Source organism: Flavobacterium erigeronis (assembly GCF_054075165.1).
Map to the genome: position 1 here is coordinate 1 of NZ_JBSKGP010000015.1, position 57,671 is coordinate 57,671.

53 protein-coding genes and 1 pseudogene (1 of these 54 running past the window's edge) are annotated in these 57,671 nt (G+C 34.4%); 23 read left to right on the forward strand and 31 right to left on the reverse strand.

Annotated features, from left to right (window positions below; translation table 11 throughout):
* Nucleotides 1–167 precede the first annotated feature (167 nt).
* Complete coding sequence (locus ACWA1F_RS23245; protein WP_306159710.1) at nucleotides 168–473, forward strand: hypothetical protein; 306 nt, start codon at nucleotides 168–170, stop codon at nucleotides 471–473.
* 45 nt (nucleotides 474–518) lie between these two features.
* Here the strand turns inward: ACWA1F_RS23245 and ACWA1F_RS23250 are convergent, their stop codons facing one another.
* The 7 genes from ACWA1F_RS23250 to ACWA1F_RS23280 all read right to left on the reverse strand — a co-directional run bounded on the left by ACWA1F_RS23250 (nucleotide 519) and on the right by ACWA1F_RS23280 (nucleotide 8,695).
* Nucleotides 519–3,260, reverse strand: coding sequence for a T9SS type A sorting domain-containing protein (locus ACWA1F_RS23250; protein ID WP_456897340.1), 2,742 nt, complete (start codon nucleotides 3,258–3,260; stop codon nucleotides 519–521).
* A gap of 385 nt (nucleotides 3,261–3,645) precedes the next feature.
* A complete protein-coding gene (locus ACWA1F_RS23255) occupies nucleotides 3,646–3,948 on the reverse strand; it encodes a DUF6787 family protein (protein WP_456897342.1) in 303 nt (100 codons plus the stop codon).
* Between the two features lie 32 nt (nucleotides 3,949–3,980).
* The gene (locus tag ACWA1F_RS23260) at nucleotides 3,981–4,418 is read right to left on the reverse strand and encodes a DUF6146 family protein (protein WP_456897344.1); all 438 of its coding nucleotides are present in this window, start codon (nucleotides 4,416–4,418) and stop codon (nucleotides 3,981–3,983) included.
* A 238-nt stretch (nucleotides 4,419–4,656) separates the two neighbouring features.
* Nucleotides 4,657–5,220, reverse strand: a complete 564-nt coding sequence (locus tag ACWA1F_RS23265) for a DUF937 domain-containing protein (protein ID WP_456897346.1) — start codon at nucleotides 5,218–5,220, stop codon at nucleotides 4,657–4,659.
* Nucleotides 5,221–5,324: 104 nt separating this feature from the next.
* Nucleotides 5,325–6,275: a D-2-hydroxyacid dehydrogenase gene (locus ACWA1F_RS23270; protein ID WP_125719419.1), complete on the reverse strand. Its 951-nt coding sequence runs from the start codon at nucleotides 6,273–6,275 to the stop codon at nucleotides 5,325–5,327.
* Between the two features lie 191 nt (nucleotides 6,276–6,466).
* A complete protein-coding gene (serC, locus tag ACWA1F_RS23275; protein ID WP_306159721.1) occupies nucleotides 6,467–7,537 on the reverse strand; it encodes a 3-phosphoserine/phosphohydroxythreonine transaminase in 1,071 nt (356 codons plus the stop codon).
* Between the two features lie 93 nt (nucleotides 7,538–7,630).
* Nucleotides 7,631–8,695, reverse strand: coding sequence for an acyl-CoA reductase (locus ACWA1F_RS23280; RefSeq protein ID WP_456897348.1), 1,065 nt, complete (start codon nucleotides 8,693–8,695; stop codon nucleotides 7,631–7,633).
* Between the two features lie 137 nt (nucleotides 8,696–8,832).
* Here ACWA1F_RS23280 and ACWA1F_RS23285 point away from each other — a divergent pair, with 137 nt between their 5' ends.
* Both ACWA1F_RS23285 and ACWA1F_RS23290 read left to right on the forward strand, forming a co-directional pair.
* On the forward strand, nucleotides 8,833–9,183 hold the full coding sequence (locus ACWA1F_RS23285; RefSeq protein WP_125719425.1) for a 4Fe-4S dicluster domain-containing protein: 351 nt from the start codon (nucleotides 8,833–8,835) through the stop codon (nucleotides 9,181–9,183).
* Nucleotides 9,184–9,354: 171 nt separating this feature from the next.
* Entirely contained in the window at nucleotides 9,355–10,518 is a 1,164-nt protein-coding gene (locus ACWA1F_RS23290; protein ID WP_456897350.1) for a peptidase associated/transthyretin-like domain-containing protein, read from the forward strand.
* Between the two features lie 362 nt (nucleotides 10,519–10,880).
* On the opposite strand, the gene ACWA1F_RS23295 is transcribed toward ACWA1F_RS23290, so the two are convergent.
* Nucleotides 10,881–13,547 carry a TonB-dependent receptor gene (locus ACWA1F_RS23295; RefSeq protein WP_456897352.1) on the reverse strand — a complete coding sequence of 889 codons (2,667 nt, stop codon included), beginning with the start codon at nucleotides 13,545–13,547 and terminating at the stop codon, nucleotides 10,881–10,883.
* 293 nt (nucleotides 13,548–13,840) lie between these two features.
* Here ACWA1F_RS23295 and ychF point away from each other — a divergent pair, with 293 nt between their 5' ends.
* The 10 genes from ychF to ACWA1F_RS23345 all read left to right on the forward strand — a co-directional run bounded on the left by ychF (nucleotide 13,841) and on the right by ACWA1F_RS23345 (nucleotide 26,531).
* Nucleotides 13,841–14,935, forward strand: coding sequence for a redox-regulated ATPase YchF (ychF, locus tag ACWA1F_RS23300; RefSeq protein ID WP_125719432.1), 1,095 nt, complete (start codon nucleotides 13,841–13,843; stop codon nucleotides 14,933–14,935).
* A gap of 520 nt (nucleotides 14,936–15,455) precedes the next feature.
* Nucleotides 15,456–16,133, forward strand: a complete 678-nt coding sequence (locus tag ACWA1F_RS23305) for a TIGR02117 family protein (RefSeq protein ID WP_456897354.1) — start codon at nucleotides 15,456–15,458, stop codon at nucleotides 16,131–16,133.
* Between the two features lie 7 nt (nucleotides 16,134–16,140).
* Nucleotides 16,141–16,839, forward strand: a complete 699-nt coding sequence (locus ACWA1F_RS23310; RefSeq protein ID WP_306159731.1) for a hypothetical protein — start codon at nucleotides 16,141–16,143, stop codon at nucleotides 16,837–16,839.
* 74 nt (nucleotides 16,840–16,913) lie between these two features.
* The gene (locus tag ACWA1F_RS23315; RefSeq protein WP_306159733.1) at nucleotides 16,914–17,873 is read left to right on the forward strand and encodes a YihY/virulence factor BrkB family protein; all 960 of its coding nucleotides are present in this window, start codon (nucleotides 16,914–16,916) and stop codon (nucleotides 17,871–17,873) included.
* Nucleotides 17,870–18,394: an NADPH-dependent FMN reductase gene (locus ACWA1F_RS23320; protein ID WP_456897357.1), complete on the forward strand. Its 525-nt coding sequence runs from the start codon at nucleotides 17,870–17,872 to the stop codon at nucleotides 18,392–18,394. Before ACWA1F_RS23315 ends, ACWA1F_RS23320 begins: the two co-directional genes overlap by 4 nt.
* A complete protein-coding gene (locus ACWA1F_RS23325; RefSeq protein ID WP_456897359.1) occupies nucleotides 18,395–19,372 on the forward strand; it encodes a transglutaminase domain-containing protein in 978 nt (325 codons plus the stop codon).
* Between the two features lie 76 nt (nucleotides 19,373–19,448).
* On the forward strand, nucleotides 19,449–20,624 hold the full coding sequence (gene pncB, locus ACWA1F_RS23330) for a nicotinate phosphoribosyltransferase (protein ID WP_456897361.1): 1,176 nt from the start codon (nucleotides 19,449–19,451) through the stop codon (nucleotides 20,622–20,624).
* A gap of 164 nt (nucleotides 20,625–20,788) precedes the next feature.
* The gene (locus ACWA1F_RS23335; RefSeq protein WP_456897363.1) at nucleotides 20,789–22,657 is read left to right on the forward strand and encodes a DNA topoisomerase IV subunit B; all 1,869 of its coding nucleotides are present in this window, start codon (nucleotides 20,789–20,791) and stop codon (nucleotides 22,655–22,657) included.
* A 20-nt stretch (nucleotides 22,658–22,677) separates the two neighbouring features.
* The gene (locus ACWA1F_RS23340; RefSeq protein WP_456897365.1) at nucleotides 22,678–23,781 is read left to right on the forward strand and encodes a PDDEXK nuclease domain-containing protein; all 1,104 of its coding nucleotides are present in this window, start codon (nucleotides 22,678–22,680) and stop codon (nucleotides 23,779–23,781) included.
* Between the two features lie 29 nt (nucleotides 23,782–23,810).
* The gene (locus ACWA1F_RS23345; RefSeq protein ID WP_306159745.1) at nucleotides 23,811–26,531 is read left to right on the forward strand and encodes a DNA gyrase/topoisomerase IV subunit A; all 2,721 of its coding nucleotides are present in this window, start codon (nucleotides 23,811–23,813) and stop codon (nucleotides 26,529–26,531) included.
* Between the two features lie 54 nt (nucleotides 26,532–26,585).
* Here the strand turns inward: ACWA1F_RS23345 and ACWA1F_RS23350 are convergent.
* From ACWA1F_RS23350 to murQ, 11 genes and pseudogenes are all read right to left on the reverse strand, one after another.
* Nucleotides 26,586–27,248: pseudogene (locus tag ACWA1F_RS23350) on the reverse strand (AAA family ATPase); the annotation flags it as partial.
* A gap of 145 nt (nucleotides 27,249–27,393) precedes the next feature.
* The gene (locus ACWA1F_RS23355; protein ID WP_456897367.1) at nucleotides 27,394–29,178 is read right to left on the reverse strand and encodes a cytochrome-c peroxidase; all 1,785 of its coding nucleotides are present in this window, start codon (nucleotides 29,176–29,178) and stop codon (nucleotides 27,394–27,396) included.
* Nucleotides 29,179–29,248: 70 nt separating this feature from the next.
* Complete coding sequence (locus ACWA1F_RS23360; RefSeq protein WP_306159750.1) at nucleotides 29,249–30,730, reverse strand: PhoX family protein; 1,482 nt, start codon at nucleotides 30,728–30,730, stop codon at nucleotides 29,249–29,251.
* Between the two features lie 157 nt (nucleotides 30,731–30,887).
* Nucleotides 30,888–31,523, reverse strand: a complete 636-nt coding sequence (locus ACWA1F_RS23365; RefSeq protein ID WP_456897369.1) for a 3'-5' exonuclease — start codon at nucleotides 31,521–31,523, stop codon at nucleotides 30,888–30,890.
* A gap of 1 nt (nucleotide 31,524) precedes the next feature.
* A complete protein-coding gene (locus ACWA1F_RS23370) occupies nucleotides 31,525–33,444 on the reverse strand; it encodes a DUF294 nucleotidyltransferase-like domain-containing protein (RefSeq protein WP_456897371.1) in 1,920 nt (639 codons plus the stop codon).
* A 240-nt stretch (nucleotides 33,445–33,684) separates the two neighbouring features.
* Entirely contained in the window at nucleotides 33,685–34,056 is a 372-nt protein-coding gene (locus tag ACWA1F_RS23375) for a DNA topoisomerase IV (protein ID WP_456897373.1), read from the reverse strand.
* A gap of 285 nt (nucleotides 34,057–34,341) precedes the next feature.
* Nucleotides 34,342–34,917 carry a DUF1572 family protein gene (locus ACWA1F_RS23380; RefSeq protein ID WP_456897375.1) on the reverse strand — a complete coding sequence of 192 codons (576 nt, stop codon included), beginning with the start codon at nucleotides 34,915–34,917 and terminating at the stop codon, nucleotides 34,342–34,344.
* A gap of 112 nt (nucleotides 34,918–35,029) precedes the next feature.
* Nucleotides 35,030–35,602, reverse strand: coding sequence for a pentapeptide repeat-containing protein (locus ACWA1F_RS23385; RefSeq protein WP_456897377.1), 573 nt, complete (start codon nucleotides 35,600–35,602; stop codon nucleotides 35,030–35,032).
* A gap of 52 nt (nucleotides 35,603–35,654) precedes the next feature.
* Nucleotides 35,655–35,876, reverse strand: a complete 222-nt coding sequence (locus ACWA1F_RS23390) for a hypothetical protein (RefSeq protein WP_456897379.1) — start codon at nucleotides 35,874–35,876, stop codon at nucleotides 35,655–35,657.
* Between the two features lie 28 nt (nucleotides 35,877–35,904).
* Nucleotides 35,905–36,126: a DUF6095 family protein gene (locus ACWA1F_RS23395; RefSeq protein ID WP_306159765.1), complete on the reverse strand. Its 222-nt coding sequence runs from the start codon at nucleotides 36,124–36,126 to the stop codon at nucleotides 35,905–35,907.
* Nucleotides 36,127–36,237: 111 nt separating this feature from the next.
* Entirely contained in the window at nucleotides 36,238–37,050 is an 813-nt protein-coding gene (gene murQ, locus ACWA1F_RS23400; protein ID WP_456897381.1) for an N-acetylmuramic acid 6-phosphate etherase, read from the reverse strand.
* A 171-nt stretch (nucleotides 37,051–37,221) separates the two neighbouring features.
* Here murQ and ACWA1F_RS23405 point away from each other — a divergent pair, with 171 nt between their 5' ends.
* A complete protein-coding gene (locus tag ACWA1F_RS23405; protein ID WP_456897383.1) occupies nucleotides 37,222–38,370 on the forward strand; it encodes a helix-turn-helix domain-containing protein in 1,149 nt (382 codons plus the stop codon).
* Between the two features lie 152 nt (nucleotides 38,371–38,522).
* The gene (locus tag ACWA1F_RS23410; RefSeq protein WP_456897385.1) at nucleotides 38,523–40,910 is read left to right on the forward strand and encodes a TonB-dependent receptor; all 2,388 of its coding nucleotides are present in this window, start codon (nucleotides 38,523–38,525) and stop codon (nucleotides 40,908–40,910) included.
* Nucleotides 40,911–41,175: 265 nt separating this feature from the next.
* Here ACWA1F_RS23410 and ACWA1F_RS23415 read toward each other — a convergent pair whose 3' ends face one another.
* Both ACWA1F_RS23415 and ACWA1F_RS23420 read right to left on the reverse strand, forming a co-directional pair.
* On the reverse strand, nucleotides 41,176–41,844 hold the full coding sequence (locus ACWA1F_RS23415; protein ID WP_306159773.1) for a ZIP family metal transporter: 669 nt from the start codon (nucleotides 41,842–41,844) through the stop codon (nucleotides 41,176–41,178).
* A gap of 114 nt (nucleotides 41,845–41,958) precedes the next feature.
* Entirely contained in the window at nucleotides 41,959–42,723 is a 765-nt protein-coding gene (locus ACWA1F_RS23420; protein WP_456897388.1) for a class I SAM-dependent methyltransferase, read from the reverse strand.
* 111 nt (nucleotides 42,724–42,834) lie between these two features.
* On the opposite strand from ACWA1F_RS23420, the gene ACWA1F_RS23425 reads away from it, so the two are divergent.
* The 3 genes from ACWA1F_RS23425 to ACWA1F_RS23435 all read left to right on the forward strand — a co-directional run bounded on the left by ACWA1F_RS23425 (nucleotide 42,835) and on the right by ACWA1F_RS23435 (nucleotide 45,108).
* The gene (locus ACWA1F_RS23425; RefSeq protein ID WP_456897390.1) at nucleotides 42,835–43,998 is read left to right on the forward strand and encodes a THUMP domain-containing class I SAM-dependent RNA methyltransferase; all 1,164 of its coding nucleotides are present in this window, start codon (nucleotides 42,835–42,837) and stop codon (nucleotides 43,996–43,998) included.
* A 165-nt stretch (nucleotides 43,999–44,163) separates the two neighbouring features.
* Nucleotides 44,164–44,400 carry a hypothetical protein gene (locus tag ACWA1F_RS23430; protein WP_125719469.1) on the forward strand — a complete coding sequence of 79 codons (237 nt, stop codon included), beginning with the start codon at nucleotides 44,164–44,166 and terminating at the stop codon, nucleotides 44,398–44,400.
* A 15-nt stretch (nucleotides 44,401–44,415) separates the two neighbouring features.
* Nucleotides 44,416–45,108 (forward strand): aspartate/glutamate racemase family protein, encoded by a 693-nt coding sequence (locus tag ACWA1F_RS23435; RefSeq protein WP_456897392.1) that lies wholly within the window; start codon nucleotides 44,416–44,418, stop codon nucleotides 45,106–45,108.
* A 127-nt stretch (nucleotides 45,109–45,235) separates the two neighbouring features.
* On the opposite strand, the gene ACWA1F_RS23440 is transcribed toward ACWA1F_RS23435, so the two are convergent.
* From ACWA1F_RS23440 to rlmD, 3 genes are read right to left on the reverse strand one after another with little or no spacing between them, the layout of a single operon-like run.
* Nucleotides 45,236–46,087: a DUF6048 family protein gene (locus ACWA1F_RS23440; RefSeq protein WP_456897394.1), complete on the reverse strand. Its 852-nt coding sequence runs from the start codon at nucleotides 46,085–46,087 to the stop codon at nucleotides 45,236–45,238.
* Complete coding sequence (locus ACWA1F_RS23445; protein WP_456897396.1) at nucleotides 46,059–46,601, reverse strand: DUF6452 family protein; 543 nt, start codon at nucleotides 46,599–46,601, stop codon at nucleotides 46,059–46,061. The genes ACWA1F_RS23440 and ACWA1F_RS23445 overlap by 29 nt, the downstream gene beginning before the upstream one ends.
* A 7-nt stretch (nucleotides 46,602–46,608) precedes the next feature.
* Nucleotides 46,609–48,021, reverse strand: a complete 1,413-nt coding sequence (gene rlmD / locus ACWA1F_RS23450) for a 23S rRNA (uracil(1939)-C(5))-methyltransferase RlmD (RefSeq protein ID WP_456897398.1) — start codon at nucleotides 48,019–48,021, stop codon at nucleotides 46,609–46,611.
* Nucleotides 48,022–48,352: 331 nt separating this feature from the next.
* Between rlmD and ACWA1F_RS23455 the strand changes: the two genes are divergently transcribed.
* Nucleotides 48,353–49,228 (forward strand): sensor histidine kinase, encoded by an 876-nt coding sequence (locus ACWA1F_RS23455; RefSeq protein ID WP_456897400.1) that lies wholly within the window; start codon nucleotides 48,353–48,355, stop codon nucleotides 49,226–49,228.
* Nucleotides 49,229–49,275: 47 nt separating this feature from the next.
* Here ACWA1F_RS23455 and ACWA1F_RS23460 read toward each other — a convergent pair whose 3' ends face one another.
* From ACWA1F_RS23460 to ACWA1F_RS23475, 4 genes are all read right to left on the reverse strand, one after another.
* Nucleotides 49,276–49,692, reverse strand: coding sequence for a hypothetical protein (locus ACWA1F_RS23460; protein ID WP_306159788.1), 417 nt, complete (start codon nucleotides 49,690–49,692; stop codon nucleotides 49,276–49,278).
* 171 nt (nucleotides 49,693–49,863) lie between these two features.
* Nucleotides 49,864–50,850: an aldo/keto reductase gene (locus tag ACWA1F_RS23465; RefSeq protein ID WP_456897402.1), complete on the reverse strand. Its 987-nt coding sequence runs from the start codon at nucleotides 50,848–50,850 to the stop codon at nucleotides 49,864–49,866.
* A 94-nt stretch (nucleotides 50,851–50,944) separates the two neighbouring features.
* Nucleotides 50,945–51,832, reverse strand: coding sequence for a cysteine synthase CysM (cysM, locus tag ACWA1F_RS23470; protein WP_456897404.1), 888 nt, complete (start codon nucleotides 51,830–51,832; stop codon nucleotides 50,945–50,947).
* Between the two features lies 1 nt (nucleotide 51,833).
* Nucleotides 51,834–52,625, reverse strand: a complete 792-nt coding sequence (locus tag ACWA1F_RS23475; RefSeq protein ID WP_456897495.1) for a serine O-acetyltransferase — start codon at nucleotides 52,623–52,625, stop codon at nucleotides 51,834–51,836.
* 190 nt (nucleotides 52,626–52,815) lie between these two features.
* Here ACWA1F_RS23475 and ACWA1F_RS23480 point away from each other — a divergent pair, with 190 nt between their 5' ends.
* Nucleotides 52,816–53,517, forward strand: a complete 702-nt coding sequence (locus ACWA1F_RS23480; protein ID WP_456897406.1) for a DUF1003 domain-containing protein — start codon at nucleotides 52,816–52,818, stop codon at nucleotides 53,515–53,517.
* A 215-nt stretch (nucleotides 53,518–53,732) separates the two neighbouring features.
* Here the strand turns inward: ACWA1F_RS23480 and ACWA1F_RS23485 are convergent, their stop codons facing one another.
* Complete coding sequence (locus ACWA1F_RS23485) at nucleotides 53,733–54,017, reverse strand: DUF2752 domain-containing protein (RefSeq protein ID WP_456897408.1); 285 nt, start codon at nucleotides 54,015–54,017, stop codon at nucleotides 53,733–53,735.
* A gap of 107 nt (nucleotides 54,018–54,124) precedes the next feature.
* On the opposite strand from ACWA1F_RS23485, the gene ACWA1F_RS23490 reads away from it, so the two are divergent.
* Together ACWA1F_RS23490 and ACWA1F_RS23495 are read left to right on the forward strand one after the other, a co-directional pair.
* Entirely contained in the window at nucleotides 54,125–54,298 is a 174-nt protein-coding gene (locus tag ACWA1F_RS23490; RefSeq protein ID WP_456897410.1) for a hypothetical protein, read from the forward strand.
* A gap of 1 nt (nucleotide 54,299) precedes the next feature.
* Entirely contained in the window at nucleotides 54,300–54,851 is a 552-nt protein-coding gene (locus ACWA1F_RS23495; protein WP_456897412.1) for a Smr/MutS family protein, read from the forward strand.
* A 158-nt stretch (nucleotides 54,852–55,009) separates the two neighbouring features.
* Here ACWA1F_RS23495 and ACWA1F_RS23500 read toward each other — a convergent pair whose 3' ends face one another.
* A complete protein-coding gene (locus tag ACWA1F_RS23500; protein WP_456897414.1) occupies nucleotides 55,010–55,993 on the reverse strand; it encodes a hypothetical protein in 984 nt (327 codons plus the stop codon).
* Nucleotides 55,994–56,080: 87 nt separating this feature from the next.
* Here ACWA1F_RS23500 and ACWA1F_RS23505 point away from each other — a divergent pair, with 87 nt between their 5' ends.
* Nucleotides 56,081–57,205, forward strand: coding sequence for a cysteine desulfurase family protein (locus ACWA1F_RS23505; protein ID WP_456897416.1), 1,125 nt, complete (start codon nucleotides 56,081–56,083; stop codon nucleotides 57,203–57,205).
* A gap of 75 nt (nucleotides 57,206–57,280) precedes the next feature.
* Here the strand turns inward: ACWA1F_RS23505 and ACWA1F_RS23510 are convergent, their stop codons facing one another.
* On the reverse strand, nucleotides 57,281–57,671 hold the 3' portion of the coding sequence (locus tag ACWA1F_RS23510; protein ID WP_456897418.1) for an L-threonylcarbamoyladenylate synthase. Its footprint extends 170 nt past the window's final position; 391 of the gene's 561 nt are visible here — the last part of the coding sequence; its start codon lies beyond the right edge, outside the window — the gene reads right to left on this strand; the stop codon is at nucleotides 57,281–57,283.

The following is a 57,671-nucleotide window of genomic DNA, read 5'->3' on the forward strand; positions in this document are numbered from 1 at the left end:
AAAATCTAAAATCTAAAATCTAAAATCTAAAATCTAAAATCTAAAATCTAAAATCTAAAATCGGTACGCAAATTGATATGGGAATAATGGAAATTAAATTTAAGAAAGAAATAATACAGTTTCGTAAATAATTTTTTAATTTCGATTAACTTAAAAATGAATGTGTTATGCAAGATTTAGAAGTTGTAGAAGATAACAGAATGTCAAAATTACTAATCGGATTGGCTTTAGATGGAATTGGAATGATTTCTTTTTCGATTCCGTTTTTGGGTGAATTTTCAGATGTGGTGTGGGCGCCCATCGCCGCGATAATTATGGCAAAAATGTACAAAGGACGAGTAGGGAAGGTTGCGAGTGTGCTGACTTTTCTGGAAGAGATTATTCCTTTTACAGACGTGATTCCGTCTTTTACCTTAACTTGGCTTTATACTTATTTCTTTACGCGACAGCCCAAAGAATTTAAGGAACAATAAAAAACATAGGCAGCTAAATTTTCTAGCTGCCTTTTTGTTTGAAACTTATTGAATAATAACTTTTTTGAGGTATAAAATTTTTCTGGTGTCTGGATCTGTCACTTTTAAGATATAAACCCCTTTTTTATTTATGGAAATATTTTCCTGCGTTTGTCCGCTTATAGTACGTTTTTGAATTTCTCTTCCAAAAATATCGTAAATTCTAAGTTCGGCTTCATCTACATCAACATCTAGTAAAATCGAGAAATTTCCTGTGTTTGGTACCGGCCAAACCTTGAAATTATCTATTAAATCTTTTATTACCTCATTAATAGGAGAAGTGGAATAACCGCTCAACACATTCACTTTTCGCGTCATTGTTCCGCCTTCAGAATCGGTAACGGTGAATTTGAAAGAGCATAAACCTTTTGCATTTGGTTTAAATTCTACCGTATTTCCAGACAATGTTGCATTTCCGTTTACAACCTGAGATAGAGAATAAGACACTCCGTTTGTAAAACCTCTAGATAATTTTTGAATATCAATGTATACTTTGTTTCCTAAAACAGCATCATAATGAGGTTCAGACATCCATTGTAAATATTTGTCCAGATTGGTGTAACCGTCTAAATCAGGATCTGCATTGGCATCTGAGAAATCTCCAATTCCAGAGTTAACATTGGTTCCAATTATATTTTCCCACCAGTTTGGCAATCCATCTTGATCGGTATCCCAGTTTTGAGGTCTAACAACAGTTGGATAATCTTCAAAACCTCCAACATCTGCTTCATTATCTGGAAACCCAGGTTTTCCTGTTACGCTTCCAACTGCAGAATAAGTGCCGTTTAGGGTTTCTGAAATAATTCGCTGATCGTGATCGTCAAATTCAGGTTGCGTGCATCCAACATCAGAAAGTACAATTTTATACGCATTTTTTGCAGATTGCGTCGTTACGTACGATGGGAAAAACGGTGCGTCTACGAAGTTGTTGTAAGGAACAGTATTGCCAGAAGCTTTTCTTCCTAAAGTCTGATTCGATTCGTCGAAATAGCCCGGCATTACATTTCCGTTAAAATAGCATCTTTGCATTCCAGTTCCAACTCCTTCGTTTTGCTGATTAAAAGCAACAAATATTTTAGATCCAGCGCCTGGTTTGTAATAATTATTTACAAAGTTCACTTCTTTAGTTCCGCCGTCGGTTGTTCTTCCGCCCCAGTTGTAAACGACATTGTTGGTGATGTCCATTTTTCCTGTATAAGCACCGCTTCCGTCTAGTCCACCGCCAAGACTCCAGTTTCGACCGTAGCAATGCGCTAATAAGTTGTGATGGAAACTTCCGATATCTCCGCCAATTGTAGCCGCATAACCATGTTCTGTTCCTGCTGGATAATTTTGATGGTTTGCCGCATTTAATGCTTCAGATATAAGAGTTCTTTGTAGCGTAATGTTTTTTCCAGATCGTGAACTGAAAGATTCATCAATCGTCCAGCTGATAGAGCAGTGGTCAATAATACTATTGTCTGCGCCTGTTAGTCCCATTCCGTCATACGTTGGTCCAGCGCCGAGTCTCACTCTTAGATTTTGTACAATCGCGTCGTTTCCTGTCACGCCAAATGGAGCCGAACGAATTGTAATTCCTTTTCCAGGAGCGGTTTGCCCAGCAACGGTAACATACGGTTGGCTAAGAACTAAACGAGATTGCAGTTGAATTACTCCCGAAGTATTAAAAACAATGGTTCTTGGACCGATATCATTGGTAACAGCTTCGCGTAAACTTCCTGGTCCGCTGTCATTTAAATTGGTAACGGCTACCACTTTTCCGCCTCGTCCGCCACGTGCAAAACGGCCGTAGCCTTCCGCTTCTGGAAAGGCAAGTTGTGCAGGACGAAAACGCCAAACATTTCCTTTTTCGACTCCATTTGCTAAAACTTCGTCAACACGCCAAAAATAAGTTTCTCCAGTGTACAATCCGTTTACTTGATAAGAAGTATTAGCTAAAGTTTGGTTTCCTTTATATTCTGGAGATGATGTCGTCGCGTTATCAACGGCTGACTGGTCAGTTCCAAAATAGACATTGTGCGAAACAGCATTTGCGGCAGCAGTCCATTGCAGTAATTTTCCGTCAGATGTTAATTCGACATGTTCATCGTTTTGCTTCGGATTTGGATTTGTGGCTTGATAAAAAATATTAGGCGTGTTTAGTTCAAAACCATTTAGCACGAAGTTTTTAATGTTTTCTGTTCCTGAAGTTTCTGCTGCCATCAGAATCACAACATCAGTTCCTGCAGTAGCTTCAAATTTTAAATAGGCAGATTTGGCATCGGCAGTTTTAGTTGCTCTTACAGTTGGAATCAAATTATCAACCACTAAATTTCCATCAACAGAAATATCAATCGGACTGAAAGTATTGGTTGTCGGGCTGTCTACGTTATTAAAAAAGGCTAATAAAGTATGTTCACCGGCTGTTAATCCGCTTATTCTAATCTCGATTTGAGCGCCGAGATTTGCGGTTGAACCTTTTACCGTAAGTCCGTCGCAGACTAATCGGGCGTAATAAGGAGCTTGAATTCCGGCTTTGTACCAATTGGTTCCTAAGTTATCTCCATTGTTTCCAACACGAGTAGCTGTAAAAGTAACTCCATTTTCGGTATAAGTGCTGGTGTTGCCAGAAGCGATTACCCAAGCGGTGTAATCAGGATCATTTACTTCTGCTTTAGGTCGTGCTGACTGATCAAAGTCAATTTTTACAATCGGATTTTGGGCAAAAATCTTGTTGACTGGCGCAATGAGACAAATTATCGTCGCCATTACGGAGATTTTAAAGTAATTTTTCAGCATTTCAAATTGTGGTTTGGTTAGTAAGTAATAACTTTAATTAGAAAAACTAAATAACTGATTATCAGTTTTAAGTAGTCTCGCTAACTATTGTAAAGTTTATTATTACTCCAAATAAAACTATCCTGCACCATCCTGTTCTGCTTGCTGAATTGTTACAGAAAAGGTGTTTAAAAAATGTAATATGTTTTTTATATGCTAAATTTTTAAAGACTTAATATCTGATAAATACTAGGGTTGATAAAAATGCATTCTGTAAAAGTGAGTTTAACGAAAAGAATAAAATTAAATCGAAAAATACGATTAAAGTAAAATCTTACCAGAACGGTTTTAATTAAAAAAAAGAAATAAAGTGGAATTAGTCTTTGAATAAAAATCCAAGTCCCATATTTTTAAGCATTTTCTTTTCGAAGTTCCAAAAGAATTTATACTGCCCAAAAATAGTTCCGATGGCAACTAATAAAACCTGATAAATAGGGAAAATAATAATAAGGCGAATCAGTGTAAACCAGCCTCCGAAATCTTCTTTAGTAATTCCGAGCCAAATGCAGAAAGGTTTAGACAGCCAAGCAGATGCCGATCCTGTGATGGCAAAAACGATAAGTATAATGACGGCTTGTAAATTGGAGGTAATTCCCCAACGTTTTTTTAATCTATTCATTGCTATTTGTAATGATTACAAATATAGTATTATTATCTTGATGGAACATAGCCCCAAAGCTTTTGTTTGTAAGTATTTTGAAAATAAATCATGTAATTGTAAATTAAGTAATTTACCTCGTAGCCATAATGAATGTCTGGGCGGTAGTCAATTGACATTTCGTATAAATTAGGATTATAACGCTGCGGCTGTAAAACACGATTATTCCATTCTGTTACATACAAATTGTTTTTATTTTCAAGATAAGATAATGAATGATAGTTTCTAGGATAAGCTCGGGAAGCAAGCCAGTTTGTAAATCCGTTGTCGATTATGATGACTTCGTATTCTAGTGAATCATTAGCGATTCTCACGGTATCATTTCCTTTTTTAATTGATGTAGCAGTATCAGAACTGGCAATATTCTTCGATGCCGTAGAACACGCAACAATAGTAAGTAAAACAATTAGTATGGAAATGCATTTTTTCATGTTTTAAATTTACGAATATTTGACGAGAGAAGAATAGGGTTTAACATCATTCTAAGATACTAAGCTTCTAAGTTTCTAAGCTTTTTTAGTTTCTGAGCTTCTAAGTCTGGAATACGGCTTTTTTTTTAGATAAAAAAAAGCCGTTTGCAGAACAAACAGCTTTAAGTATTTTACTTAAAATTTTAGATACTTAATACCTTAGAAGCTCAGTAGCTTAGCGCCTTAAAACCTTAGAAGGCTACTTCCCTCCAAATATCTTCCCGATAAATCCGGCGATTCCGCCTTTGCTTTTGGTAACTACGAGTACATCTGCAACATCTACTTTTCCGTCATTGTTTTGGTCAAGTCCAAATTGCATTCCGTATTTAGAGATGGTGTCCATTATTCCAGAAGCTTGTCCGCTGTTTCCGGAAATAGCACTTATTATATCTGAAATTTGAAAACTGCTATCGTTTGGATCTTTGGCTTTATTCACTAAAGAGCCTAAAATCTGCGGAATCAAATTAGAGGCAACTCCGTTTGAGTCTGCACTGCTTAATCCGAATTTTTGGCCAAGACTGCCGCTTAATTGCTGTTGAATTTGTTGTACTACTGGATTAGAACTGTCAATTGCTGTATTTCCATTAAATAAGCCAGCAATCTGATCGGTTCCGCCTTCAGAAACAATCTTTTTTAATCCTTCAAAAATAGAATTGCTTGTTTCGCTTATTACGGCTTCATTATGCTCATTTGGGACAGCGTTATTGTTTACAACAGCATCGCCTCCATATTGCTGTACTAATTGGGTCAATTGTTCAAACATAATATATAAGGTTTAAAATTACACGCCAAATTTAATAAAAAAAGAAAGGGATTTACTACAAATAAGTAGTAAATCCCTCTAAAGGTAATCTATTTTTTAATTACTTAGCTTAATAAAGTAATAATTTGTGAAGCTAATTCTGTTCCAATTCTATCTTGCGCTTCTCCTGTAGCTGCTCCAATGTGAGGAGTCAAAGAGATTTTAGAGTGCATTAAGATTGCCATTTCTGGTTTTGGTTCGCTTTCGAAAACGTCTAAACCTGCAAAAGCTACTTTTCCTGAATCTAAAGCTTTAACTAAAGCAACTTCGTCGATAACTCCACCACGAGCACAGTTTACGATACCAACTCCGTCTTTCATGATTTCAAGTTCTTTTTCTCCAATGATGTAACCATTTTGAGCAGGAACGTGCAATGTGATGAAATCTGATTCTTTAAATAAAGATTCTAAAGATTGAGAAACGATTTTAGTTGTGATTGACTGTCCGTCGAAAAATTCAACTTTAATATCAACCTCTGGAATAAAGCTATCAGCAGCGATAACTTTCATTCCTAAACCAAGAGCCATTTTTGCAGTAGCTTGTCCGATACGACCAATACCAACAATACCTAAAGTTTTTCCTCTTAATTCAGTTCCGTTTGCATAAGCTTTTTTCAAACCGTCAAAGTTTGAATCTCCTTCTAGAGGCATGTTTCTGTTAGAATCATGTAAAAAACGCACACCAGAAAATAAGTGTCCGAATACTAATTCTGCAACAGACTCTGAAGATGAAGCAGGAGTATTAATTACGTGAATTCCTTTGCCTTTTGCATAATCCACATCGATATTATCCATACCAACACCACCACGTCCGATGATTTTGATGCCTGGACAAGCATCGATAATATCTTTACGAACTTTAGTCGCACTACGAACTAAAATTACGTCAATGTTGTTTTCATTTATATAGTTAGCTACTTGTTCTTGAGCTACTTTTGTAGTGATAACTTCAAAACCACCTTTTTCTAAGGCTAGAATTCCACTTTTAGAAATTCCGTCATTTGCTAATACTTTCATTGTTGTGTTATGTCTTTGCGAGGAACGAAGCAATCTCATCCTCAATTTTAATTTTTCTTTTTTTTATTAGGAGCTAATCCCGCTATCCGTTACAATCTTTTTTGTTTTTAAAGAAAAAACAAAAAAGGATTTCCACTTCTATCGGGGCTAGGGCACCTGTCTTCGATTGTTGTTTTTGTGTAAGCTGAAAACTAAACTTTAGTTTCTAAAGCTTTCATTACATCAACTAAAACCTGAACGCTTTCAATTGGCATAGCGTTGTAGATAGAAGCTCTGTAACCACCAACAGAACGGTGTCCTGGCAATCCAGAAATGTTTGCTGCTTTCCATAAAGCGTCAAAAGTTTCTGTGTGCTCTGGGTTGTTCAATAAGAAAGTTACGTTCATGTTAGAACGGTCTTCTACTTTTGCAGCACCTTTAAACAATGGGTTTCTGTCGATTTCAGCGTAAAGTAATTCTGCTTTAGCGTTGTTTAATTTTTCAACAGCAGCGATTCCGCCTTTTTCTTTAATCCATTGTAAAGTTAAAAGAGAAACGTAAACAGCAAATACAGGTGGAGTATTGTACATACTTTCTCCTTTGATGTGTTTAGCGTAATCTAGCATACTAGGAATTGTTCTTCCGTTTTTGCCTAAGATTTCTTCTTTAATTACCACTAATGTAGTTCCTGCAGGTCCCATATTTTTTTGAGCTCCAGCATAGATGATATCGAATTTAGAAAAATCTAATTCACGTGAAAAAATGTCAGAACTCATATCGCATACAACTGGAACATTAGTTGATGGGAATTCTTTCATTTGAGTTCCAAAGATCGTGTTGTTGCTAGTGCAGTGGAAATAATCAGCATCAGCCGGAATTTCGTATCCTTTTGGAACGTAAGTATAATTGTCTTCTTTTGAAGAAGCTACGACAACAGTTTCACCGAAAAGTTTTGCTTCTTTGATCGCCGCAGTTGCCCACGTTCCTGAATCTAAATAAGCTGCTTTTCCGTTTTCTTTCATTAAGTTATATGGAGCCATTAAGAATGCTGTGCTGGCACCACCTTGTAAAAATAAAGCCTGATAACCTTTTCCCTGAAGTCCTAATAATTCTAAAGCAAGGGAACGAGCTTCCTCCATAACAGCAACGAAATCTTTGCTTCGGTGCGAGATTTCAAGGATAGATAACCCTGAATCATTAAAATTTAAAATTGCTTTTGATGCCTTCTCAAAAACTTCCTGAGGTAAAATACTTGGTCCTGCGCTGTAGTTGTGTTTTTTCATGGTTGTTGTTAATAGTCGAAAATTTTAAAGACGCAAATTTCGGCAATAAGAGCCGAAAAAGCGTTAAAATATTCGAAATAATTAAACAAATTATTACTTTGTTGTTAACAAAAACGTTATAGTATCGACATTATCTGCGTAATCCCACAATTGAGGTTTTTGCGTTTCTCCAAATGCAATACTATTTGCAGTTAAATTGCTGCTGACAATGCATTGAATTTGATCTGCATCTTCCTGAAGACGTTTTTTAAGTTCTTCAAGGTTGTTGTAATACTCATAAAAAACACTCGAGATAGGCGAGGCGTAGCTTGAATCTTCTTTTAATGTCAAGAATCCGTTATCTAATAATTTGAAATTACTCATTAAAAATACCGCTTTATTATAGTCATAATTGTTAGCGTATTTTTCGTAATGAATGACATCCTGATATTTAAACATAGCTTGAAAAAAAGCCTCAAAAGAATACTCTTTCGGAATGAAAAGTTTAGAAACATTTCGGCATCCTAAACCAAAATATCTGAAAATATCTTCACCTAAAGCTTCTAATTCGTCGTTAGTTTCTTTTCCTGTCAAAATCGCAGCAGAGTTTCTGTTTTTTCGAATAATCGATGGTTTGTCTTTAAAGTAATATTCAAAATAACGAGCAGTGTTGTTGCTTCCCGTAGCAATTACAGCATCGAAGTTTTCTAATTTTCCTTCTACGAAAGTGATGCTGTCTTTTAAATTTTCATCAACAGCAATTAAATATTTAGCCAAAAATGGCAATAAATGCTGGTCGTTTGACGAAGTTTTGATTAAAGCTTTATTTCCTGTAATTAAAACAGATAAAAAATCATGAAACCCTACAAGCGGAATATTTCCAGCTAAAATTAAAGCAACCGTTTTACCCGATTGAGCGGAGTCGAAAGAATAAGCAGAAAGCCATTTGTCAATATTTTCAGCTGTTAAGGCTTCTGCCCATGACTGTATGGAAAAATAAACCTGTTCTGGCGTATACCATCCATTATGAGATTGTGATAAACGAATCAGATTTTCGAAATCATCAAAGAAAATATCATTATATAAAACGTCAGATTTTGGCGCTGAAGCACCTTCAGAAAACTGACTTAGAAATTTTCCTAATTCAACAAAAACACTTTTTTTTGTTTCTAATGTCATAATGTTTGTTTATGAATTGTTTTGATTGTAATTTTGCACAAAAATAAGCTATATTACGTTATAAGGCAAAGTAGTTTTGAATCTTTCAATCTTTAATCTACAAAACCTATATAACTTTTAACAAAACGAAGAAAAAGATGGCAATTATTATAACTGACGAATGTATCAATTGTGGGGCTTGCGAACCAGAATGCCCTAATACAGCAATATATGAAGGAGCGGATGATTGGAGATATAAAGACGGAACAAGTCTTTCTGGAAAGATCGTATTACCTGATGGAACTGAAGTTGACGCTGATGATGCGCAAACTCCAATTTCTGACGAAATCTACTATATAGTACCTGGAAAATGTACAGAATGTAAAGGTTTCCACGATGAGCCGCAATGTGCTGCTGTTTGTCCTGTTGACTGTTGTGTGCCAGATGACGATCACGTTGAAGATGAAGAAACGTTATTAGAAAGACAATCGTTTTTACACGGAGAGTAATGGCTCGTGTACTTTAAAATATATAATCCTGAGTTTTTACTCAGGATTTTTTTTACCCTGTTATCAGGTAATTTTAAAAGTTAGTTTCTTGATAACGAATGTTTTGTTTTTTTTGACTGTTGCTTTATTGTTAAAAAAATAATACTTTAGTTGAAAATTTAACAAACGCCTATGAAGAGATTGCTACTTTTATTTGCTGTATTATTATTAAATATGAGCGTTTTTGCGCAAAGTGAAGAATATTCTATTATCGTAAAAGATATAGAAACGCAGCTTCCTATTGAGAATGCGACAGTGGTGATAATGAAAACCAAGCAAATTTTATTGAGCAATGAAGAAGGTAAGGTAACCTTTATGCTAACTGGCGGTTCTAATGTTCAAGTTTCTGAAACGAATTATGAAGATATAACAGTGCGCTGGACCTCTCTAAACGGAGATCAGAAATTTGTTATTTATCTTAAAAGTAAAGATAACAAACTAGATGAAGTGGTTTTGTCTAAAGAAGCGCCAGACAAAATACTGCAGAAATTAGTCAACAATTCTATAAAAAAAATCAGCATTTCGCATAGGCAAAAAGTATATGTGCGAGAGTTTTTTATGCTCGACAATCAATATTCGTATTATAATGACGGATTGGTCAATTTTCAGTTTGATAAAAACAACAATGCGACTACTTTGCTTGTGGAACAAAATAGATCTTACGGACTTCTAGAAACCGATATAAGTGCCGATTTGAGAGGGTATAATTTGAATAATATCATGGAGAATTATTCGAACTTTAAATATTTTGATCCACTTTTAGATTCGAAGTCAAGAAAAGAATATGATTTTACCATAAAAGGGCATTCTACAAATAAAGATTATTATGTAATGTCTGTGAGTCCTTTGGATAAAGCGAAGGAAGCAATTGATAATTTTCAGATAATTTATGATCCGCTGAAGAAACTTATTATGGAATTTACGATTTCGGTAACTCCATTAAATCTTGATAAAATTGAAGAAAAAACAAAGGAAGGCGAAAAAAATATGACGAAATCTTTTGTGAAAGTAAATTACCGCTGGGACGGAACAGATTATTATGTTTTGAGTTCTAATGAAGAAATCGGCTATAGCATTATTCAAAAAGAAAAGCCAAAAAATATACAGGTTCGAAACAGTTTTATAACTACAGGATTTAACAAACAAAATTTCACGTATAAAGAAAGTGATGTTTTTAAAGAAAAATCGCTTTTCAATAAAAAGAATAAAATCCTGACCAATTATTGGGATATTTCAGGTTTTACCGCAACCGATGAAGAAAAAGCTATCATCGCATCTTTAGAGTTTAAATTGTAATTAATAAATAGAAAAGAAAAATCCTGAACTGCGAAGTTCAGGGTTTTTTGTTTGTTGAATTAGACGAACTTTTTTTGTCAGGCTGAGCGGAGTCGAAGCCCCCGCAAAGATTGGCGGATTCTCTTTAACGAATTTCTGGCGTGTCCTTCGACTCCGCTCAGGAAGACAAAAAATGAGATAATATATTGTACAAAGTTTATGCTGTTTGTCAGGCTGAGCGGAGTCGAAGCCCCGCAAAGATTGGCAGATTCTCTTTGACGAATTTCTGGCGTGTCCTTCGACTCCGCTCAGGAAGACAAAAAATGAGATAATTATATTGTACAAAGTTTATGCTGTTTGTCAGGCTGAGCGGAGTCGAAGCCTTAGAAATTAAACCCAAGTCTCGCATAATAATACGCTCCGCTGAAACCCATTTGTACAGCATCCCAATAACCTCCAGCTTCTGTATTGCCTTGTTCATCCTGTTTTGTTGGATATACATTAAACAAGTTATTGCTTCCAATTGTTAGTTTTAAATTTTTAGTAAACTGATAGCCAAGCGTTAAGTCAGTAACAACTCTTGGGTTGTAAACATCATCTTCGTCAGCATAATCTACGAGAACTACTTTGCTAAATCTGGTAAAAGCCAAACCTGCATCAAATTTCTTTCTGTTGTATGTTAGATTTAAAGCAAATTTATTGTCTGGTGCAGAAGCTAATAAAAAGGCTCTTTCGCGTTTTCCAAAGAAAGTCGCTTCGTCTAAAGTACCATTTTGCACTTTGTCAATTTTCATGTCATTGATATTTCCAACCAAAGTTGCGCCGAATTGCGATTCGCCAAATGCCTTTTTCCAAGATAAAACCAAATCCAAACCATGAGTGCTTGTGTCTACACCATTAACAAAAAATTGGGCTTCAGAAACACCAAGATCTAAAGACGAAGCGTCAAAATATCCTGTAAGAACGATACGGTCTTTTACCTGAATATAATAACCGTCTACTGTAGCAGTAAAATCACCAAAAGAAGCCGTAAGTCCCAAAGAAGCATTTACCGCTTTTTCTTCATTTAATTTTTGGATTCCGAAAGCTCTTGTTACCGGACTGTCATTTGGAGCCAGTAAAACTTCAGTCGCACCGCTGGCATTAAAATTGGTAAAACGCAAATTATAGTAAATCTGAGCTAATGATGGCGCACGGAAACCTGTACTTACAGAACCTCTTAAATTAATATGATCTGTAATTTTAAGGCGTGAAGCTAACTTTCCGTTTAAAGTGCTTCCAAAATCGCTGTAATTTTCAAAACGAACTGCACCGCTTACCATTAAGGCTTCTGTAATATCCAATTCGGCATCAGTATAAAGAGAGAAGTTGGTACGGTCTTTATTAACTTCATTTGCTGGACTATAACCTGGGAAACCTTGAGAACTTCCCGGCCTCGGAATGGTTGGAGAAGAATCTGGATCTGTAGGATCATAATCTGGATTTGGAATTGTAGGTGCACTTTGAGTTGTCGGATCAGTAATAGGCTGTCCGTTGGTGTCGTAAGTGGTATAAGAACCTTCTTCTCCTGCAAAAATCTCAAATTGTTCGACTCTAAATTCTGCTCCAAAAGCAATATTTAAACCGCCTAAAATATCTCCGTAATTTTTTGAAATATCAAAATTGGTCGTGTTTTGAAGCAAGCTGTGGCCTCCAGCATCAAATTCATGAGGAGAATTTTCTTCTAGCGAAGCATTTATTGTTCCCTTAATATCGTATTGGAATTTATTTTTTCCGAAAGTATTACTCAAATCAAATTTCCATCCTCCAGCAGATTCTGTTCGAATTCCCGCAGCAATTGAATTATCATTTATTTTTGAAGTAATTCTTGGCGTATAACCGCCAGGATAAACCGATTCTACAACTCTTTCTCCGTCATTTCGGGTAAAAGCATAAGCATCGGTATCTCTAAAATTGCTTCCTCCAAAAGCATAAAATTCCGTTTTATCTGAAATTGGAATAGCAAGATTTGCAAATAAGTTTACACCTGTCATTTCAGCATCACCAAAACCTTTTCTAAAATCATAAGCAGGTCGTAATGTCTTGTTTTTATTTAAGAATTCTCCTGTAACATTTACGTATCCGCCTTTAGATCCAATTCCAGTTCCGTAATTTGCTGCAATTCTTACCGAACCTCCGTCAAAATCCTGATCTTTTCCGTACGAATTTCCGTTGCCATTTTTATCCAATCTATAACCTTTTGTATTTGGAGTTCCAGGTAAAAAATCACCTTTTGCATCAGTATTAAAAACTCCATAAGTAATAGATCCAGTTAATTCGTCTACAGTGTCATTAGTTACAATATTAATTACACCAGAAATAGCATCAGAACCGTATTGTGCAGAAGCTCCATCTCTTAAGATTTCAATTCTTTTAATAGAAGCTGCTGGAATGGCATTTAAATCTGTTCCTGTGTTTCCGCGTCCGCGCGTTCCAAACAAATTGATTAAGGAAGATTGATGTCTTCTTTTTCCGTTAATCAAAACCAAAGTCTGATCTGGCCCCATACCTCTCAAAGAAGCTGGATCTACGTGATCGGCTCCATCAGAACCAGATTGTTTATTCGCATTAAACGAGGGAGCTACATATTGCAAGAGTTGGTTAATTTCTATTTTTCCGCTTTGTGTAGTAACGTCTTTTACATTAATAACATCAATTGGAACTGCCGAATTAACAACTGTTCTTTTGGCGTTTCTTGAACCCACCACAACAACATCATTTAGAACCTGACCGTCGTTTTCGCTTAAAACAATTTCTAATTTTTCGCTTGAAGCGGATTTTTCAACTGTCGTAAATCCGACATAACTAAAAATTAATGTGGCGCCTTCTTTTACTTTGATTCTAAAGCCGCCTTCAAAATCAGTTGATACTCCGTTCGAAGTTCCTTTTTCAGTAACATTAACACCAGGCAGCGGATTGCCTGTTTTGTCTTTTACATGGCCCGAGACTTCTTTTTGGGCAAAGAGAAATGCTGAATGCAGCAGGAATATTAATAATGCAATCTTTTTCATGGTAACTGGTTTTTTGGTTTGTTTTTTGTTGACTAGTGTTATAAAAGTAATGTTTTTTAACAAAAACTTAATAAAATGTTTGAAAATTTTCAGAAATAGCGCTAAAATTATATTATTGAACATTTTTACTTCGCGCAAGAGCTATTAAATCTTATATTTGCAAAATTTTAAAGCCGAAAAATGTTATTTTGGCAGAAATAAAGAAAAACACGTAAAACATAATGCATTAAACAACAAGGTTTAATGTTTGAGATCTTTAAATAAGATCGAATAAATAATATACAAACAAACAGATGAAAGCAGGAATTGTAGGATTACCAAATGTTGGAAAATCAACATTATTTAATTGTTTATCTAATGCAAAAGCGCAAAGTGCCAACTTTCCTTTTTGTACAATCGAACCTAATATTGGTGTTGTAAACGTTCCAGATCCAAGAATTAATAAATTGGAAGAATTGGTAAAACCAGAGCGCGTTCAAATGGCAACTGTTGATATTGTAGATATTGCAGGTTTGGTAAAAGGTGCAAGTAAAGGGGAAGGTCTTGGAAACCAGTTTTTAGGAAACATTAGAGAGTGTAATGCTATCATTCACGTTTTACGTTGTTTTGACAATGATAATATCGTACACGTTGATGGAAATGTAAACCCAATTCGTGACAAAGAAACTATCGATATCGAATTGCAGTTAAAAGATTTGGAAACAATCGACAAACGTTTAGAAAAAGTAAAACGTGCTGCAAAAACTGGAAATAAAGAAGCGCAGACAGAAGAAGCTTTGTTAAACAGAATTAGAGAAGCTTTATTACAGGCAAAATCTGCTAGAACAATTGTTCCTCAAAATAATGACGAAGAAGTTTTGATGGAAGCTTTCCAATTGATTACTGCAAAACCAGTTTTATACGTTTGTAACGTTGACGAAAGCTCTGCTGTAAACGGAAACAAATATGTGGATCAAGTTCGTGAATTAGTAAAAGACGAAGATGCTGAAGTTATCGTGCTTTCAGTAGGAGCTGAGGCTGATATTACAGAATTAGAAAGCTACGAAGAGCGTCAGGTTTTCCTTGAAGATATGGGATTAGAAGAGCCAGGAGCATCAGTTTTGATCCGTGCGGCTTACAAACTTTTAAAACAGCAGACTTATTTTACAGCTGGTGTAAAAGAAGTTCGTGCTTGGACAATTAACATTGGAGCTACTGCACCACAAGCGGCAGGAGTTATCCACACTGATTTTGAAAAAGGATTTATCCGTGCAGAGGTAATTTCATATGACGATTACGTACAATACGGTTCTGAAGCAAAAGCAAAAGAAGCTGGAAAATTCAGAGTAGAAGGAAAAGAATATGTAGTGAAAGATGGTGATGTAATGCACTTCCGTTTTAACGTTTAATTCTTTTTTTAGAGTATAGAAGTTAGAAAATAGAATAAAGAAAATAGAAGGAACCGCTGGAGAAATTCAGTGGTTTTTTGTTTTTTACCGCATAGATTCGCAAAGAGTTTTCGCAAAGACACACTAAGGATTTTATTCACAAAATTTTCTGTAGAGACGCATTGCAGTGCGTTTACGTAAAGATTGGCGATTCTCTTTGAGGAATTTCTAACGTGTCCTTCGACTCCGCTCAGGAAGACAAAAAATGAGTAAAAATTATTCTATTATGTTTATTGCGATTTGTCAGGCTGAGCGGAGTCGAAGCCCCGCAAAGATTGTCGATTTGCTTTGTCGAGTTTCTAGCGTGTCCTTCGACTTCGCTCAGGAAGACAAAAAAAGAAACAAAAAATCCCTTTAAATCTGCGCTTTCGCGAAAGCGAATCCGTAAAATCCGCGTCCAATTTTCAACTGGCAGAATTTTTGGCTCAAAAATTGGTTAGAGAAAATTAACCAATTACTAATCTAAAATCAACCAATCAAAATGCTAAAAAAATCTTTCAAAATTTTAGGATGGACACTATTTGGGTTTTTCAGTTTTCTTGCTTTGTATGTTACATCAGTTCTAATCATTTCAAAAATCACGGTTAATTCTGATATTGAAAAAGTAGAAGAGGAAAATGCGATTCCGATTTATATTCTTTCCAACGGAGTACATACCGATATTGTAGTTCCGATTAAAAACGAAATCAAAGATTGGAGAAACGAAATTCAATTCAGCCAGACAAAATCAAAAGATTCGTTGATGAATTATATTGCTTTTGGCTGGGGAGACAAAGGTTTTTATCTCGAAACGCCAGAATGGTCAGACCTAAAAGCTAGCACAGCATTTAAAGCCGCATTCGGAGTCAGTTCATCGGCAGTTCATGCAACATTTTTCAAACAATTAAGAGAAGGCGATGACTGCAAGCGCATTTTGATTTCAAAAGAAAATTATCAAAAACTGGTAGACTATATTTCAGATAGTTTTAGCGATCCTCTTCATCCGCAATGGATTGAAGGTCATAGCTACGGTAAGAAAGATGCATTTTATGAAGCCAAAGGAAGTTATAGCTTATTTTACACCTGCAATACTTGGGCAAACAATGCTTTGAAAGCCGCCAATCAAAAAGCAAGTTTGTGGACAGTTTATGATAAAGGGATTTTTTGTCATTACAAATGATCTCGCAATGAAAAAGTTAGTCTTAATTTTAGCAATAATTATATTAATTTCTTCGTGTAAAAAAGCAGATGCAGCTGCAGAATGTGTATTAGGATGTGTGATTTTTTATTTTGATAATCCACAGCCTGATAATGATTCAGAATTAAATCGATTTCCAAATAAATTTAGAGGATTGTATGTAAATCCTGATTCTACTTTTATTAGAATTGAAGAAGATCGAATTTTACGAGAATATTATAATAAAATCAAAGTTCATAAACTCACATTAGACTCTACAAAAGCGAAATACGATATTGTTGATGGTAAACTGATAGCAAAAGATACTAAGTATAAATATGATATGCTGTCTAAAGGGGATTCGGTAGAATTAATTCAAAAAAATATAGATACATTATTCCGATTTTCACTTTTTGAGAAAGCAAAACGCATTGATGGACAATTAATTTTAAGCAGAAAAGATTCAATATTTTGGAATGTCCAATTCGTTTCAATTGATAAAAATATCCTTAAATTTAAGCACTTCAATGATAGAAAAGATCTTAAAAAGCTTGATTCTGTAACTAAAATAAAAGGAAAAATGCTTGACTCAATTTCTTATTTAATTAAGCCAACAAGAAGTGAATTCAAAAAAATATTGAAAATTAAAGATTTAGGCTATGATACAGAATATAAAATGGTCTCTAAAATAAACATGGAAAAAATATAAAATTCGACTAAAATCCAAAAATCCAAAAAATCTCATTAATGCTTAAATTTGAGTGAATATCAAAAATCAGCAAAATGAGAATCAAAACTATTCTATCAAAAACCTGGTTTCTATTGAAGAATACCTTTCTGGAATTTAACGATGATAATGCAATCAAATTGAGCGCGGCGTTATCTTATTATACCATTTTTGCCTTACCTCCTTTATTAATAATTGTTATCACTATTTGTGGTTTTTTCTTTGGTGAAGATGCAGTAACAGGACAATTGTACGGACAAATAAATGGACTAGTAGGAAATGGTGCTGCTACTCAGATTCAGGAAGCTATTAAAAATGTGGAGTTATCAGGAAGCAATGTTTTTGCAACTGTATTTGGAGTGGTTATGTTGCTGATTGGAGCCTCAGGGGTATTTGCAGAAATTCAGAGTTCTATCAATTTTATTTGGGGTTTGCGTGCAAAGCCAGATAAAGGTGTTAAGAAATTCATTCAGAACAGATTAATGTCATTCTCAATGATTGCTTCTGTAGGTTTCTTAATGATTGTCAGCTTGTTTGTTAATACGATCTTAGATTTAATGAGCGCCAGGTTAAAATTATACTTTCCAGAAAGCACAGTCTATTTATTTTATGTGATCAATATTATAATTGTGCTATCTAGTATTACCCTTCTATTTACTATCATTTTCAGAACATTGCCAGACGGAAAAATTAGATGGAAAGATGCTATTATTGGTTCTGCAGTTACTGCAATTCTCTTTATGATTGGTAAATTCGCCATTGGTTTGTATTTAGGTAATTCTACAGTAGCTTCAGTTTATGGCGCTGCAGGATCTGTAATCATTATTTTAGTTTGGGTTTATTATTCGGCAATTATTCTTTACTTTGGAGCAGAATTTACGAAAGTCTATGCAAAATCATATGGAGGGAAAATTTATCCAAATGAGTACTCGGTAGAGATTGCAAAAGAAGTTTACGAGATCGAAAATGTAACACAAGAATCAACACAACAAAGATTAACAAACGAGAAACCATGAAAATAATAGCTTTTGGAGGAAGTAACAGTAAGCAGTCAATCAATAAACGTTTAGCAACTTACGCATCTAGTTTATTTGAAAATGCAGATGCTGAGGTTTTAGATCTTAATGATTATGCTATGCCTGTTTTTAGCGTTGACCTAGAAAAAGAAGTAGGTCAGCATGAAGTGGCTCAATCTTTTTTAAACAAATTAAAAGAAGCCGATATTCTAGTAGTTTCAATGGCAGAAAATAATGGAAATTATTCTGTTGCTTTCAAAAATGTTTTCGACTGGAGTTCGAGAATCGAAAAAGATGTTTTCCAGCACAAGCCAATGTTGTTATTAGCAACTTCTCCAGGAGGAAGAGGTGGAGCTTCTGTTTTAGGAATTGCACAAAATCTGTTTCCTCGTTACGGAGCTGAAATAAAAGGAACTTTCTCATTACCAGCATTTGGCTCGAATTTTGATTCAGAACAAAATAAGATCTCTAACGTTGAGTTAGATACTGAATTGAAAAATATTATTAAATCAAATTTTTAAATGCCACAAAAAAAGATTTCATTTTTACTTCTATTACTGCATATTATTTCTTTCAACTTTACTTTTTCACAAAAGATAAATGAAGTTGATAAAATTGTTGCAAAATATCCGAAAAGCTTTAGCACTACCGAAAAATTAGCCGAAAGAATCGAAAAAGATTTTGACTCTGATGCTGAACGCGCGCGAGCTATTTACAGCTGGATTGCTTTCAATATAAAATACGATTATAATGCCTATTTGAATCCGCCAAGAGTGCAGGGATTTAGTTATTCTTCTGAAGCTGAAAAACAAAGAAAAATAAAACAGCTAAATGATAATCTTATTCAAAAAACTTTTAAATCGCAAAAAGGAGTTTGTGAAGGATTTACAGCTTTATATCAGAATTTGGCAGAATCGGTCGGTTTAAAATGCGAAATAATTCGCGGTGATTCAAAAACCAATTTGCGAGATATTGGAAGAAAAACTACTTCATCTAATCATGCTTGGAATACCGTTTTAATTGGAAGAAAATGGATTCTGGTTGATGTAACTTGGGGACAAGGTTACTACGACAGCCGAAAAGGCCGTATGGTTAACGATTTTAATCCCGCGTATTTTGACACCGATCCAGATTATTTCTTTGCGAAACATTATCCAGATTCAGGAACTTTTCTTGGAGAAAGAATCAGTAAAAGTGATTTCTTAAACGGTTCTTTAATTTATAACAAAACAATCGAAAAGGATTATAGAATAAAAACTCCAAATTCAGGAATAATTGAAGCTAAAAACGGAGATAAGATTACTGTCGAGATTAAAAATGTATCAAAATCTAATCAGGTTTTTTATTTGAATAAAAAGAACCAGCCCGTTAAAGTTCTCAATCCAAAAGAGAAGCGTGGAGGCTTAGAATTTCAAATTTTGATTGATAGCAATATTGGAGATTATGTCACTATTTTTATAGATACTGATAGTGTGGTTTCTTTTAAAATTGTTTCGTAGTAAATTAAGAAAATCTACATTTTTGTCTTTTGCAAAATTGCCGTATCTTAGCAGGAAATGAAAGAATTTGAATGCTATGGAAACTACTTTTTTGAAATCAATTTTAGACAATGATTTCTACAAATTTACGATGCAGCATGCTGTAATAAAACTTTTTCCAAAAGCAAAAGTCCGTTACGGATTTATAAATCGCGGTAAGCATATTTTTCCAGAAGGATTTGCGGCATTACTTCGCCATTCTGTTGACGCCATGGCAGATCTTCGTTTAACAAAAGAAGAAAAAAGTTACCTGGCACATTATTGCCGTTATTTAGATCCTACTTATTTAGATTTTCTGCAAGGATATCGTTTTGATCCTTCTGAAGTAGAAATCAGCCAAGAAGGATCAGAGATTACCGTTAAAGTTGAAGGATTTTGGTACAGAACTATTTTATGGGAAGTGCCTTTGATGGCTCTGATTTCGGAGCTGTTTTATAAAGCAAATCATTTAATCCGCTTGAATGATGAAGCGATCAAAAATCTTACTAAAGAAAAAATCGAAAACTATAATAAGTTAGGAGTTTCAGTTTTAGAATTTGGTACTAGACGACGTCATTCTTATGAAGTGCATGATTTAATAAATGAAACTTTGAAAACATATGGCGGACAAAGTTTTATTGGTACAAGCAATGTACATTTTGCGATGGTCAATAATAAACGTCCGTTAGGAACTCATGCCCATGAGTGGTTCATGTTTCATGCCGCACAATATGGCTTTAAAATGGCTAATTTGATAAGTTTAGAACATTGGACGCAGGTTTATGGCGGAGATCTTGGAATTGCCTTAACAGATACTTATACTACCGAAATATTTTTCAATCAATTCGATAAAAAATATTCCAAACTTTTTGATGGAGTTCGCCACGATAGCGGAGATCCGATTGAATTTGCTCAAAAAGTAATTTCGCACTATACCAAAATGGGAATTGATCCAAAATCAAAAGCCATTGTATTTTCGGATTCGCTCAATTACGAAAAAGTAAAAACGATTGTAGATTTCTGTCACGATAAAATAAAAATGTCATTCGGAATCGGGACGAATTTCACAAATGATGTAGGGCTTCCAGCAATGAATATGGTGATCAAATTAACCGATACAAAACCCGATAATACACATTGGCAAGGAGTTGTGAAATTGTCTGATGAAAAAAATAAAAATACGGGAACGCCCCAAATGATTGCGCTGGCGAAAGAAGTGTTGGGGATCAAATAGATTTGTTTTTGCTGAAAAAGCAATTTTTACCTGATTTTAGCACCCGTTTTATTTTAAAATCAATTTAAATACATTTTAAACTGTTATTATTCATAACAAAAAAGAAATACGCTTTTATTTTTTACCGATAAATGGTACATTAGCCAAAAATCCTAAATTCATTTATGCTAGAGCAAAATCAATACAACGAAGATAATATTCGTTCACTCGATTGGAAGGAACATATTCGTATGCGTCCGGGTATGTACATCGGGAAATTAGGGGACGGATCATCACCGGATGATGGTATTTATATTCTTTTAAAAGAGGTTATGGACAACTGTATCGATGAATTCGTTATGGGTGCCGGAAAAACTATTGAAATAACCATAAAAGATAAGACGGTTTCGGTTCGTGATTATGGACGTGGAATTCCGTTAGGAAAAGTAGTCGATGTAGTTTCGAAAATGAATACCGGAGGAAAGTATGATTCCAAAGCTTTCCAGAAATCTGTAGGTTTGAACGGAGTCGGAACAAAAGCGGTAAATGCTTTATCGAATTATTTCCGAGTAGAATCAGTTCGTGATGAAAAACAAAAAGGTGCAGAGTTTTCTGCTGGAAATCTAGTTTTAGAAGAAGATATAATCGATACGACAAAACGTAAAGGAACAAAAGTAACTTTTACGCCGGACGAATCTATTTTCAAGAACTATAAATTCCGTTTAGAATATGTGATCAAAATGGTCAAAAACTATTGTTATTTGAACAATGGTTTGACGATTATTTTTAATGGTGAAAAATACTATTCAGAAAACGGTCTTCGCGATTTATTAGAAGAAACAATCAACGAAGAAGATTTAGAATATCCGATCATTCACTTGAAAGATCATGATATTGAAGTGGCGCTTACACATAGCAAAACACAATACAGCGAAGAATATCACTCTTTTGTAAACGGTCAGAATACCACACAGGGAGGAACGCACTTAGCAGCTTATCGTGAGGCAGTTGTAAAAACGATTCGTGAATTTTACAATAAAAACTTCGAAGCATCAGACGTTCGTAAATCGATCGTGAGTGCGATTAGTATTAAAGTGATGGAACCTGTTTTTGAGTCTCAGACCAAAACGAAATTAGGTTCTACCGATATGGGTTCAGATGACGGAACGCCACCAGTTTCTGTTCGTACTTTTGTAAACGATTTTATCAAAACCAAATTAGATAATTATTTACATAAAAACCCGCCTACAGCTGAAGCTTTATTGCGTAAAATTCTTCAGGCAGAACGAGAAAGAAAAGAATTATCAGGAATTAGAAAACTGGCAACAGATCGTGCTAAAAAAGCCAATCTGCACAATAAAAAATTAAGAGACTGCCGTGCGCATCTTCCTGATACTAAAAACCCGAGAAACTTAGAAAGTACCCTTTTTATTACTGAGGGAGATTCGGCTTCTGGATCGATCACCAAGTCGCGCGACGTAAATACACAAGCCGTTTTCAGTTTGCGTGGTAAGCCTTTGAATTCATACGGGATGACTAAAAAAATTGTGTATGAAAATGAAGAATTCAATTTGCTTCAAGCAGCACTTGATATCGAAGACGGATTAGAAAAACTACGTTACAACAACATCGTAATCGCAACCGATGCCGATGTCGACGGAATGCACATTCGTTTGCTGTTGATTACGTTCTTTTTGCAGTTTTTTCCAGAATTAATCAAAGAGGGGCATTTGTATATTCTTCAAACACCGCTTTTCAGGGTTCGAAATAAAAAAGAAACAATTTACTGCTATTCTGAAGAAGAAAGAAAAGACGCGATTGAAAAACTGAAACCAAAACCAGAAATCACACGATTTAAAGGTTTGGGAGAGATTTCGCCAGACGAGTTCAAAAATTTTATCGGAGACACAATTCGCCTTGATCCGGTTATGATGGATAAACATACGTCAATCGAGCAGTTGCTGTCTTTCTATATGGGCAAAAATACGCCAGACAGACAGGATTTTATTATCAAGAATCTGAAGGTGGAGATTGATGAGCTTGAAGAGGCTTAATATTTTAAATAAAATTAATATTGTCAAACGATCTTCAAAATAAAGTTATTTTTCAACAAGTTGCCGAGTTATTACAAAATGCCCGACAACAGGTTTTGCGTACCGTAAATTCAACCATGACCATAACGTATTTTGAAATTGGAAGAATTATTGTTGAAGAAGAGCAGAATGGAAAAGATCGTGCTGAGTATGGAAAGCAGTTATTAAAAAATCTTTCTCAACATTTGACAAAAGAGTTTGGGAAAGGATTTTCTATTAGGAATTTAGAACAAATAAGACAGTTTTATTTAACTTTTTCAAAATCCGAGACACTGTCTAGGATTTTAGAAATTCAAAAAACGCAGACAGTGTCTGCGGAATTCAAAACTCAAAAAACGCAGTCAGTGACTGCGGAATTGAATAGGTTAGATTACCAGACATTGTCTTCATTTTTTAAATTAACTTTTACTCATTATGTTTTTCTAATGCGAATTGATGATGAAAAAGAAAGAAGATTTTACAAAATTGAATCGGAGAAAAATAATTGGAGTGTTCGTGAACTAAAGCGCCAATATGATTCGGCCCTTTATACGAGATTAGCTTTAAGTCGAGATAAAGAAGGAGTTTTAAAACTTTCAGAAGAAGGTCAGATTATAGAGAAGCCCAAAGATATCATTAAAGATCCTTATATTCTTGAATTTTTGGGATTGCCAGAATTGAATCAATATTCTGAATCTCAGTTAGAAGAAGAAATCATTAACAAACTGGAACAATTTCTACTAGAATTAGGCCACGGTTTTACTTTTGTTGGAAGACAGCAAAGAATTACTTTTGATGATAAACATTTTAGAATTGATTTGGTTTTCTTCAATAGAATATTAAAATGTTTTGTTCTAATTGATTTAAAAATTGGAGAATTAAAACATCAGGATTTAGGACAAATGCAAATGTACGTCAATTATTATGACAAAGAAATGCGACTAGAAGATGAAAATAAAACGATCGGAATTGTGCTTTGTCAAAATAAAAATGAATCTGTTGTAAAATATACTTTACCAGAAAACAACGAGCAGATTTTTGCCAGTAAATATAAAACGGTTTTACCAAATGAGTCTGATTTAAAAAGACTTATCGAAAACATATAACATCAAATTTATAATTTCGAATATAAATAATGAAAGACGAAGAAGACGATAACATAATTCCAAACGACGACGAAAATAGTCAGGACGAAAACCAGCTTGATGACAATCAAAATGGAGATGACGATGAGATTGTCGATGTAGATGCCAAACATTTTGAAGGACAGCATTTTTACGAAAATCAGGAAGAAGAAGGCGAAGATGTTATAACCAAAGTAACCGGAATGTACAAAGACTGGTTTTTGGATTATGCTTCGTACGTAATTCTGGAACGTGCTGTACCTGCAATCGAGGACGGATTTAAACCGGTTCAGCGTCGTATTATGCACTCGCTTAAAGAACTAGACGACGGTCGTTACAATAAAGTTGCAAACGTTGTTGGACACACCATGCAGTATCACCCACACGGAGATGCGAGTATCGGTGATGCTATGGTACAGATTGGTCAAAAAGATTTATTAATTGACTGTCAAGGTAACTGGGGAAATATATTAACAGGCGACGGTGCGGCAGCTTCGCGTTATATCGAGGCACGTTTATCTAAGTTTGCTCTGGAGGTTTTGTATTCTCCAAAAATTACTGATTGGGGAGTTTCGTATGACGGACGTCGCGCAGAACCAAACAATCTTCCGGTTAAATTCCCATTGCTTTTGGCACAGGGAGCAGAAGGTATTGCCGTTGGACTTTCGACGAAAGTTTTGCCTCATAACTTCAACGAATTAATCGACGCTTCGATTAAAATCTTAAAAGGTAAACCGTTTACGCTTTATCCAGATTTTATGACAGCTGGTATTGCCGACGTTTCTAATTATAATGATGGAATGCGTGGCGGACGTGTGCGTGTACGTGCTAAAATTTCGCAGTTAGACAAGAATACATTGGTGATTACGCAGATTCCGTTTTCTACCAATACTTCGACTTTGATTGACAGTATTTTGAAAGCCAATGAAAAAGGTAAAATCAAAATCAAGAAAATTGAAGATAATACTGCTGCTGATGTTGAAATTTTAATTCACCTTTTTCCAGGTGTTTCTCCTGATAAAACAATCGATGCACTTTTTGCTTTCACAGCTTGTGAAACTTCTGTAGCGCCTTTAGGTTGTGTTATTGAAGATAACAAACCGCTATTTATCGGAGTTTCTCAAATGTTGAAAATTTCAACAGAAAGAACAGTTGATTTACTGCGTCAGGAATTAGAAATTCAGTTAGAAGAATTAAAAAATAAATGGCATTTTTCTACTTTGGAGAAAATCTTCATTCGTGAAGAAATGTATATCGATTTCAAATTATACGGAGACAGAGAATCATTATACAAATATTTGTATGACAGATTTGAGCCTTTCAAAAAATCATTCGTAAGAGAAATTACCGATGATGATTTGCAAAGATTGACACAAATCCCAATGATTCGTATCACTCGTTTTGACTCCGATAAAGCCGATGAATTGATTTCGAGGTTGGAAGAAGAAATGAAAGAGGTAGAATACAATCTGGAACATCTTACCGATTTTGCCATTGCTTATTTCACCAAATTAAAAGAGAAATACGGAAAAGGTCGTCAGCGTCAGACCGAACTTCGTGTTTTTGATAACGTGGAAGCTACAAAAGTAGTTTTAAGAAATACAAAATTATACGTAAACCGTGATGAAGGTTTCGTTGGAACGAGTTTAAAGAAAGACGAATATGTAGGAGATTGTTCTGATATTGATGATGTAATTGTATTTCTACGAGATGGTACCATGATGATTACAAAAGTTGATGCCAAAACTTTTGTCGGTAAAGACATTATTCATGTCGCTGTATTTGATAAGAATGATAAACGTACCATTTATAATATGATTTATCGTGACGGAAAATCGGGGCCATCTTACATCAAACGTTTCAATGTTACTGGAGTTACCAGAGATAAAGCGTATGATTTAACGAATGGTACTAAAGGTTCTCAAGTGGTTTATTTTTCACATAATCCAAACGGAGAAGCTGAGGTTGTAACAATATTGCTGCGTCAGATCGGAACTATTAAGAAATTAAAATTTGATATTGACTTTGCTGCTTTAGCAATTAAAGGTCGTGGTTCGAAAGGAAATTTGGTAACCAAATATCCGATCAAGAAAATCGAATTGAAAGAAAAAGGAATTTCCACTTTATTGCCAAGAAAAGTTTGGTTTGATGATACGGTAAAACGTCTAAATGTAGATGCAAGAGGAGAATTGTTAGGCGAATTTAAACCAAGCGACAAGATTTTGGTGATCAGTCAATCTGGAAAACTAAAAGTTATTATTCCAGAATTATCTACTCATTTTGAGGAAGATATGATTGTTTTGGAAAAATGGAAGCCAAAGAAACCAATTTCTGCCATTTATTATGATGGTGAAAAAGAACGTTATTTCTTAAAACGTTTCCTTGTAGAAAATGAAGGTAAGGAGGAAAGCTTTATTACAGACCATCCAAATTCTCAATTAGAGATTGTTTCTACAGATTATCGTCCGGTAGCGCAATTAGTTTTTGCAAAAGTAAAAGGAGTTCAAAAAGACGACCTTCATATAGATGTGGAGGACTTTATAGCCGTAAAAGGTTTTAAAGCTCTTGGAAATCAATTGACAACAGAGAAATTGAAACAAGTTAATTTATTAGATCCTCTTCCATACGAAGAACCTGTAGAAGAAGTTCCAGAAAAACCAGAATTATCAGAAGATGATTCGGTTGAAACGGAGCTTGATGACGATGGGCAAATCGGATTGGTTTTAGAATAAAAATGAAAACCGCTGAAAATTAGTTTTTCAGCGGTTTTTTTTATCAATAAAAATTTATTTCTCTGCAGAGATTATTTCTTCCTTAACCCATTTTACTTCATTATTTTCTATAATCACTTTAATGGTATCGCCATCTTGGACTTCACCAGAAATTATTTTTTTAGCTAACGGTCTTCTTAAATGGCTTCGAATAATACTTTTAATAGGTCTTGCACCATACTTGGCATTATAGCCATTTTCAGCAAGATAAAGTTTAGATTCTACTGGAATTTCAACTTTTATATTGATATTCTTTAATAAATCAGTGAATTCTTTTTTAAGATGAATATCAAGTATCGCCAAAGCATTTTCCTTACTGATAGGAGCAAAAGGTACAATTTCGGTCAATCTTCCTAAAAATTCAGGTCTGAAATAATTACCCATAATATCCATTAAAGAACTTGAATTCGGAATTTCACCTTTACCAAAAGTTTGAATAATATGATCAGAACCGATATTTGAGGTAAAAAGAATAATGGCATTAGAAAAATCACCTTCCTTTCCTAATCGATCGTGCAGCTTTCCTTCGTCCATAATTTGTAGAAAAACATCAAAAACAGAAGGATGTGCTTTTTCAATTTCGTCAAAGAGAACTATAGAGTAAGGCTTTTGTCGAATTTTGTTTACTAATAAACCACCTTCTTCATAACCCACGTATCCAGGAGGAGCACCGTAGAGTGGAATTATCTCTGCGACAGCTTTATGAAAAACTTAAAAAATAGATCGTCGAATGTTTTTCCGTATCGAATGTTTGTAAATTAAATAAAAAACGCCGGAAACTGTCTGTTTTCGGCGTTTTTATCGTTTTGAATTTATTTTGGTTTTACTGGTATTTTTTATCAGTCAGGGTTTTCATAAAAGCGACAAGGGCTTTTTCTTCATTTTTGGTTAGTTTCAATTCATCAAAAGGAAGTGTCTGGTTTTCGACTTCATAACCTAAACCTTGTCCGCCTCCTTTGTTATAGAAATCAACGACTTCTTCGAGAGTTTTGAAAACCCCATTGTGCATGTAAGGAGCCGTAACAGCTGCATTTCTAACTGTTGGAGTTTTAAAAGCGCCAACTAACTGAGGCATTTTGTTGTATAAATAGCGCCCTTGATCTGAGCTTAATTTTTCACCTGAAACATCTTGCGGTGTACCAATAACTTCGTGTTCGCTTTTGGAATAACTGGGCGGAACAGTTCCGTTAAACAAAGGTGTAAAGTGGCAAGTGGCACATTTTGCTTTCCCCATAAAAAGGTTCATTCCGTTTATTTCCTCTTTTGTCAAACTGTTTTTGTTTCCTCTCATATATTCATCAAATCGAGAATCGAAAGCATTTAAAGACCTTACATAGCTAGCGATTGCATTTTGAATCTGCCATGCTTCTGGTTTTTGAGTTTTTGGATAAGCCTTTTTGAACAGACTGATATATGCTGTATTCAAAAGAATTTTAGCGTGAATATCGTCCATAGAACCATGCATTTCATCTTTATTTTGAATTACATCAACACTTTGTTTTTCCAGATCTAATTGTCGCATATCCCAAAATTGCGCATTCTGTAAAGAAGCGTAAGTAAGGGTAGGAGTATTTCTCGCTAAGTTTGATCCTGTTAGCGAAACATTCGTTTTTAATCCGTCTGTAAATGCTTTTTCGGGATTATGGCACGTGGCGCAGCTTCTGTTATTGTCTTTTGACAAGCTGTTATCATAAAAAAGTTTTTCACCCAATTTTGCTTTATCAGCTGTAAAATTGTAATCTTTAGATAGCACAAAAGCGTTTACATCAAAAGCATTTTTGTCGAATAAAGTTTCGATATCTTGTTTTAATGGGCTGGTTTTATTTACGTTTTTAATATTTTCTTCTTTCTGAAAAGCTTTGATTTTTTTAGAGATCGGATTCAAATATTCCGTTATAAAAAAAGCTCTGTCAAAAGCATTGAAATTGTTGTTTTCTTGGCAATATTGCTTTGCTTTTGCTGTTAACTTCTTTAAATCAACCAAAGCTTTATTGTTCGAATTGATTGTTTCAAGAGGCTCTAAAATCGAAAGTAAACTCTCTCCCGCTTCAGGAATAGAAGATTGCAGAATTGGACTGTCAAAACCTGTAATTCCTAATGCAATTACTCTAAAAACATTTTGCTCAAGCGCATCCAGAACATAATCATCACTTATTGTGATAGCTTCAAAATTACTATTTAACTGCTTGATATTCGATTGAAAAATATTCAGCTCACGAATCACATTTTCTTTGTCTTCAATTTTATATTCGGGATAAATCATTTCTTCAATAACTTGAAAACCATGTGGTTCAAAAGATCTGTTTTCTTCCAGTTCCATTTCGTCCAAAGCTGGACCATTCATAAAACGGCCCGTTTCGGGAATAAAATATTCAATTGCCCATTCTACTTTTTTATAAAATAAGCGGGACTTTTTAAATTGTTCGACAATTTCTTTTGGAGCTGCATTATCATTTACAAGCTTCTGAAATTGTACGATTTCATTATTCAATTTATTTAAATCAATAAGAAGATTCTGTTTGATTGTGGTTTTTGAAGTTTCATTTTTCTGACACGAAAAGAAGAAGCAAAGTGCGAAAAACAGAAAAGAAAAGTGCTTTAATTTCATAATGATATTTTAATAGAAACAACCCTTATTGAAAAAAATAAGGGTTGTCAATAAATTTTGGAAGTAATTATTATCGTTGTACGTTTCTAATAATTACAGTTTGTCCGCCTTCTTTGTTAGTTTGGGTTCCTGATCCGTCTGCATTTTTGAATGCATCACTCTGCCATGTGTGCGGGTGAACGTTTACGGTAAAAGTATCTGGAACACCTATGATGTCAGAGATGTCTTCCATAGCACCAAACTCCCAGCTTCCAAATCTCATTTCACCTGTTTGGTTGTAAAGCGTATTCCAAGTTGGATCCGTTCTTTTGTGGTTCATATTTAACCAAGCTTTGTTTTGTTTCGTAGCAATGTTGTATTGCCAGATGTATGAATCGTGTTTTGCATCAGCATAATAACTGTCACCGTCTTCCTGAATGTAAACGAAGTTTTCAGTTACACATAAGTTATCAGGATTGATAATTCCAGTTCCAGGAGTACTATCGCCTTCAACAGCTAGTTCAAGAGTTCCTTTTAACGGATTTGTAGCATCCAATTTCAGTTTATAAACTCTTCCCCACATCGTGTAGCCTTCTACAGGAGCATTGTTTGTTGCCTGACCTGTTGCAGTAAAGTATACTTCTCTGTTATTACTTGCGCTTCCTTTTCTGTAATCTACGTCTTCAACTCTAGAAAAACGGATTGCTTTTAAGTCATTAACGGTTGTATTGATTACAGCTCCAGTTAAGTTTTTAGCATTTGGAATTTCAACAAACTCTACTGGATATGAGTTGTTTAAAGTCATAGACGTTTCAACTTGATTTCCGTCTGTTCTCTTTAAAGCATATAATTTTCCGTTTGACAAATCACCAACCGTACTTACGTACATAATCACCTGACCTGCACTTGCGTGAGAAGTTGCATAAGACTGATCTTCTCCAATTAAAATAACAGTTTTTCCTGGATAAGCCTCTTTTGTAAGCGGAACAGCATTTTCCATACTAGCTTTTCCTAAAGCTGGTAAAACTCTGTCAGTTCTTGCTTTGTCAGAAGATTGTCCTAACGGATTGATTCCGTGAACCATACTTTCCTGACCGCTTTCTCCTGCAGTTAAAAAGATTGGTCCAAATCCGTGTATTTCTGGAGTTGCCAAAGTTGCAGAGCATAAACGAGTTAAACCTCCAACGCCGTCAACGATATAATCACCTTTTACAGGTTTAAAAGTTTTGTCTAAATAAACTCTAGAAACAGACTGTAGAATCTCGTGATTTGTAATCATGATATAACCGTCTCCGTTTGGATCTTTCATTAATCCAGCACCGTCTGGCTGCGCTCCGTAAACAAAAGAAGGAGATTGTGGCAATACATCTGAACTCGCGATTAGCGTACTGATTTTTAGATTTTCAAATCCAGTCATCGGATAAACAAAAGCAGGAACTTTTGAATGTGAAGTAAAATCGATGTTTGCGTTAACACCATTTGATCCGTCTTTCTTGTCGTCATCATTACAGCTTATTGCGGTAAATCCTGCAATTCCAAGCACGGCAATAGATTTTAAAAAGTTAGCTTTCATAATTGTTTTTTTGTTTTTTTGATTAGATCAAAACTATCTATACAAAACAAAATACATGTTATGCCTATTTTTTCTTTTTGCTAATTTTTATAAGTCATGTATTACTAAAAGGTAAATTATAATGCCTAAATGTAAATTTAATAGTCATAAAAAAATCTTAAAGCGGTTTAAAAAGCTGATTTAGATTGGTTGCCCTTTTTTCTTTTAATTTCTTGACTATTTTCAGAAAAGCTATGGCAGTTATGTACGCGTCGCCCAAAGCAGTATGGCGATCCTTCTTAGAAATATCAAATTTGTCGGCAAGATCGTCTAGGGTATAATGATCTTTTCTTTCAAACAAATGCGATTGAATTAAAGTCTTTTTGTACAAATAAGCCGTATCTAAAGTTTTATTGGTTAACTGCGGCAGACCATTACGTTCTAGAGCCTTGTTAATCATTGTTACATCAAAAATCGTGTGATGCGCAATAATTATAGCATCGCCTAAAAAATCTAGAAATTGTTGTAAAGCTTCCAATTCGGTAGGACGCTGAATAACAAAAGCTTTCAGAATTCCGTGAATTTGAGCCGTACTTTTATCATAGTGATCCTGTTCGATATAAACCTCAAAACTTTCCTGAACCGAAATAATTCCGTTTTGAAGAACCAGAGCACCGATACATAATATGCGGTCGTTGTCGTAATCAAAGCCTGTAGTTTCGGTATCTAAAACCACAAACCGAGTTTCTTCAATCGTAATATTTTCATCGAACAGATTGATTTCCTCTTTTTTCCAAAAATTGAATAAACTCATATTATACCAGATTTGAAATATTAAAACGCACCGAAATAAGTTCCTGAAGTTCTTTAATGGTTTTAAAAGTACGTTTCAGTTTGATTTTTTCCATTTTGGTCAACGATTCCAATTCTATAAACTGACCCGAATCATGATGCAAAAGACCCTGTTTTGTTCTGAATTTCAATAAAGCTTTAAACGAATACGAACACGACAAATACAATTCTCTGTTGTTCGGTTCTAATTCAGCCAGTTTTTCAAAACGTTCAGCCGTGTTGCTAATTCCTTTTACCGAATGCGATAAAATAAGAACGCGCGCCGCATCTGTTAAAGGCATTAAAGCACGTCTTTTAATATCAAAATTATCTTTGTTGGCACCATCTTGTTCAACCAAAAATTGTCTAAAGAAACCAGTAGGAGATGGACTTTGCAGCGCACCGCTCACCAAGTGCATATAAAAAATAGGATTTGCTTTTATGGTTTCAAAAATGTAATTAGATAATTGGCTTGCCACTTCGGTATCGCCATACGTCACGCTGTAATCAAAGAAAATAAATGATAACAAAACCTCATTTTTTCCAGGATTCGTAATCCAATGATGCACCTGATTTTTCCATTCATCCAAACTCATACACCATTTTGGGCTCGAAGCCATCATGTCGGCAGGGCAGTAATCGTAGCCAATTTCAAAAAGACCTTTATTGACAAGGCCTGCAAATTTTGAGAAATAAACCCTAGTTTCATCTCTAAAAACTTCATTTACATTTTCGTATACAATAGCATTGTCCTGATCGGTATGAAGCATTTGTTCGCCTCGTCCCTGGCTTCCCATGGCCAGCCAAGCAAATTTTACGGGCGGTGGACTACTCATTTTATCAATGCAGATTTCAATTACTCGCGTTGTGCAGGCTTCGTTAAGTTCGGTAATGATTTTGGTAATCAAAGTCATCGGGATATTTTGATCCAGATAACCTTGCAGCAGCTGCATAATTCGATTGCGAATAGGCTTTATTTCCTTGATTTTTTTAGCTCTTTTCAAAGCTTTAATCAAAACCGCAGGATTGTTTCCAAGTGCGACCATTACGTCATGTTTGGATAAAATTCCAACCGCTTTTGTGTTTACGGTTCCGTCTTTTGTTAAACATAAATGACTGATATCACTTTTCATCATCGCCATTTGCGCCTCGGTAACCGTCATTTTTTTAGAATACGTAATAACTGGTTTTGTCATTATCGTTTCTGCCGTTGTTGTAATTGGAAAATCTCCGGTCACAATTTTATTTCGAAGATCTTTATCAGTCAGAATACCAATAGGAAGCATTTCGTCTACAATCAAAATAGCGCCGACTTTTTTCTTGCTCATTATTTTTGCAATATCTCTGGCGGTTGTTGACGGACTGCAGGTTACAATTTTTTTAGAATATTTGATAGGCGCCAAATCAAAAGAATGATTGCTTGAATGCAAGTTTTCATCTAAAATATCATCGCCGTATAATTTGTCTTTATGAATATCCGAATACGGATTTCGGGTGTTTGAAGCATAACTTTCAATAAGGAAATTTCCAATATTTCTGTTTTCCAGTGCATAAGGCTTAAAAACCGCAATAGGAATCGCATACAAAATACTCTCTTCGTGCGCTACAGCTTCCATAATATAATTTTCCTGCGCCAAAAGCGGACGCAATCCAAAAATATCACCTTCGTCACACATGTCTAAAACAGTATTTTTAGTACTTTTTTTCAAGGCAACCGCACCTTTATGAACCACATAAAACGAATCGTGTGTTTTATCATTTTCGGCAAAAATTACACTGTCTTTTTCTTTATAAATTATAGAAATCTGCTCAGAAAGCTTTTCCAGTTCTCTTTGATGAAGAAAATTAAAAGGCGGATAATTCTTTAAGAAGTCAGCAACTCTTTGCGAAATCGTATTTTTCATTGGTCGGATAGATTAGAGTTCTAAAATACTATTTAAAATAGAAATGTAAAAGGAACACGTTTTTATTTTTTTGCTTCTAAGCTACTAAGCGGCGAAGCTTCTAAGTTTATAATCTTTGCGACTTTGCGTCTTTGCGTGAATTTTTAAGCGCAGAGCATAAAAAAAGCTCCCAAAAAGGAAGCTTTAATAAGTATGTAATTCTTTGCGCCTTTGTGCTTTTGTGGCAAAAGCTTTAACTATTTAATCGACTTTGTAAACCGTGCCTCTCTGTTTCTCTTCAGAACCAACAAGTCCGTATTCAAAAGTGTAAGAATCTTTAGAAGTGTTTAAAATCTTCATGCTGATAGCCTTTTCTTCGGCCATGTTTTTAGGATGTTTTTTTTGGAGTACATACTCGCAATCGCTTACCCAACGAATAGTTGCTGTGTCTGTTTTTCCTTCAAAAGTTTCGATTTCAATATCGTCTTTGCGTTCAAAATAAGTCGTTTTTTTCTCGCCGTTTACTTCAGTTTCAAACTTGAATTTCCCAGTTTTAAAATCTTTGCAATTGTGTTCTGTTTGGTAACAAGAAACTAATGCTAGAAGAGGAAATAAGAATATAATTTTTTTCATTTTAAATAAGTTGATTTTTTAGGAGCTGATTCCTGCTTTCCATTTCAATCTTTTTGTCCGCCGCGGCGGGCAAAAAGGATTTCCATTACAATCAGGGCTAGGGCATTCGTTTTCAAAAGATCTTTTTTTAATTAAAGAATAAAAAGAAAATCACCAAAGTTAGAAAAGTCAGAAATATCAAATTTCGTTTCTTGTTTTTAGGACTTTGCTCTTCAGTTAAATTTGTTCTACAAAATTTAATTAGGATCCACCAGCATGTTCCGCCAAAATTTGCATAGTAATTTATCATTTCAATCTTTTTAATTCTTCGTCTGTAAAGTTCTTGATTTCTTTTTCTTTGGCAAACTTTTCAGCATTGTAATTTCCAGATTTATTCTTCGGAATCGACAAACTTGTCCATTCGCTGTTTTTCAGTTGTTTGGCATAAAAAACAATCTGCCCAACATGATACGGATAATGTGCCAGTTGACGATTAATGGCCTCAATAACCGTATGGCCTTCATTTCGAATGTAAATAATATCTGAAAGTTGTTCAGGATTTAAATTTTCTAAAGCATTTTCGAGACAATTCCATCCTTTATTCCAGAGATCGAGAACTTCTTCTTTAGACTGCAAATCATTTTCAAATTCGGAGTCGCGGTTGCGCCATTCTTTCTCGCCATCGGTGGTTAAAAAGTCTGTCCATCGCGAAAGCATGTTGCCAGAAATATGTTTTACGATTGTCGCAATAGAATTGGTGTCATCATTTACAGCAACAAAAAGCTGTTCTGCTTCAAGCTGATTCATTGCTTTTTCGCCCAGCATTTTATAGTATAAAAACTGTTTTTTTACACTTTCAAGATAAGATTCATCTGCTTTCATGTTGTTTGTTTTGCCACTAATTACACGAATTGGCACAAATTAAAAAAATAAATGCCTTAATAGAAAACAATAAAATTAGTGGAAATTCGTGTAATTCGTGGCAAAAAAAGTATTAAACAATCTTAATGTCATATTTGTCCAATAATCCAACAATTCCATCGGTAGAGAACCGTGCTTTTTTCATCGGATTAAATTCGGGATCTATTTTATAATTGTACGCCGTTCTAAAATCTACGCCAGCCAATTGCGTTTCATTAAAAATGGCACCATCCAAATTACAATTGTCAAAAACAGAATTGGTTAAGTTGGTTCCGATAAAAGTTACTTCGCGAACAGAAGAATTGATAAACTGAGTTTTTGGCATTTTTTTATTCGAAAATAAAGCATAATCCAAAACACATTCGTCAAAAGAAACCTGAAAAAGGAAATCGTCGCATTCGTTAAAAGCGATTCCTAAAAGTTTGCAATTTTTGAAAGTGACATTTTTTAAACTCGTTCCCGCTAGACTTGTCATAGAAAGATTGCAGTCTATAAATTCGCAATCTAGAAAGGTATTAGAATTAAAATTACTGTTAGAAAAGTCACAGTTTTTAAAAACACAATCTTCAAACTCTCGATTGTTTATTTTTTTGTCGATATAAACAACCTTATCAAAGGTTTTCTGAATGTGAATTAGACTTTCCATGCGTATTGTATATTTATTAAGAAACCTGACAGGTTTTTAAAACCTGTCAGGTTCAATATTTTTTAGTAATTGCTCTCGCTTCATCTTCATCGTAAACATTTCCTTTTGAAATATCATCTAGCGCATTGTCGATATCGATATTATAAGCAGAATCTGTGTCGATAGTGGGATTGTTTATAGATTGTAAAAGATGTTTTAATTTTTCAATAAAAGAGGGATCCTTGACTTTGTCAATTTCTTGATGTATCCAGTTTATTTCTGCTTTTATATCCATAACATAAGAATTTTAGTAAAGATACAAATTAGTCATTAAATATCCCTTTCATTATAATTTTCAATCCTAAAAAGATCAAAAACATAGAACTGAGGCAAGCTACAATTCCAATTCCTAAAACCAGATAATGCCAGTTGGTATGCTGATTTTGAAATGCATTATAAATTAAAGTTGGCCCTAAAAACATTAAAGGTAAAGCACCGCTTAAATATTTAATTCCTTTTCCTAATAATTTTTTATTTGTTGCCATAATTTTATGTTTCTGTTTTTTTTGTTTCAGGTTTCAAGTTAAAAAACTTTGACAAAGTTGGAAAACCTTAGTCCCTAGTAGCTTAGCACCTTTGCACCTCAAAAAAAACTTCTATTTTCTATAATTATCCACAGCATTTCTCACGCTGCCGTATTTTTTTAATAATTCGGATCCTTCTTCATAAGAAACCGGAATTTCATCCATAATCATTTTTACGCCGCGATCAACCAGTTTTATATTGCTTAACTGCATGTCGACCATTTTATTGCCTCTTACTTTTCCTAGCTGAATCATAGATGCGGTCGAAATCATATTTAAAACCAATTTTTGTGCAGTTCCAGCTTTCATTCTCGAACTTCCCGTTACAAATTCTGGTCCAACCACAACTTCAATTGGAAACTGAGCAGTCAAAGCCAGCGGACTTCCAGCATTACAAGTTATGCATCCTGTAACAATATTGTTCTCATTGCAAGTTTCTAAACCGCCTATAACATACGGAGTAGTTCCAGAAGCTGCAATCCCGATTACAACGTCATTTTGTCCAATATTATGATTTTGCAGATCAATCCAAGCTTGCGTCGGATTGTCTTCAGCATTTTCTACTGCGCGTCTTATGGCCGTATCGCCACCTGCAATAATACCATTTACTAAATCAAAAGGAACACCAAAAGTTGGCGGACATTCAGAAGCATCAACAACACCAAGTCGGCCAGAAGTTCCAGCTCCGATATAAAACAATCTCCCGCCCAATTTTAATTTTGCAACAATCTGTGGTATTAAAGCTTCTATTTGCGGTAAAGCTTTCTCGACTGCATAAGGCACAGTTTTGTCTTCTTGGTTTATATTTGATAACAATTCATGAACAGACATTTTTTCTAAATGTTCGTATTTCGATGATTGTTCTGTTGTTTTCGTAAATGTCATTTTAATGTTATTTAGACGGGGTCAAAATTAATATTTTTTATCTCAATCTTGCAAAGTCTCAGAGATTTAAAATCAATTTTTTTCTTCTATTTTTTCTCTACAAAGACGAGTTTAATTGAGCTTTGTTACAAAAGCGAAAACATTATATTTGTTCAATAATAAAAAACTGGAATGGATAAATTGGCATTTTTAGATAGCGTTGCCCGTATTGCTGTCTTTATTTCGTTATTGCTTGCGCTTTTTTTACTTACAGTAAAAACGGAAAATAAATTAGCTAATAGATTATTTGCTTGTTTTATTATTTTCTCGGCTATTGATTTCAGCGGACTTTTAGCTTATTCATTTCCTTTAGAATATATGGATCTGGAATTCTTTAGAAGTACAATATGTTTGCTCGAAATGCCTTTGATCTATTTGTATGTTTTGGCAGTCTGTTATTCTGATTTCAGATTAAAATGGAAGCATTTAATTTACACGATTCCTTTTCTGGTTATGAATTTGGTCTTAATGCCGAGGATATATTTGAAATCGGGTCCCGAAAAAATGTATGCTTTAGAGAATTACAACTCTATGTTTGAGATTTATTTTTTTCAGATTTTAATCGAATTTCAATATTGGTTTTATATAATCAGCATTTTTTTGATTTTAAGGAAGTATAAAAGAATTTATCTAGAAAATTACACCAATCCCAGTACTTCTACATACAAATGGCTTTTTCAGATGAACTGTGTTTTTTTAGTAATGCATTCTATTACGGCTTCAAAAAATTTATTGCGCTATACAGCTTCGCGAGATATTTTTCTGTGGGGAAACGTCTTGATGGTCGTTATGGCTTTATGTGTAATCTGCTGGTTCGTCATGAAGGCCTTAAATCATCCGGAACTTTTTAGAGGGATCAATTCTAATTTGCAATTAACAAAAGAGTTTCTTTCTAAAGAAAATGAAGATAAAATCGAAAAAACAGTAGAGATTGAGGATAACGCTATTTCGTCTCAAATTGCGACATTAAAACAATATATGGAAGAGAAAGAACCTTATCTGGATCCGTCACTTACCATTCAGGAATTGGCAAATCAGATTGATATTCCGGTTCGAGATCTTTCGGTTTTAATCAATCATCACATGGATCAGCATTTTTTTGATTTTGTAAACGAATATCGCATTAAAAAAGCAATGCAAATTCTAAAAAATCCTGCTCAAAATGATCTCACGGTTTTAGAAATCTTGTATGAAGTCGGTTTTAATTCGAAATCATCCTTTAATACTTCTTTCAAAAAATATACAAATTTAACGCCGACAGCATACCGAAACGCTTCATAATAAAGAGTTTGTAAAAAGTCGAACGTCGCATCAAATAAAGTCGAACTGATTTCTTAAGCAGAAATTGGTTCGACTTTTTTTTGTCGGTCACATACGCAGATTTTCTAAGGCAATTTTGCTTCAAATTAATCAAACAAGTAAAATTAGAAATCATGAAAAAATTACCTCTTTTAATCTTTTTAGTATTGCCACTATTTTGTTTAGCTCAATCGACATTTAAATTAAAGGGAAAAATAGCCAGCGAAACAAAGTTTTTAGAATGGGCTGAAGTTTCAATCTTAAATGAGGAAGGAAAAATTATTACTGGGACAACAAGTAAAGCTGATGGCTCTTTTGAAATTGATCTTAAAAAAGGGTTGTATAAAATAGAAATCAGCCTTTTGGGTTTTACGGATCTTGAAAAAGAGATTTCAGTAGAAAAAGATACCGATTTAGGGACTGTAATTCTCAAAGAAACCACAACAAATTTAGTAGAAGTTGTGGTACAATCTAAAAAGAAAACTATCGAACAAAAAACGGATCGGTTGGTTTATAATCTAGAAAACAATGTTGCCAATGTTGGAGGAGATGCTTTAAGCGCTATAAATACCGCGCCTGGAGTTGTGGTTCAAAATAATACAATTAATATATTAGGAAAAGGAACTTCAAGAGTTATGATTGACGGAAGGATTATTGAATTAACAGGCGAAGAATTGAATAATTTTTTGAAATCAATTTCTGCGGCCGATATTAAGAATATTGAAGTTATAAGTAATCCGCCTGCAAAATATGAAGCTGATGGATTTGGCGGACTAATTAATATTGTGATGAAAAAAGGCGTTCGTAATTCTTGGAAGAATTCGACAACAGTTTCTTACGATCAGAATAAATACGGAATTTATACTTTGAGAGATAATTTCTTTTACAGCAAAAACAAATTTCGTTTGTCGGCAAGCTTTAATGGAAAAACGGGATATAAAAATGTAGATGAAATCTCGGACGTTTATTTTGAGGATGGACTTTCGAATTTGAATGCGAGAACAAAAGCAAAAAACGAAAATCTATCAGGAAAATTGGCTTTGGATTATGATTTTTCAGAAAAAACTACAGTTGGTTTTCAAGTTTTAAATGATAGAACTAATCCTGATTTTCAATCAGATATTGTAGTTAAAAAGTACAATGCGCAAAATCAATTGCAAAATTACATTGTCAATAACAGTTTTGCAGATAGAGCATCGGGTAATCAAACCTACAATGCGCATTTGATTACAAAATTGGATACGTTAAACCGAAAATTATCATTTGATGTGGATTATTTTAACTACAACTCAAAATTTGATCGTGAGTTTACTGCAAATAATTATTTAGCAGATGGATCTTTTGTCGATGTGAATCAGTCTGGAAGAAACATTTCGAATCAGGATATTGATAATTTGAGTTTTAAGGGAGATATGGAACATCCGCTTCAGTCAATGAATTTATCGTATGGAGCTAAAGTGAGCTTTACAAATAGCATAAGCGATGTGCTTTTTTATGATACAATTTCGGGAACTCCAGTATTAGATCCAAATCAGTCGAACCGTTTTAAATACACCGAAAATAATCAGGCAGTTTATATTAACGGAGATAAAAAAATAAACGAGAAATGGAATCTTCAATTGGGATTGCGACTTGAGAACACAGAAACTACTGGATTTTCTGAAACACTGAATCAAGAAACGGTAAATAATTATTTGAAATTGTTTCCAACCTTTTTTGCTTCATACAAAAAGAATGATAATAACAGTTTTAGTTTGAATTATGGAAAAAGAATCAACAGACCTCGTTTTGACTTACTGAATCCGTTCCGAATTTATATTAGCAGTAACAGCTATGCAGAAGGAAATCCGTTTTTGAAGCCTTCTTTTAGTGATAATTTTGAGTTTGCCCATTCGTATAAAGAAATTTTAAGAACAAGTGTTTTTGTAAATCTGATTACAGATGGTTATGGTGTTTTATTTACTTCAAATCCAGAAACAAGTACGCAAATCATTACGCGTGACAATTATTTTAAAAGCTTGAATTATGGTGTTGGCGAAAGCTATTCGGCGAGTTTTGCAGAGTGGTGGCAGAGCGAAAATTCATTGTATTTTTTAGGCGCAAAAACGGACTTTATCAAAGATATCAATGCAACGCCATCGAACAGTTTGCAAATTGATTTTACTACTAATAATACTTTTGTATTAGGAAAAAACACGAAGCTTCAAATTGATTTTAATTACAGTACGCCTTTTAAAAGCGGTTTGTATGAAATAGGTTATGCCTCAAGTTTTGATATTGGATTCAAACAGGATTTGTTGAATAAAACGCTTCAAATTGCATTTCTGGCCAATGATATTTTTAATACATCTTATTTAAAAGATTTTACCTCGGTTGTCAATGGCGTAAAGCAAGTGTACAGCAATAATGAAAGCAATCGATTTGTGCGTTTGTCTGTAATTTACAATTTTGGAAATAAAAAAATCAATGTGAAAGAACGCAATTTTGGTAATCAGGAGGAAAGAAAGAGGGTTTCTAATTAGATAATGTGGCAATTTGATAATTAGAAAATGATAATTAAAACGGGAATATTTTGGGTGTGACCACATTTACAAAAGGCGCTATTTAACAAACCGCTTATGTGCGCCTTTCGTAAATGCGGTCGGGCTATCCGCTCCGCTGCGGCGGATTGCTACTATCCCTCACACGAAAAAATCAATAATGAGATAATTAGTCAATTAGATAATTAGTCAGTTAGATAATGAGTCAATGAGAATTATCTAATTATCAAATTGACTAATTATCTAATTATAAAAAGAAAGCTAGTAAAATTCCCAAAACAATCATCGAGACCTTAGCAATGTTGAATTTATGTCCTTCGCTGCTTTCGAAAATGATTGTTGATGAAATATGGAATAAAATACCAATTACAATGGCTGTTATTTCAGTATAATATTTGTTTAAAAAAGGCAAATATTCAGAAGCCACAGTTCCTAGCGGTGTCATGATGGCAAAAGTCAGCATGAAGGCAAAAATGGCTTTTTTGTTTAAATCGGCATTAATGAAAAATGTCGTTAAGATAACGGCAATAGGCAAGTGGTGAATCGCGATTCCGATTGCTAAACCATGATGGTGACTTACAGGAAAACCTTCTAAAAAAGCGTGAATGCACAAACTGATAAATAAAAGCCACGGAATCTGAGACATTTTTGCATGCCCGTGAACGTGTCCGTGTTCGGCGCCTTTTGAGAAAAATTCGAGAATAATCTGGAATAAAATTCCGATCATTATAAAAATTCCGATACTATGATTGTGCGACTCGTAAACCTCTGGCAAAAGATGCATTACGGTTAGAGACAATAAAAAAGAACCGCTGAAGGCCAGCAGTAATTTTAAATTGGTTTTGTTGTTTGGTTTTATAAACAAAGCCACGCTATATCCTAAAAGTACAGAAAATAAGGGTAGTAAATAATTCATTCTTTTTGTTTAAAACAGAAATTATTTTATAAAAATATAAAAATACTAGTGATTTTCTTAACACGTAGAAGCATAGTTTCTATGTGTTAAAATATTCTTTGGTGTAAATGAATTCTATTTAAAAATCATGATTAATCTTTCGCTTTCTGTTTTATGGAATTTTTTGAGTTTGTAATCTCCAAAAATGTCTAGAAGGAAAATTCCCGCTTCGTCCATTAAATCTTGAAAGTCTTTCAAAGTTAGTGCTTTTACTTTTTCTGTAAAATGATATTTTCGGCCTTGGTCTTCAAAATCAATTTCTTTTAAAATATGTCCGTCTTCAACATATCTTTTGATGTGAAAATCGATATCATCAACGGTTTTTACCTCTTCAGGAACCAGATTTTCAATAACGTTTGCCACGTTCATAAAATCAATAACGGCAAATCCATATTCAGACAAGCTTTCTTTAATTGCTTTTAAAGTCGTAAGGTTGTCATCGTCGCTTTCGAAATAGCCAAAACTGGTGAAAAGATTGAAAATAGCATCAAATTTTTCTTCAAAAGGCTCGCGCATGTCGTGCACTTTAAAATGAAGTGTTTCGTTGCTGTTTTTGCTGGCTTCGGCAATGCTGTTCTCAGACAAATCGGCTCCTAAAACATCGTAGCCCAACTGATTTAAATAAATAGAATGGCGTCCTTTTCCGCATGCCAAATCCAAAACTTTTGCTTTCTCAGGCAAGTTCAGATAATGCGTTAAATTGTCCATGAAAATTTGAGCTTCACGATAATTTCGATCCTTATAAAGAATGTGATAATATGGCGTATCAAACCATGAAGAATACCAGTTTTGATTGTCGTCTTCTTGATTCGGGATGGATTCGTTATGCTTTTGAGACATTTATTCTATTTCAATTAATTCAAAGTCCGGCAAATTTAGTGTATTTTTGCCGAAAAATAACTATTTCGCTATCATAGGTAACAGCGATTGGCTTTTTTTAATTGAAAAGAAATGGAAGAAAATTTTAAAATGATTGCCAAATGTTTTTTTGGCTTTGAAGAAATATTAGAAAACGAATTGCGCGCACTTGGGGCTCAGGATGTTGAAAAAGGCGTGAGAATGGTGAGCTTTAAAGGAGATAAAGGTTTTATGTATAAAGCCAATTTATCTCTGCGTACTGCACTTAAAGTCTTAAAACCAATTTATTCTTTTAGAGCCAATAATGAGCAGGCTTTGTACAAAGGTATTTCGGGCATGAACTGGTCGAAATATTTAAATGCCAATCAGACTTTTGTGATCGATGCAACCGTGCATTCTACTTATTTCAATCATTCTGAATTTGTTTCTCAGAAATGTAAAGATGCGATTGTAGACCAGTTTAGAGAAAGAACGGGGCAAAGACCTAGTATCGATAAACAGCATCCAGATTTACGTATTAATATCCATATCGATAGAGATCAGGTTTCTGTCGCTTTAGATACTTCTGGAGCTTCACTGCATCAGCGTGGTTATAGAACGGCTACCAATATTGCGCCTATTAATGAGGTTTTGGCAGCTGGAATTCTTTTATTGTCAGGCTGGGATGGACAAACTCATTTTCTAGACCCAATGTGCGGTTCTGGAACTTTCTTGGCAGAAGCAGCAATGATTGCCTGCAACATTCCGGCAAACATCAACAGAAAAGAATTTGCTTTTGAAAAATGGAAAGATTGGGACAATGATCTTTTTGATACTATTGTTGACAGTTTGATGAAAAAAACAAGAGAGTTTCATTATACAATTAAAGGTTTTGACAAAGCGCCAAGTGCTGTCAGCAAAGCCAAAGACAATATTAGAAATGCCAATTTAGAGGATTATATTTCTATACAAGAAGAAAATTTCTTCGATACAGAAAAAGAAACAGAAGGTAAGCTTCATATTGTTTTCAATCCGCCTTATGATGAGCGTTTAGATATTCATATGGAACGATTTTACGCTAGTATTGGAGACACTTTAAAGAAAAACTATCCAGGAACAAATGCTTGGTTTATTACAGCCAATCTAGAAGCTTTAAAATTCGTAGGATTAAAACCTTCAAGAAAAATCAAACTTTTCAACGGAAGTCTTGAAGCTCGTTTGGTAAAATACGAAATGTACGAAGGAAGTAAGAGAACGAAGTTTCAAGTTTCTGAATAGTGACAAAGAAACAAAGGTTCAAAGAGGCAAAGTGAAAACTTTGTCTTGAAAATTTGATTTTTAAAAATATAATTAACTAATAGTTCAGATGTTTAAAGTTTAAGAAGCAAAAGAAAAACTTTGCCTCTTTGTACCTTTGTAACTTTGCAACTTAAAATAAAAAAAATGTCAAAACTACAACTACGAGCTTTTTTATATCAATTAGCAGCTTTTGCAATCTTGTTTATTGCATTTCGATTTTTAATTGCAGCTTATACGGGATTAACGGGAATCTGGATTCCGCTGACGGCTTTTGTAATTGGAACTATTGTTGGGCCTAAATTTCAGGCAGTGAGAACTAAAGACGGTGAAAAGCTTTTTATGAAATGGCTTTTTATAAAAGGAATTAAAGAAATTCAATAATATAAAAATGGTTATATGAGGAAAATTGGACTTATTGGCGGAATCAGCTGGGTTTCTACATCAGATTATTATACTTTAATTAATAAAGGAATCAATGAAAAACTCGGTGGACTAAATTTCTCTGAGTGTCTAATTTACTCTTTTAATTATGCCGATATTAAAAAGAATAACGATGCCAACGACTGGGATTCGACTTTTACTATGCTTTTAAAAGCTGCAGAAGTTTTAAAATCGGGTGGGGCAGAAGCTATCGTTTTATGTGCCAATACCATGCATTTAATTGCTGATAAGCTACAGCAAGCAATTGGTATTCCTCTTATTCATATTGCTGAAGAAACAGCAATAGAAATCCAGAAAAAAGAAATCAAAAAAGTAGGTTTACTGGGAACGAAATTTACAATGGAATTAGATTTCTTTAAAGACAAACTTGCCGAGAAAGGAATTGAAACTATAATTCCACAAAGTGAAGAAGTAAAAGATTTTATTCACTACACTATTTTTGAAGAATTAGGAAGAGGAATTGCAACTGAGGAAACGAAAAAACGCTATCTGGAAATTGCAAACGAATTAATCAAAAATGGTGCAGAAGGAATTATTTTAGGATGCACCGAAATTCCGCTGGTAATAAAAGAAGGCGATTTAAATGTTCCTATTTTTGATACTACTCTAATACACACAAAAGCAGCGATTAACTTTCAGTTAGCTTGAAAAAAGGTGCTAAGGTCCTAAGTTTTCTTTTAGTGTCGTAAAACAGAAAAGCCTCAAATTCAATTTCTTGAATTTGAGGCTTTTTTGCTTAGTTCCTTAGCACCTTAGTATCTTAGTAGCTAAAAAACTACTTTTTCTTCTTCTTAGCTTCTTCTATTTTGGCATTTTCAGATGCCATTGTTTTTTTCTTGTAAATCGGAATAAAGTAAGAAACCGTGTAGTTGAATCCAACACCAAAACTTCCGTCGTACGTTCTATTAAATCCTGGAATATATAGATTTTCGAAATTGCCAGGTTCTTTATTCATAGCCAAAAGTTTAAGTTGGACACCAAAGCCAACAAATACATTATTAAAAACTTTCGCTTTTAATCCTAATGCAACTTCAATCCAAGCAGCTGTAAGTCCGCTGTACTTTTGACCTTCATTTATTGGTGGCAATTCTCCCCAATACGGATTTGGATTGTAGATTTTATAATTAATCAGTTCTTGACTAAAAGTACTAAATCCGCCACGCATTCCTATCGTGATCAGGTTTTCCATGTCTAGCCAGTTTTGGTAAAAATTATAGTCAAAACCTGCTTTTACATAAGTTCCAGTAGCTGAAGAAGTCAAACGATCGTCTTCTGTAGTTTTGTCTTCAAAACCCAACTCAGCTGCCAAATAATACTTTTTTGTTAAACGCCAGTCTCCAACAAACTCGATTCCTTTATAATCTTTGTCATATAGTCCGCGAGTAAGTTTGTATAGATCAACACCAACACGAAGTCCGTAGCGATCTGTTTTTACAACACTGTCTTTTAGAATTTCCTTAGGAGTTTCCTTAATTTCAGGTTTAGCCGTTTTTACCTTTTCTGTCTTTGGTTTTTGGGTCACTGTTGAATCCAAATTTTTAGAAATCTCAGGCACATCCTGAGCATAACCTAAAAACATTGAAAACAATAATGAAATGCTAGAAATAAACTTTAATGTGTGTTTCATTTTCAGATTCAATGTTAGGGTTTTCTAAATCAATTCTAGTCATCCAGACAGTATCTCCATCAGGATCAGTACGAATAAAAGGATCGGTGTTATTTAACTGGAAAATAGTTTTAAAGCCACAAGCTCTTGAAACATATACATTTTGTGTGGTATAGTTAAATTTAAGCACATCAGTATTAACCGCAGCAGGATTTGTGTTTAAAGAGTCAAAAGTAAGCTTGAAAGTTGTGGTGCTATCATTTACTTTTAATGGCAGTAATACTTGGCTTCCGTTGGTTACATATCTTAACGTGTCATCAACAGCAAGGTTTTCGTTAAAAACAATTCCCTGCTCCATTCCCTCACCAATAACTTGTAGATTGGTTACATTTTTAGTTTTTGTCGGATTAGCACTATCATAAAACGTAATCACCAATCTTGGTGTAGTTGGTGTGTTAGCATCACAGATATCATCTTTCTCACAGCTGGATAAGCCAAAAGTAAAGAGCAGTAAAATAGCGATTATTTTTTTCATGTATTTTTTATCGAAGTTCTAAAAGTACAACATTTTCAACATGATGCGTCTGCGGAAACATATCTACAGGTCTAACACGAGTTACTTTGTATTTTTCGTCCATTAAAGCCAAGTCACGTGCTTGAGTTGCAGAATTACAGCTTACATAAACGACTCTTTCTGGAGCAATTTTTAAAATCTGTTCCACAACATCTTTATGCATTCCATCACGAGGCGGATCTGTAATAATTACGTCTGGTTTTCCGTGCTGAGCAATAAAAGCTTCATTAAAGACCACTTTCATATCACCAACAAAAAACTCACAATTTGTAATATTATTGCGTTCTGCGTTGGCTTTAGCATCAATAATTGCTTCAGGAACACTTTCTACTCCAATTACTTTTTTTGCTTTTTTAGAAACGAATTGAGCAATAGTTCCAGTTCCTGTGTACAAATCATAAACTACTTCATTTCCGGTAAGTCCAGCAAAATCTCGAGTTATTTTGTACAATTCATAAGCTTGGTCAGAATTGGTTTGGTAGAAAGATTTTGCATTAATGCTAAATTTTAAACCTTCCATTTCTTCCAGAATGTAGTTTCTTCCTTTATAAAGCACAACATCCTGATCGTAAATCGTATCATTTGGCTTTCCGTTTACAACATATTGTAATGAAGTAATTTGAGGGAATTTCTCGTATAAATGGTCTAGAATTAATTCTCTGTTTTCTTTATCTTCTTCAAAAAACTGAATCAGAACCATAATTTCTCCAGTAGAAACAGTACGAATCATTACCGTTCTTAATAATCCAGAATGTTCTCTTGGATTAAAAAACGCTAAATTATGTTCGTTTGCAAAAGCTCTGATTTCGTTGCGAATGGCATTTGAAGGATCTTCCTGTAAATGGCATTTGTTGATGTCAAGAATTTTGTCCCACATTCTAGGGATATGAAAACCTAAAGCATTTCTATTACCTAAATCTTCTGTGCTTCCAATTTCTTTTTCAGTAAGCCAACGGCTGTTAGAAAAAGAGAATTCCATTTTATTTCTATAGAAAAACTGTTTCTCAGAACCTAAAATATCTTCAAATTCTGGAAGTTCAATTTTTCCTATTCTTTGTAAGTGATTTTTAACTTCATTTTGTTTAAATGCAAGCTGCTGGCTGTATTTCATGTTTTGCCATTTGCATCCTCCACACACTCCAAAATGTTCGCAGATTGGATCTACTCTATATTCAGATAATTCATGAAATTTTACAGCTTTACCTTCGTAATAAGCCTTTCTTTTTTTTAATGTCTGCACGTCTACAACATCTCCAGGTACCACATTCGGAATAAAGATTACTTTTCCGTCAGGTGCTTTGGCTACTGAAACTCCTTTAGCACCAGCATCAAGAACTTGAATTTGATGAAAGACAATTTTGTCTGTATTTTTTCTTCCCATAGCGCAAAAATAAGCCTTTGAAAACTTTTACAAATTTAATTTTAGAAAAAATTTAGAAATTCTTCAAAATATTAGTTTAATTGGGTATAAAACTTAATTTTGTTTTCGTAATAACCCCAATAAAATTGCATATTAACCTACACATCCATTTCTTTTTATGAAGTTGTATCATAAACTCTCACAAATCAGCTTTCTTAAAAAAAGTTATGCTTTTAAATTTTTATTTGTTGCTTTTATCGGTATACATATTCCTTTAATCGGAATCTTGTTTTTTGTTTTATTTTTCGAACATAAGATATCATCGGCATCCATTCTTGTTTTTTCTTTAATTATGACATTGCTGGCAACGGCAGTAACGCTTTTGGTTTTAAACAGGCTTATAAAACCAATTGCAACAGCCTCAAGAGCTTTAGATGATTACAGAAGTTCAAGAAAACTTTCTGCATTGCCTACGGGATACACAGACGAAGCTGGATTGCTTTTGTGCAACATACAGGAATCTATTAATGAGGCCGAGAATTTTATTAACGAAAAACAGGATCTTATCTATATGCTTTCGCATGATTTGAAGAATTTTGCAGGAAATCCGCAAGGTTTGGCCAAGCTGATTATAAGTGAAAATCCGTCTGAATCGGTTAAAAATCTAGCCGAATTAATTTGTGAATCGACAGATCTTCAATTTAGATACATCGAAAATTTTATTAAATTGCTAAAGGAACAAGACGAAATTGCAAAAGTAAATCATGAGGTTAAAAAAATCTCATTTTCGACTATTATTCCTTTTATAAATGAGCAAGTAGAACAGCGTTTATTTGATAAAAATATAAAGCTTGATTTGGCCGTAGAATGTGTCGAAGCAAAACTGAAAATAGACGAGGGACTTTTGGTTCAGGTATTGGTAAATCTAATAAGCAATGCGATTAAGTTTTCTTATTTTGATAGTGAAATCAAAGTCAGAATCTTTTCTCAAAATTCAAAATTGATTTTTACAGTTAAGGACAGCGGAATTGGATTTGATAAAAACCAGATTGAAGAACTGTTTAAAAAATTCACCAAAATGAGCCGACTCGGAACCGCAAGTGAAGGTTCTACCGGAATCGGACTTTATTTGTGCAAGAAGATTATTGAAAGAAATAATGGACGATTGACTGCATCGAGTGATGGAAAAAATAAAGGCGCTGAATTTAGAATTGAATTTGATGTCTAATTTTTATAAAAAAGCTGCTAAGATATTTTCTTAGCAGCTTTTTCATTTTAATATAAAACAAAACCGAAATATAATTGCGGTTTATTATCAATGCATTTTACACCTGTCGGAACCTTTGGGTCTGTACAAGGAGGCATTACGTCTGCATAAAAGCCCCATTTCTTATTAATGTATGCTTTATATGCATTATACTCTTTAATTTTTTTCTCCAAAACAGCCAAATCTACTTTTTTGGAATATAAAATAAATCCTCCAGTTGGCGAACAAGGGGTGTCATACATTTTTACAAAACCCCATTCTTCAGGATTGGAGCAGGGTTCGGTGTCAACTTTTGAATAGGTAATAATGTCGTTGTACAAACTTTCAAGTTTTGCGTTGTCTTCTTCTTGTGTTGTACCGTCATCGTTGCTACAGGAAAAGCAGGCGAGCGCAGCAGCTAATAAAATAAAACTTAGTTTTTTCATGGTTAATGATTTATGATTAGTTTTATTATTAGATATGCTGATAAAGAAAAGGTTGCGTAGAAGTTGTAAGAAAAAAACACTTAAGGAATGGTAAGGTTCTAAGCTGCTAAGAAGAAACTAAAGAGCTTAGTAACTCAGCATCTTAGTAGCTTAGAACTTTTTAAAAAAAAACTACCAAAGCTGATGAACAGAAGGTTTGATGAGATCAGTATAAATTTTGTTCATTGCGCTAATCTGCTCCGAAGTTAATTTTGGAGTATCGTAAACCGATAAATTAGAAAGAACATGCTCAACTTTTGAAGCGCCTGGAATAATACAGCTTACTTCATCAAAACTTAAAATCCACTGAAGTGCAATTGCTGCCAGGTTTTTTGATTCTGGGAATAGTGCTTTTAATTCTTCAACAGCTTTTAAACCTAATTCGTAATCAATTCCAGAGAATGTTTCCCCTTTATCAAAAGCTTCTCCGTTACGATTAAAATTACGGTGATCCTGAGAGTCAAAAGTGGTTTTCGAATCAAATTTACCAGTTAAAAGCCCGCTTGCTAGTGGAACTCTCGCTATGATTCCAATGTCTTTCTTTTTTGCTTCCGCGAAAAATAATTCAGAAGGACGCTGGCGAAACAAATTGAAAATAATCTGAACCGTTGTTACGTTAGAATATTCAATTGCTTTTAAAGCTTCTTCGACTTTTTCCACACTTACGCCAAGATTAAGGATTTTTCCCTGATCTTTTAATCGGTCAAAAAGTTCAAATATTTCTGGGCGATAATAAACTTCTGTCGGTGGACAATGCAGCTGAATTAAGTCAAGCGTTTCTAATCCGGTTCTTTTTAAACTGTCTTCAACAAATTTTTGAAGCACTTTTGGCGTATATCCTTCATTAACATGCGGATTGATCTGGCGCCCGCATTTTGTAGCTACAAAAATTCGTTCAGAACGAGAACGAACGACTCTTCCAACAGCAGTTTCGCTTAATCCGTTTTCATAAACATCGGCAGTATCAATAAAGTTTACGCCATTATCGATGGCTGTATTCAAAAGTTCGTCGGCCGTTTTATCATCAAAGCCCGATCCCCATTTCCCGCCAACCTGCCAAGTCCCAAGAGAAATTTCAGAGATATTAAAGTTTGTTTTTCCTAGTTTTCTGTAGTGCATGTTTTTTTTCTTTTAAGGTTCAAAGTCACAGAGAGGCAAAGTGACAAAGATTAGAAACTTTGGATCTTTGTCACTTTGCACCTTTGTCTCTTTCTCAGTCAAATAAATCCGAAGACAAATATCTGTCGCCTCTATCGCAGATAACGGCAACGACAACTCCAGATTCTAATTGTTCGGCGATTTTTAGGGCAACGGCAACAGAGCCTCCGCTGCTCATTCCTGCAAAAACGCCTTCTTCAAGGGCTAATCTTTTGGTCATGGCACGCGCTTCTTCTTCGCTTACATCTACAACCGTATCCACTTTAGAAGCATCAAATATTTTAGGAAGATATTCTTGTGGCCATTTGCGGATTCCAGGAATCTGAGAACCGTCGCTTGGCTGTGCGCCAACAATCTGTACATTTGGATTCTTTTCTTTTAAATAAGTAGAAGTTCCGATAATGGTTCCTGTTGTTCCCATAGCCGAAACGAAATGAGTTACCGTTCCGTCAGTGTCGTTCCAAATTTCAGGGCCAGTTGTTTTGTAGTGTGCTTTCCAGTTGTCGTCATTAGTAAACTGATTTAGCATCAAATAACCACCTTGTGCTACTTTTTTATCTGCATAATCTCTAGATCCGATAATTCCTTCGCTTGCAGGCGTAAGAATAACGGTAGCGCCATAAGCACGCATAGTCTGAGTACGCTCTTTTGTAGAATCTTCAGGTAAAACCAATTCGATTTCGATGCCAAATAATTGCGCAATCATGGCAAGAGCAATTCCAGTGTTTCCGCTGGTTGCTTCAATTAATTTGTCTCCTTTTTTGATGTCGCCTCTTTCCAATGCTGTGGCAATCATATTATATGCTGCTCTATCTTTTACACTCCCTCCAGGATTATTTCCTTCCAGTTTCAGTAAAAGTTTTACATTTTTATTTTTAACTAGATTGACCGTTTCCATTAACGGAGTATTGCCAATTAGGTTTAATAATTTATGTGAATTCATGTTATTTTTTTTCTTTTATTTTAACTTCAGTAGTCGTGGTATTCATCACGATAGAATTTTCTGGAATCGATTTTGTAATCCACGCATTTCCTCCAACAATACTGTTCTTGCCAATTACAGTTTCTCCGCCTAGAATCGTAGCATTGGCATAAATGCAAACATTCGCTTCAACAGTTGGGTGTCTTTTTGCATTTTTCATTTCTTTGCTTACACTTAAAGCGCCAAGCGTAACACCTTGATAAATTTTTACGTGTTTTTTGATAACCGTAGTTTCACCAATCACAATTCCTGTTGCGTGATCGATAAAAAATGGCGATGCAATATCAGCACCGGCATGAATATCGGTACCCGTAATTCTATGCGCATATTCGCTCATTAATCGAGAAAAAAGTAATAAATCAAGATGGTATAGTTCGTGGCTCAATCTATAAATAGCGATGGCATAAAACCCAGGATAACCCAGATATACTTCGTCAATGCTGTTTGAAGCGGGATCGTTTTCAAGAATATATTCGGCATCCTGATTTAGCTTTTCTAAAACTCCAGGAAGTTTTTCTAGAAATCGGTCCCAAATAGATTCACATAAATTTTGAGGTTTTTTGCAAGCCAAAACAGCAATTTCTTTAAAACGAAATTCTAGTTCGTCAATGCTTTCGTCCAGCGCCGCATTCGAATCAAACAGCGTGTAAAAAAGCTTTTCTGTAAAGTCTTCTGTTTTGGTTTTTATGCCGTAATTTATGTGTGAATGGCTCTTTAAAGCTCTTATATTTTGTATGATAGTGTCTTTTGTCACAATGGTAAAAATGAATGAATAATTTTGGAACGTTAAAAGTAAGGCGTTTTTTGGAAATAAAATCACGATTTAACTAAAGAAATTTTCTTTGCAAAGTTAGATTTGTGATAAAAAATGAATTTCAAACCATTCTTTTTTATGCAATTCTTAAGAAGTTAATTGCGTAAATTAGCTTTCAAAACATTTTAAAATGGAAAAAAACGAAACATCCAAAAGTGCTATTTCTGGGCTTTCTTTAAGCGAAAATGAGAAAATTTACGGACGAGCAATTCATGATCCTATTTTGGGATTAATAAAAAAAGAATACCCTGATTTTAGCGCAGAAGATTGCATTTCTATAAACGAGCTGAATGTGTACCGCCAAAAATACATTTCCAATTATCTTTCTACTGAAATTGGAGCGCTTTCTGCCATGGAGAAAAACGTTATTTCGTCATTAAAAGAAGATAAATCGATCGTAAGTATTGTTGAAGATGAGGAAGAAACTCGAAGCTTAGGCCAAAAAGTAGCTGATAAAGTGGCTGATTTTGGAGGAAGCTGGACTTTTATCATTTCTTTCGTAATCTTTATTTCGATTTGGATTGTCTCGAATGTTTATATTTTTCTAAACAAAGGTTTTGATCCGTATCCGTTTATTCTCTTAAACTTGATTCTGTCGTGTGTTGCCGCTTTGCAGGCGCCCGTTATTATGATGAGCCAAAATCGTCAGGAAGAAAAAGATCGTAATCGAGCTAAAAAAGATTATATGATCAATCTAAAATCGGAATTGGAGATTAGATTAATTCATGACAAAATCGATCATTTCATTATGCATCAGCAGCAGGAATTAATCGAAATACAAAAAGTTCAAATCGAAATGATGAATGATATTCTGGATCAGATTAAGAAATAAAGGTTTTGAAATTCCAATTTTTGAAATTTCAAATTCCAATCCCGAAGCCATTCCAAAATTTTCTGTTTGTCAGGCTGAGCGAAGTCGAAGCCCGCAAAGTATTGACATAAGGTAAAGACACGAAGTGAAGCTTCTTAGTTAGGTCATTTTGACAAAAAATGAATATGAAATATTGGAATTTGGAATTTAAAAAATTTGGAATTTGTTTTTTAAAATCAAAAATAAAAGTGTTTGAAATAATAACCGCCAATCATGAAAATGAAATTTACGACTGCTATTTTCCAGATCATTTTTTTGTAATTTCTAGATTTATCTAAGAAATGAAAAGCTATAAAAACGAAGAGTAAAAGACAAGTAAAAATCGCTGGATACATTTTAAAAGCGGCTGAAAATTCGCCTTGAAAAAGTAAGAATAAAGACCGCTGAAATCCGCATCCTAAACAGTCAAAACCAAAGACGGTTTTGAACAGGCAGGGGATCATATATTTCTCTAAACTCATGGCAGATCTTTTTGCAATTTTACTAAAAAAATATGACAAAGCTTTGAGGCACTATAGAAGTAGTAGTCTAAAGTTTTATATTTTTGAAATCTTAAAAAAGGGAAGAGATGAAGACTTTTAAAATTATAATAATGATTCTTGCGATTTCGGTTGCGTTATACGAACAGGTTTCGGAAGAAAAAAACATTTATATCATGATTGGTGCAATTGTGGTTTTTATGTCTGGAATGATGCAGCTGAGTGCAAAAACACCAAGTAAACATAACGATAAAGAAGAGTAGGATGCTGACAAAAGGAGATAAGGTTTCGGTACTCGACGAAGCCATAAACGGAACAGTGGTTTCGGTTAAAAATAATGAAGTTTTAATCGAAACAGAGGACGGATTCATGATGACATTTTTAGTCAACGAATTAATTAAACTACAAGAAACCAGTGATTTAATGAATTCTATTAAAAGAATTGATTTAGATGAAGCTTCAAAAGATAAAATCGAGCCAAAACCGAGAAGTTTTGTAAAAGAAAAGAAAGAAAAACGCGATTTTGGTGTTCCAGAATTTGATTTGCATATCGAAAAATTGGTTCCTAATAAACGGGGAATGTCCAACTACGATATTTTGACACTGCAGACCGAAACGGCAAAAAGACATATCGAATTTGCGATTAGAAACCGCATCCCGAAAATCGTTTTTATTCATGGTGTTGGTGAAGGAATTTTAAAAGCGGAACTTGATTTTTTATTGGGTCGTTATGACGGAATTGATTTTCAAGATGCCAATTATCAAAAATATGGTCTTGGTGCTACTGAAGTTTATATAAGGCAAAACAATAAATAAAGAGGTATTTCTTAACTGCACAAGCTTCATTTTAGAGCATAAAAAAACGTCTGTTTTTTGTCCTGATTTCGTTGTAAAATCATTTCAAAAAACAGACGTTTTTTTGTAAGAATTATTTCTGCCTATTTCTTTTAGAAAACGATACTTTTGGTTGGTTGTTATCTAGTTATTTTACCAAGAAGGAAATTGCTTCCAAGTTTAAAATTGCTCTTTCCTTTTTCTAAAATTACATTTTTAAGTACGATTGTGTGTGTGTACACTCCTGCAGTTACTGTAGTTGTTACTTCAATCATGCCGCTTTGATTTTCTACACCAAGCTGACCAGTCCATGTTTCTGCAATTGTTGGTGCGCTTGGTTGTGGAGAGGCACAAATAAACCCTTCAGTAATAGTACCAGTACCTTCTTTTGCGGTTTTGTAAAATACTTTATTTTGAGTAGCCGTTATGTAGCGTACACGTGGCTGGTTGCTAGGAGTAGCTTCATTGACAAATAATGTTGGATCAATATCATCAATTGATAAATAGAATCCAACGTTATAATTGTAAACCCTTTTTATGTCGGTACATTCATGAGCAGCATTATTTGGATCCGTTATGAAAGTTAAATTGGCTGTAGGTACGGTAGTCTTATATGTTCCAAATTTAAATTCTGCTTCTGTCTGATTTCCTGATGGTTTTGCAAATGTTATGTTTCTAAAAATAATACTGTGCTCATAACCATTTATTCTTGTGCTTCCGTCTACTGCACTTGAGTCTACTAGCTGAGTCGTTTCAATTTCAATTATTCCATCGATTCCATTCCATTCTTCAGTTACTCTTGGGGTCGTCGGTGGAATTGCACCGCAAATATTAGGTGTTGCAACGGTTCCGTCATAGGCTCTATAAACTACACGATAAGAACCGCTACCTTTTGAGTCGATTGTATAAATGTTTGTTCCTTGATCATTCTTAATTGCTCCTTCTGGCATTTGAAGCAATAATGCTTCTTGAGATTTTAGTTTATAAATCAAAGTATTTGTTGTAGGATCGCAGGCTTGAGAATTTTCAACATCTGCAAAATCTATTTGGTCTACAGTTAAATCTCCATCATCGCATCCATTCAAGAAAAGAGCAAACAATAGGAGGGCAGCATATTTTTTCATCGTAAAAATTATTTGGGTCAAAAATAGTGAAAAAATTGCCAAATGATATTTAAGATTTGACAATTGATATTTCTTAACTTTGCAACAATGAAAAAAGTATATCTAGATAATGCCTCAACAACTGCCATGCGTCCCGAAGTAATTCAGGAAATGACAAAAATAATGCTTGAGGATTACGGAAATCCGTCGTCTACGCATAGTTTTGGACGAAATGGTAAGACAATATTAGAACTTTCAAGAAAGAGTATTGCAAAGCACTTAAATTGCACGGCTCAAGAAATTATTTTCACTTCTGGTGGAACGGAAGCTGACAACTGGATTCTGCGCTCTGCTGTTGAAGATTTAAAAGTAGAAAGAATTATTACTTCCAAAATCGAACATCATGCTGTTTTGCATACCGTTTGGGTGCTGCAGGAAGAATATAATATTCAAGTCGATTATGTTAAGGTAAATGCAGACGGAAGTTTAGATTTAACGCATTTGTCTAATTTATTGGCTGAAGAAAAAAAGACTTTGGTCAGTTTAATGCATGTAAATAACGAAACAGGAGCTATTTTAGATTTAGATCGTGTGGGAGTGATTTGCAAGCAATACAACGCTTTATTTCATTCAGATACGGTTCAGTCTATCGGAAAAACGGAAATCGACCTGCAAAAGACTCCTGTTGATTTTATTTTAGCTAGCGCTCATAAATTTCATGGACCAAAAGGCGTCGGATTTGCTTTTATTCGAAAAAACTCTGGTTTGCAGCCATTACTTTTTGGAGGCGAACAAGAAAAAGGTCTTCGTGCTGGAACCGAAGCGGTGCATCAGATTGCCGGAATGGCAAAAGCTTTGGCTATTTCGTATGAAAAACTAGACGAAGAAAGAGCCTATATTTCAGAGTTGAAAAATTATCTGATTGAACAATTAGAGCTTCATTTTCCAGATTTTAGAATTAATGGAAAAAAAGACGATTTCTATAATATCATCAATATCATTCTGCCTTTTTCATCAGACAAAACGTCGATGCTGCTTTTTAGTTTGGATATGAAAGGAATTGCGGTTTCTAGAGGAAGCGCGTGCCAATCTGGAAGTATAAAACCTTCTCATGTTTTAAACGAAATGCTTTCGGAGACGGATTTAAAATTACCAAATCTCCGAATTTCATTTAGTCATTACAACACCAAAGAAGATATCGATTGGCTGATTGAGAGTTTGAGTTCTGTTTGATGCTAAGCTACTAAGGTTCTAAGCTCCTAAGTTTTTTAATCTAAGTTCTAAATTCTAAAATCTACAATCTAAAATTTATTTACGAATAACTTTAACCTGCGAGTCGTTGGTTAATTTGATTATGGTAGAAGATTTTCCGTTTATTTTATCTTGGTTTAGTTTTACCACATAATCAACTCCATTGATGATTTCCGGGCTAATGTCTTTGAAAGCAATTGGTGTAGGCTGTCCTGAAATATTGGCTGAAGTCGAAACCAAAGGCTTTTTCATTCTTTCCATCAATTTGTAGCAGAAAGGTTCTTTTACTAGACGAACTCCCAGAGATTTGTCTGCTGCAATAATATTTGGAGCAACATTTCTAGCATCATCCAGAATTAAAGTAGTAGGTTTATCAGATAGCTCCCAGATTTGCCAAGCCACTTCAGGAATGTTTTTAAATACGTTGTACATCATCTTTTCGCCATTC

Coding starts and splice junctions, on each gene's coding strand:
- ychF (WP_125719432.1), top strand. CDS start 13,841: ATGAAAGCAGGAATTGTAGGATTACCAAATGTTGGAAAATCAACATTA.
- ACWA1F_RS23285 (WP_125719425.1), top strand. CDS start 8,833: ATGGCAATTATTATAACTGACGAATGTATCAATTGTGGGGCTTGCGAA.
- ACWA1F_RS23375 (WP_456897373.1), bottom strand. CDS start 34,056: ATGAAAAAAATTATATTCTTATTTCCTCTTCTAGCATTAGTTTCTTGT.
- pncB (WP_456897361.1), top strand. CDS start 19,449: ATGGAAACTACTTTTTTGAAATCAATTTTAGACAATGATTTCTACAAA.
- rlmD (WP_456897398.1), bottom strand. CDS start 48,021: ATGGGAAGAAAAAATACAGACAAAATTGTCTTTCATCAAATTCAAGTT.
- ACWA1F_RS23270 (WP_125719419.1), bottom strand. CDS start 6,275: ATGAAAGTATTAGCAAATGACGGAATTTCTAAAAGTGGAATTCTAGCC.
- ACWA1F_RS23430 (WP_125719469.1), top strand. CDS start 44,164: ATGTCAAAACTACAACTACGAGCTTTTTTATATCAATTAGCAGCTTTT.
- ACWA1F_RS23250 (WP_456897340.1), bottom strand. CDS start 3,260: ATGGCGACGATAATTTGTCTCATTGCGCCAGTCAACAAGATTTTTGCC.
- murQ (WP_456897381.1), bottom strand. CDS start 37,050: ATGACATTTACGAAAACAACAGAACAATCATCGAAATACGAACATTTA.
- ACWA1F_RS23395 (WP_306159765.1), bottom strand. CDS start 36,126: ATGGCAACAAATAAAAAATTATTAGGAAAAGGAATTAAATATTTAAGC.
- ACWA1F_RS23370 (WP_456897371.1), bottom strand. CDS start 33,444: ATGAAAAATACGATTTCGCAAAGAGTTGCTGACTTCTTAAAGAATTAT.
- ACWA1F_RS23505 (WP_456897416.1), top strand. CDS start 56,081: ATGAAAAAAGTATATCTAGATAATGCCTCAACAACTGCCATGCGTCCC.
- ACWA1F_RS23435 (WP_456897392.1), top strand. CDS start 44,416: ATGAGGAAAATTGGACTTATTGGCGGAATCAGCTGGGTTTCTACATCA.
- ACWA1F_RS23440 (WP_456897394.1), bottom strand. CDS start 46,087: ATGAAACACACATTAAAGTTTATTTCTAGCATTTCATTATTGTTTTCA.
- ACWA1F_RS23485 (WP_456897408.1), bottom strand. CDS start 54,017: ATGAGTTTAGAGAAATATATGATCCCCTGCCTGTTCAAAACCGTCTTT.
- serC (WP_306159721.1), bottom strand. CDS start 7,537: ATGAAAAAACACAACTACAGCGCAGGACCAAGTATTTTACCTCAGGAA.
- ACWA1F_RS23360 (WP_306159750.1), bottom strand. CDS start 30,730: ATGAAAGCTAACTTTTTAAAATCTATTGCCGTGCTTGGAATTGCAGGA.
- ACWA1F_RS23385 (WP_456897377.1), bottom strand. CDS start 35,602: ATGGAAAGTCTAATTCACATTCAGAAAACCTTTGATAAGGTTGTTTAT.
- ACWA1F_RS23500 (WP_456897414.1), bottom strand. CDS start 55,993: ATGAAAAAATATGCTGCCCTCCTATTGTTTGCTCTTTTCTTGAATGGA.
- ACWA1F_RS23495 (WP_456897412.1), top strand. CDS start 54,300: ATGCTGACAAAAGGAGATAAGGTTTCGGTACTCGACGAAGCCATAAAC.
- ACWA1F_RS23320 (WP_456897357.1), top strand. CDS start 17,870: ATGAAAATAATAGCTTTTGGAGGAAGTAACAGTAAGCAGTCAATCAAT.
- ACWA1F_RS23415 (WP_306159773.1), bottom strand. CDS start 41,844: ATGAATTATTTACTACCCTTATTTTCTGTACTTTTAGGATATAGCGTG.
- ACWA1F_RS23305 (WP_456897354.1), top strand. CDS start 15,456: ATGCTAAAAAAATCTTTCAAAATTTTAGGATGGACACTATTTGGGTTT.
- ACWA1F_RS23425 (WP_456897390.1), top strand. CDS start 42,835: ATGGAAGAAAATTTTAAAATGATTGCCAAATGTTTTTTTGGCTTTGAA.
- ACWA1F_RS23280 (WP_456897348.1), bottom strand. CDS start 8,695: ATGACATTAGAAACAAAAAAAAGTGTTTTTGTTGAATTAGGAAAATTT.
- ACWA1F_RS23245 (WP_306159710.1), top strand. CDS start 168: ATGCAAGATTTAGAAGTTGTAGAAGATAACAGAATGTCAAAATTACTA.
- ACWA1F_RS23405 (WP_456897383.1), top strand. CDS start 37,222: ATGGATAAATTGGCATTTTTAGATAGCGTTGCCCGTATTGCTGTCTTT.
- ACWA1F_RS23410 (WP_456897385.1), top strand. CDS start 38,523: ATGAAAAAATTACCTCTTTTAATCTTTTTAGTATTGCCACTATTTTGT.
- ACWA1F_RS23335 (WP_456897363.1), top strand. CDS start 20,789: ATGCTAGAGCAAAATCAATACAACGAAGATAATATTCGTTCACTCGAT.
- ACWA1F_RS23455 (WP_456897400.1), top strand. CDS start 48,353: ATGACATTGCTGGCAACGGCAGTAACGCTTTTGGTTTTAAACAGGCTT.
- ACWA1F_RS23390 (WP_456897379.1), bottom strand. CDS start 35,876: ATGGATATAAAAGCAGAAATAAACTGGATACATCAAGAAATTGACAAA.
- ACWA1F_RS23380 (WP_456897375.1), bottom strand. CDS start 34,917: ATGAAAGCAGATGAATCTTATCTTGAAAGTGTAAAAAAACAGTTTTTA.
- ACWA1F_RS23260 (WP_456897344.1), bottom strand. CDS start 4,418: ATGAAAAAATGCATTTCCATACTAATTGTTTTACTTACTATTGTTGCG.
- ACWA1F_RS23255 (WP_456897342.1), bottom strand. CDS start 3,948: ATGAATAGATTAAAAAAACGTTGGGGAATTACCTCCAATTTACAAGCC.
- ACWA1F_RS23480 (WP_456897406.1), top strand. CDS start 52,816: ATGGAAAAAAACGAAACATCCAAAAGTGCTATTTCTGGGCTTTCTTTA.
- ACWA1F_RS23355 (WP_456897367.1), bottom strand. CDS start 29,178: ATGAAATTAAAGCACTTTTCTTTTCTGTTTTTCGCACTTTGCTTCTTC.
- ACWA1F_RS23290 (WP_456897350.1), top strand. CDS start 9,355: ATGAAGAGATTGCTACTTTTATTTGCTGTATTATTATTAAATATGAGC.
- ACWA1F_RS23460 (WP_306159788.1), bottom strand. CDS start 49,692: ATGAAAAAACTAAGTTTTATTTTATTAGCTGCTGCGCTCGCCTGCTTT.
- ACWA1F_RS23445 (WP_456897396.1), bottom strand. CDS start 46,601: ATGAAAAAAATAATCGCTATTTTACTGCTCTTTACTTTTGGCTTATCC.
- cysM (WP_456897404.1), bottom strand. CDS start 51,832: ATGAATTCACATAAATTATTAAACCTAATTGGCAATACTCCGTTAATG.
- ACWA1F_RS23420 (WP_456897388.1), bottom strand. CDS start 42,723: ATGTCTCAAAAGCATAACGAATCCATCCCGAATCAAGAAGACGACAAT.
- ACWA1F_RS23490 (WP_456897410.1), top strand. CDS start 54,125: ATGAAGACTTTTAAAATTATAATAATGATTCTTGCGATTTCGGTTGCG.
- ACWA1F_RS23365 (WP_456897369.1), bottom strand. CDS start 31,523: ATGAGTTTATTCAATTTTTGGAAAAAAGAGGAAATCAATCTGTTCGAT.
- ACWA1F_RS23310 (WP_306159731.1), top strand. CDS start 16,141: ATGAAAAAGTTAGTCTTAATTTTAGCAATAATTATATTAATTTCTTCG.
- ACWA1F_RS23345 (WP_306159745.1), top strand. CDS start 23,811: ATGAAAGACGAAGAAGACGATAACATAATTCCAAACGACGACGAAAAT.
- ACWA1F_RS23265 (WP_456897346.1), bottom strand. CDS start 5,220: ATGTTTGAACAATTGACCCAATTAGTACAGCAATATGGAGGCGATGCT.
- ACWA1F_RS23465 (WP_456897402.1), bottom strand. CDS start 50,850: ATGCACTACAGAAAACTAGGAAAAACAAACTTTAATATCTCTGAAATT.
- ACWA1F_RS23295 (WP_456897352.1), bottom strand. CDS start 13,547: ATGAAAAAGATTGCATTATTAATATTCCTGCTGCATTCAGCATTTCTC.
- ACWA1F_RS23315 (WP_306159733.1), top strand. CDS start 16,914: ATGAGAATCAAAACTATTCTATCAAAAACCTGGTTTCTATTGAAGAAT.
- ACWA1F_RS23325 (WP_456897359.1), top strand. CDS start 18,395: ATGCCACAAAAAAAGATTTCATTTTTACTTCTATTACTGCATATTATT.